The sequence below is a fragment of the Arthrobacter nitrophenolicus genome (assembly GCF_000332815.1).
GTDB lineage: Bacteria > Actinomycetota > Actinomycetes > Actinomycetales > Micrococcaceae > Arthrobacter > Arthrobacter nitrophenolicus.
The window spans coordinates 1-57,671 of sequence record NZ_AOFD01000017.1 but is presented as its reverse complement, the minus strand read 5'-3'; the positions used below and the strand labels follow the sequence as shown (position 1 = coordinate 57,671).

48 protein-coding genes and 7 pseudogenes (1 of these 55 running past the window's edge) are annotated in these 57,671 nt (G+C 66.5%); 32 read left to right on the top strand and 23 right to left on the bottom strand.

Annotated features, from left to right (window positions below; genetic code table 11):
- Positions 1 to 229, bottom strand: the beginning of a protein-coding gene (locus G205_RS08270) for a Cof-type HAD-IIB family hydrolase (protein WP_035752476.1). It extends 590 nt beyond the left edge of the window; only the first 229 of its 819 coding nucleotides appear in the window; its start codon is at positions 227 to 229; the stop codon falls past the left edge of the window.
- A gap of 116 nt (positions 230 to 345) precedes the next feature.
- On the opposite strand from G205_RS08270, the gene G205_RS08265 reads away from it, so the two are divergent.
- On the top strand, positions 346 to 777 hold the full coding sequence (locus tag G205_RS08265) for a LexA family protein (RefSeq protein WP_009357594.1): 432 nt from the start codon (positions 346 to 348) through the stop codon (positions 775 to 777).
- A gap of 24 nt (positions 778 to 801) precedes the next feature.
- Positions 802 to 2,100, top strand: coding sequence for a Y-family DNA polymerase (locus tag G205_RS08260; RefSeq protein ID WP_009357593.1), 1,299 nt, complete (start codon positions 802 to 804; stop codon positions 2,098 to 2,100).
- Positions 2,101 to 2,106: 6 nt separating this feature from the next.
- Here the strand turns inward: G205_RS08260 and G205_RS08255 are convergent, their stop codons facing one another.
- The 8 genes and pseudogenes from G205_RS08255 to G205_RS08220 form a co-directional block, all read right to left on the bottom strand.
- Positions 2,107 to 3,066, bottom strand: coding sequence for a lipid kinase (locus G205_RS08255; protein WP_035752473.1), 960 nt, complete (start codon positions 3,064 to 3,066; stop codon positions 2,107 to 2,109).
- 100 nt (positions 3,067 to 3,166) lie between these two features.
- Positions 3,167 to 4,801 carry an APC family permease gene (locus tag G205_RS08250; protein ID WP_035752470.1) on the bottom strand — a complete coding sequence of 545 codons (1,635 nt, stop codon included), beginning with the start codon at positions 4,799 to 4,801 and terminating at the stop codon, positions 3,167 to 3,169.
- A gap of 120 nt (positions 4,802 to 4,921) precedes the next feature.
- Entirely contained in the window at positions 4,922 to 6,472 is a 1,551-nt protein-coding gene (locus G205_RS08245; protein ID WP_009357590.1) for an aldehyde dehydrogenase family protein, read from the bottom strand.
- Positions 6,473 to 6,503: 31 nt separating this feature from the next.
- Positions 6,504 to 8,206 (bottom strand): annotated as a pseudogene (betA, locus tag G205_RS08240) (choline dehydrogenase).
- 388 nt (positions 8,207 to 8,594) lie between these two features.
- A pseudogene (locus G205_RS08235) lies at positions 8,595 to 9,178 on the bottom strand (TetR/AcrR family transcriptional regulator).
- Positions 9,179 to 9,237: 59 nt separating this feature from the next.
- Complete coding sequence (locus G205_RS08230) at positions 9,238 to 9,567, bottom strand: DMT family transporter (protein ID WP_009357588.1); 330 nt, start codon at positions 9,565 to 9,567, stop codon at positions 9,238 to 9,240.
- Positions 9,564 to 9,908 (bottom strand): DMT family transporter, encoded by a 345-nt coding sequence (locus G205_RS08225; RefSeq protein WP_009357587.1) that lies wholly within the window; start codon positions 9,906 to 9,908, stop codon positions 9,564 to 9,566. The genes G205_RS08230 and G205_RS08225 overlap by 4 nt, the downstream gene beginning before the upstream one ends.
- A gap of 4 nt (positions 9,909 to 9,912) precedes the next feature.
- Entirely contained in the window at positions 9,913 to 10,455 is a 543-nt protein-coding gene (locus tag G205_RS08220) for a TetR/AcrR family transcriptional regulator (protein WP_035752467.1), read from the bottom strand.
- Between the two features lie 209 nt (positions 10,456 to 10,664).
- Between G205_RS08220 and G205_RS08215 the strand changes: the two genes are divergently transcribed.
- From G205_RS08215 to G205_RS08180, 8 genes and pseudogenes are all read left to right on the top strand, one after another.
- Entirely contained in the window at positions 10,665 to 11,846 is a 1,182-nt protein-coding gene (locus G205_RS08215; protein ID WP_009357585.1) for an ABC transporter substrate-binding protein, read from the top strand.
- 248 nt (positions 11,847 to 12,094) lie between these two features.
- Positions 12,095 to 13,113: pseudogene (locus G205_RS08210) on the top strand (VOC family protein).
- 7 nt (positions 13,114 to 13,120) lie between these two features.
- Complete coding sequence (locus G205_RS08205) at positions 13,121 to 14,083, top strand: fumarylacetoacetate hydrolase family protein (RefSeq protein WP_009357583.1); 963 nt, start codon at positions 13,121 to 13,123, stop codon at positions 14,081 to 14,083.
- The gene (locus G205_RS08200; RefSeq protein WP_009357582.1) at positions 14,080 to 15,117 is read left to right on the top strand and encodes a cyclase family protein; all 1,038 of its coding nucleotides are present in this window, start codon (positions 14,080 to 14,082) and stop codon (positions 15,115 to 15,117) included. Before G205_RS08205 ends, G205_RS08200 begins: the two co-directional genes overlap by 4 nt.
- A 60-nt stretch (positions 15,118 to 15,177) precedes the next feature.
- Complete coding sequence (locus G205_RS08195; protein WP_009357581.1) at positions 15,178 to 16,302, top strand: FAD-dependent oxidoreductase; 1,125 nt, start codon at positions 15,178 to 15,180, stop codon at positions 16,300 to 16,302.
- Positions 16,299 to 17,375, top strand: a complete 1,077-nt coding sequence (locus tag G205_RS08190; RefSeq protein WP_009357580.1) for an amidohydrolase family protein — start codon at positions 16,299 to 16,301, stop codon at positions 17,373 to 17,375. The genes G205_RS08195 and G205_RS08190 overlap by 4 nt, the downstream gene beginning before the upstream one ends.
- Before the next feature lie 12 nt (positions 17,376 to 17,387).
- Positions 17,388 to 18,386: a fumarylacetoacetate hydrolase family protein gene (locus tag G205_RS08185; RefSeq protein WP_009357579.1), complete on the top strand. Its 999-nt coding sequence runs from the start codon at positions 17,388 to 17,390 to the stop codon at positions 18,384 to 18,386.
- A gap of 1 nt (position 18,387) precedes the next feature.
- Entirely contained in the window at positions 18,388 to 19,164 is a 777-nt protein-coding gene (locus tag G205_RS08180; RefSeq protein WP_009357578.1) for an SDR family NAD(P)-dependent oxidoreductase, read from the top strand.
- A gap of 136 nt (positions 19,165 to 19,300) precedes the next feature.
- Here G205_RS08180 and G205_RS08175 read toward each other — a convergent pair whose 3' ends face one another.
- From G205_RS08175 to G205_RS08165, 3 genes and pseudogenes are all read right to left on the bottom strand, one after another.
- Positions 19,301 to 20,257, bottom strand: coding sequence for a LysR family transcriptional regulator (locus G205_RS08175; protein WP_009357577.1), 957 nt, complete (start codon positions 20,255 to 20,257; stop codon positions 19,301 to 19,303).
- A gap of 34 nt (positions 20,258 to 20,291) precedes the next feature.
- Positions 20,292 to 21,509, bottom strand: coding sequence for an MFS transporter (locus G205_RS08170; protein WP_009357576.1), 1,218 nt, complete (start codon positions 21,507 to 21,509; stop codon positions 20,292 to 20,294).
- A gap of 160 nt (positions 21,510 to 21,669) precedes the next feature.
- Positions 21,670 to 22,604 (bottom strand): annotated as a pseudogene (locus G205_RS08165) (carbohydrate kinase family protein).
- 217 nt (positions 22,605 to 22,821) lie between these two features.
- On the opposite strand from G205_RS08165, the gene G205_RS08160 reads away from it, so the two are divergent.
- The 5 genes from G205_RS08160 to G205_RS08140 all read left to right on the top strand — a co-directional run bounded on the left by G205_RS08160 (position 22,822) and on the right by G205_RS08140 (position 28,065).
- Complete coding sequence (locus tag G205_RS08160; RefSeq protein WP_009357575.1) at positions 22,822 to 24,120, top strand: ABC transporter substrate-binding protein; 1,299 nt, start codon at positions 22,822 to 22,824, stop codon at positions 24,118 to 24,120.
- Positions 24,121 to 24,122: 2 nt separating this feature from the next.
- Positions 24,123 to 25,232, top strand: a complete 1,110-nt coding sequence (locus tag G205_RS08155) for a Gfo/Idh/MocA family protein (protein WP_009357574.1) — start codon at positions 24,123 to 24,125, stop codon at positions 25,230 to 25,232.
- Positions 25,229 to 26,170: a DUF6807 domain-containing protein gene (locus tag G205_RS08150; protein ID WP_009357573.1), complete on the top strand. Its 942-nt coding sequence runs from the start codon at positions 25,229 to 25,231 to the stop codon at positions 26,168 to 26,170. Before G205_RS08155 ends, G205_RS08150 begins: the two co-directional genes overlap by 4 nt.
- Positions 26,167 to 26,907 (top strand): cupin domain-containing protein, encoded by a 741-nt coding sequence (locus G205_RS08145; RefSeq protein WP_009357572.1) that lies wholly within the window; start codon positions 26,167 to 26,169, stop codon positions 26,905 to 26,907. Before G205_RS08150 ends, G205_RS08145 begins: the two co-directional genes overlap by 4 nt.
- Before the next feature lie 93 nt (positions 26,908 to 27,000).
- Entirely contained in the window at positions 27,001 to 28,065 is a 1,065-nt protein-coding gene (locus G205_RS08140) for a LacI family DNA-binding transcriptional regulator (protein ID WP_009357571.1), read from the top strand.
- Here G205_RS08140 and G205_RS08135 read toward each other — a convergent pair.
- Positions 27,995 to 28,828, bottom strand: a complete 834-nt coding sequence (locus G205_RS08135; RefSeq protein ID WP_009357570.1) for an alpha/beta hydrolase family protein — start codon at positions 28,826 to 28,828, stop codon at positions 27,995 to 27,997. The two genes, G205_RS08140 and G205_RS08135, sit on opposite strands and share 71 nt — an antisense overlap.
- 214 nt (positions 28,829 to 29,042) lie before the next feature.
- On the opposite strand from G205_RS08135, the gene G205_RS08130 reads away from it, so the two are divergent.
- The 6 genes and pseudogenes from G205_RS08130 to G205_RS08105 all read left to right on the top strand — a co-directional run bounded on the left by G205_RS08130 (position 29,043) and on the right by G205_RS08105 (position 34,100).
- On the top strand, positions 29,043 to 29,591 hold the full coding sequence (locus G205_RS08130; protein ID WP_009357569.1) for a cyclodeaminase/cyclohydrolase family protein: 549 nt from the start codon (positions 29,043 to 29,045) through the stop codon (positions 29,589 to 29,591).
- Between the two features lie 77 nt (positions 29,592 to 29,668).
- Positions 29,669 to 30,592, top strand: a complete 924-nt coding sequence (locus G205_RS08125) for an AEC family transporter (RefSeq protein WP_035752464.1) — start codon at positions 29,669 to 29,671, stop codon at positions 30,590 to 30,592.
- 74 nt (positions 30,593 to 30,666) lie between these two features.
- Positions 30,667 to 31,773, top strand: a complete 1,107-nt coding sequence (locus G205_RS08120; RefSeq protein ID WP_009357567.1) for a GTP pyrophosphokinase — start codon at positions 30,667 to 30,669, stop codon at positions 31,771 to 31,773.
- A gap of 167 nt (positions 31,774 to 31,940) precedes the next feature.
- A pseudogene (locus G205_RS08115) lies at positions 31,941 to 32,635 on the top strand (ThuA domain-containing protein).
- A complete protein-coding gene (locus G205_RS08110) occupies positions 32,620 to 33,735 on the top strand; it encodes a Gfo/Idh/MocA family protein (protein ID WP_009357566.1) in 1,116 nt (371 codons plus the stop codon). Before G205_RS08115 ends, G205_RS08110 begins: the two are co-directional and overlap by 16 nt.
- A gap of 116 nt (positions 33,736 to 33,851) precedes the next feature.
- Positions 33,852 to 34,100: a hypothetical protein gene (locus G205_RS08105; RefSeq protein WP_009357565.1), complete on the top strand. Its 249-nt coding sequence runs from the start codon at positions 33,852 to 33,854 to the stop codon at positions 34,098 to 34,100.
- Positions 34,101 to 34,123: 23 nt separating this feature from the next.
- On the opposite strand, the gene G205_RS08100 is transcribed toward G205_RS08105, so the two are convergent.
- Positions 34,124 to 34,552, bottom strand: a complete 429-nt coding sequence (locus G205_RS08100) for a CBU_0592 family membrane protein (RefSeq protein WP_009357564.1) — start codon at positions 34,550 to 34,552, stop codon at positions 34,124 to 34,126.
- A gap of 220 nt (positions 34,553 to 34,772) precedes the next feature.
- Here G205_RS08100 and G205_RS08095 point away from each other — a divergent pair, with 220 nt between their 5' ends.
- From G205_RS08095 to G205_RS08080, 4 genes are all read left to right on the top strand, one after another.
- Complete coding sequence (locus tag G205_RS08095; RefSeq protein ID WP_009357563.1) at positions 34,773 to 35,228, top strand: helix-turn-helix transcriptional regulator; 456 nt, start codon at positions 34,773 to 34,775, stop codon at positions 35,226 to 35,228.
- Positions 35,216 to 35,635, top strand: coding sequence for a VOC family protein (locus G205_RS08090; protein WP_035752462.1), 420 nt, complete (start codon positions 35,216 to 35,218; stop codon positions 35,633 to 35,635). Before G205_RS08095 ends, G205_RS08090 begins: the two co-directional genes overlap by 13 nt.
- 76 nt (positions 35,636 to 35,711) lie before the next feature.
- The gene (locus tag G205_RS08085) at positions 35,712 to 38,102 is read left to right on the top strand and encodes an ATP-binding cassette domain-containing protein (RefSeq protein ID WP_009357561.1); all 2,391 of its coding nucleotides are present in this window, start codon (positions 35,712 to 35,714) and stop codon (positions 38,100 to 38,102) included.
- Positions 38,089 to 38,697, top strand: a complete 609-nt coding sequence (locus G205_RS08080) for an MOSC domain-containing protein (RefSeq protein ID WP_009357560.1) — start codon at positions 38,089 to 38,091, stop codon at positions 38,695 to 38,697. The genes G205_RS08085 and G205_RS08080 overlap by 14 nt, the downstream gene beginning before the upstream one ends.
- Here G205_RS08080 and G205_RS08075 read toward each other — a convergent pair whose 3' ends face one another.
- The gene (locus G205_RS08075; protein WP_009357559.1) at positions 38,698 to 39,870 is read right to left on the bottom strand and encodes an MFS transporter; all 1,173 of its coding nucleotides are present in this window, start codon (positions 39,868 to 39,870) and stop codon (positions 38,698 to 38,700) included.
- The gene (locus G205_RS08070; RefSeq protein ID WP_009357558.1) at positions 39,867 to 40,532 is read right to left on the bottom strand and encodes a GntR family transcriptional regulator; all 666 of its coding nucleotides are present in this window, start codon (positions 40,530 to 40,532) and stop codon (positions 39,867 to 39,869) included. Before G205_RS08070 ends, G205_RS08075 begins: the two co-directional genes overlap by 4 nt.
- Positions 40,533 to 40,759: 227 nt before the next feature.
- Between G205_RS08070 and G205_RS08065 the strand changes: the two genes are divergently transcribed.
- The 3 genes from G205_RS08065 to G205_RS20580 all read left to right on the top strand — a co-directional run bounded on the left by G205_RS08065 (position 40,760) and on the right by G205_RS20580 (position 44,231).
- Positions 40,760 to 41,818, top strand: a complete 1,059-nt coding sequence (locus G205_RS08065; protein ID WP_009357557.1) for a TerC family protein — start codon at positions 40,760 to 40,762, stop codon at positions 41,816 to 41,818.
- A 134-nt stretch (positions 41,819 to 41,952) separates the two neighbouring features.
- On the top strand, positions 41,953 to 43,287 hold the full coding sequence (locus G205_RS20585) for a beta-L-arabinofuranosidase domain-containing protein (protein ID WP_009357556.1): 1,335 nt from the start codon (positions 41,953 to 41,955) through the stop codon (positions 43,285 to 43,287).
- Entirely contained in the window at positions 43,254 to 44,231 is a 978-nt protein-coding gene (locus tag G205_RS20580) for a DUF6805 domain-containing protein (protein ID WP_009357555.1), read from the top strand. The genes G205_RS20585 and G205_RS20580 overlap by 34 nt, the downstream gene beginning before the upstream one ends.
- A gap of 152 nt (positions 44,232 to 44,383) precedes the next feature.
- Here G205_RS20580 and G205_RS08055 read toward each other — a convergent pair.
- The 3 genes and pseudogenes from G205_RS08055 to G205_RS08045 form a co-directional block, all read right to left on the bottom strand.
- Positions 44,384 to 45,341: pseudogene (locus G205_RS08055) on the bottom strand (2-hydroxyacid dehydrogenase).
- Positions 45,338 to 46,536: pseudogene (locus G205_RS08050) on the bottom strand (pyridoxal phosphate-dependent aminotransferase). The pseudogenes G205_RS08055 and G205_RS08050 overlap by 4 nt, the downstream one beginning before the upstream one ends.
- 177 nt (positions 46,537 to 46,713) lie before the next feature.
- Positions 46,714 to 48,930: a catalase gene (locus G205_RS08045; protein WP_009357553.1), complete on the bottom strand. Its 2,217-nt coding sequence runs from the start codon at positions 48,928 to 48,930 to the stop codon at positions 46,714 to 46,716.
- A gap of 340 nt (positions 48,931 to 49,270) precedes the next feature.
- On the opposite strand from G205_RS08045, the gene G205_RS08040 reads away from it, so the two are divergent.
- The 3 genes from G205_RS08040 to G205_RS08030 all read left to right on the top strand — a co-directional run bounded on the left by G205_RS08040 (position 49,271) and on the right by G205_RS08030 (position 52,525).
- Complete coding sequence (locus G205_RS08040; RefSeq protein WP_052014072.1) at positions 49,271 to 49,717, top strand: hypothetical protein; 447 nt, start codon at positions 49,271 to 49,273, stop codon at positions 49,715 to 49,717.
- Between the two features lie 447 nt (positions 49,718 to 50,164).
- On the top strand, positions 50,165 to 52,177 hold the full coding sequence (locus tag G205_RS08035; RefSeq protein ID WP_009357551.1) for a DNRLRE domain-containing protein: 2,013 nt from the start codon (positions 50,165 to 50,167) through the stop codon (positions 52,175 to 52,177).
- A gap of 102 nt (positions 52,178 to 52,279) precedes the next feature.
- Complete coding sequence (locus G205_RS08030; protein WP_009357550.1) at positions 52,280 to 52,525, top strand: hypothetical protein; 246 nt, start codon at positions 52,280 to 52,282, stop codon at positions 52,523 to 52,525.
- A 320-nt stretch (positions 52,526 to 52,845) separates the two neighbouring features.
- Here the strand turns inward: G205_RS08030 and G205_RS08025 are convergent, their stop codons facing one another.
- The 4 genes from G205_RS08025 to G205_RS08010 form a co-directional block, all read right to left on the bottom strand.
- Entirely contained in the window at positions 52,846 to 53,610 is a 765-nt protein-coding gene (locus G205_RS08025; protein ID WP_160166601.1) for a YoaK family protein, read from the bottom strand.
- Positions 53,611 to 53,792: 182 nt separating this feature from the next.
- Positions 53,793 to 54,365 carry a flavin reductase family protein gene (locus G205_RS08020; protein WP_009357548.1) on the bottom strand — a complete coding sequence of 191 codons (573 nt, stop codon included), beginning with the start codon at positions 54,363 to 54,365 and terminating at the stop codon, positions 53,793 to 53,795.
- Between the two features lie 2 nt (positions 54,366 to 54,367).
- Positions 54,368 to 55,414 (bottom strand): methionine synthase, encoded by a 1,047-nt coding sequence (locus G205_RS08015; RefSeq protein WP_009357547.1) that lies wholly within the window; start codon positions 55,412 to 55,414, stop codon positions 54,368 to 54,370.
- Positions 55,415 to 55,434: 20 nt separating this feature from the next.
- Entirely contained in the window at positions 55,435 to 56,427 is a 993-nt protein-coding gene (locus G205_RS08010) for a DUF1852 domain-containing protein (RefSeq protein WP_009357546.1), read from the bottom strand.
- 122 nt (positions 56,428 to 56,549) lie between these two features.
- Here G205_RS08010 and G205_RS08005 point away from each other — a divergent pair, with 122 nt between their 5' ends.
- Entirely contained in the window at positions 56,550 to 57,491 is a 942-nt protein-coding gene (locus tag G205_RS08005) for a LysR family transcriptional regulator (protein ID WP_009357545.1), read from the top strand.
- The last annotated feature ends 180 nt before the right edge of the window (positions 57,492 to 57,671 follow it).

Genomic DNA, 57,671 nt, shown 5'->3' with positions numbered 1-57,671 from the left:
GCTTATCCGCTTCGAGGTCCCAGACCACAGCCCCGTTGGAGCAGATGACCGTCCCGGTATGGCCCAGCTGGTCCTGGAGCGGATGCAGCCAGCGGGGCGGCCGGCCGGTGACGAAAACGAGTTCGACGCCGGCGTCCCGGCAGGCGTGGAAGGCGCGGACGGTGCGGTCGCTGATCTTTCCGTCGTGCCCGAGGATCGTTCCGTCAATATCGCTTGCCACCAACCGCATCCAACAAGTCTACGTGGCGGCGGCCAAGGGGATGATTCCCGCAGCCGGGAGGTCCGCTTGTCAGCCTGCAGCGCTACACTGAACTAATCGAACATATTTTCGAATAAGGGTGTGTTGTGGGCGTTATTATTGGTCCCCGCGTGATAGATGCGGGTGCCTCGTACCTGTCGGTCCTGATCTCCCCTGTCGCGGTTGCGGCCGGCTTCCCGTCGCCGGCGCAGGACTACTTCGATGGCCGGATCGACCTGAACGCGCACCTGATCAAGGACATCACCAGCACATTCGTGGTGCGCGTAACCGGCGATTCGATGGAGGGCGCCGGCATCAGCGACGGCGACGAACTGATCGTGAACCGGGCCCTTGAGCCCAAGGACGGCTCGGTGGTGGTCGCCGTGCTGGATGGAGAACTGACGGTCAAGCGGCTGCGCATCACGCCCACGGGGGTAGTGCTGCAGGCGGAGAACCCGAAGTACCCTGACATCCGGGTCCCCGCCTTGTCCGAGCTGACGGTGTGGGGCGTGGCCACCAGGTGCCTGCACCATGTGTGACCTGCAGACCGCGGAAGGAGGGCCATGCCCAAGCCGGTCCTGATGCGGCAGATGCCGCAGATCGCCCACGTGGATGTGAACTGCTTTTACGCCTCGGCCGAGCGCGCCTTCGATCCGTCGCTCGAGGGGCGGCCGCTGATCGTCCTGTCCAACAATGACGGCTGCGCGGTGACCCGTTCCCCCGAGGCGAAGGCGCTGGGCATCCGGACCGGGGACCCCTGGTTCAAACTCGCGCCCCGGGCAAAGGAGTGGGGCCTGGTGGCCAGGTCCAGCAACTACGAGTTGTACGGCGATATCAGCGCCCGGGTCATGGAGCTGCTCGGCAGGCATTCGGCGTGGCTGGAGGTCTACAGCATCGACGAGGCCTTCCTGGGCGTGAAGGGCCGGCCCGAAGAGCTGCTGGCGCTCGGCCGGACCATGAAGGCCGAGGTCCGGCGGAACGTGGGCGTCCCGGTCTGCGTGGGGATAGCGCCCACCAAGACGCTGGCCAAGCTGTGCAACAAGTGGGCGAAGAACAACGCCTCCTTCGGTGGGGTGTGCCACTGGGAGGCCGTACCCGCACCAGTTAAGGAGTCCCTGCTGGAACGGCTTCCCGTGGACGAGGTGTGGGGCATTGCGGGCCGGCTGACCAGGCGCCTGAATGCCCTCGGCATCTTCACGGTGCTGGACCTGGTCCGGGCCGACCCTGTGGTCATCCGCGACAAGTTCTCGGTGGTGGTGATGCGCACGGTCCTGGAGCTGCGGGGCATTCCCTGCATTCCCATGGAGGAGGAACGCCTGGGCCGGGACCAGCTCATCTTCTCCCGCTCCTTCTCCACGCCGGTGACCACTGTCGACGGCATGCGCCAGGTGCTCAGCATCTATGGCCAGCAGGCGAGCGCGAGGCTCGCAAAACACGGCCTGCAGGCCAAAGTCCTGACGGCGTTCGCCGCCACGTCCCCGTTCAGGCAGCACGAGCAGGCCTACCCTTCGGTGTGCCTGTCCCTTCCCATGCCCACGGCTGATCCGCTCCTGCTGACCAAGGCCACGCATGCCCTGCTGCCCCACATCCGCAACGGGCTCAAATACGCCAAGGCCGGCCTCATGCTCACCGACCTGCGCCCCACCGGCAACCAGTCTCCCCTGGAACCCTTCGAGAACCGGCATGAAGAGCGCGGCATCGGCCCGCTCCTGGAGGATGTGAGCCGCCGCTTCGGGCACGGCTCCATCGGACTTGGCCACGGTGGCATCAAAGGCGGCGTGGACTGGTCCATGAAGCGCGGCATGCAATCCCCCCGGTACACCACGCACTGGGACGAACTCCCGCTGGTGAAGGCGGCCTGAGGCTTTTCAGGCCGGGGGCTCCGGCAGGGCGGACGGTCCGTCGAGCGTGGCACCGGCGCTGGCCTGCGGCACCACCACGTGGACGGCGTTCCGCTGGATGGTGAAGTCGGCGGGCGTGACGGCCGCGATCTCGCCGTCGAGGTTCACGGGCATCGGCGGTTCGGTGACCAGCCGGACGCACCGGCTGGTCAGGTGGTACACCCGGTCGTGCTCCACGAAGCTCCCATCCCGGAGCAGCCGGGCGATCTTTACATGTTCCCGGAGCGGCGCCGCCAGGATGGCGTAGATGTCGAGGATGTGGTCGTCGATCCCGGCGGTGGGCGAAACCGTGTTGCCGCCGCCGTAGTGCCTGCCGTTGCCGACCGCCACCTGAAGCAGGCCCTCAAGCTGCAATGGCTCGTGGTCCCCGTCCGGGAACTCAAGCCGCGCGCGGAACGGCTTGTGCCGGGCATACGAACGCAGGGTGGCAATGCCGTACGCCAGCGGCCCCAGGCGCCGCTTCAGGCCGGGGCTGAGCGCCTCGGTCACCTGGACGGACAGGCCGGCGGAGGCGACGTTGAGGAAGGGCTGCCCGTTGGCGCGCCCCAGGTCGATGTCCACCACTTTCCCGCCCGCGATGGCGGCGCATGCCTTCGCCAGGTTGTCCGGGATTTCCAGGGTGCGGGCGAGGTCGTTGGCGGTGCCGAGCGGAAGGACGCCGAGCACCACCCCGGTGCCGGCGATCCGGCCGGCGGCATAGGAAACCGTCCCGTCGCCGCCACCCACAACCAGCAGGTCATGCCCGTCGGCAAGCACCCGGTCCAGCGTCCCGGCCAGCTCGGCCCCCGAATGCACGTGATGCACTGCGGAGACCGGCACACCTGCCTTGTGCAGCGCCTCCACCGCCAGTTCGCGCGCGGCCGCCCCGCGGCGTGATCCGGAGTTGATGACTACGGCAGCAGAGCGGGCCTCTCGGGCAACCTTCATGTGGGACATGTTAGGTCCATCTGTCCGGGAAATGCCTGTGGGCGTCCCCTCCATGGTGGAGGGGACGCCCATCAATACCTTCGCTATGGGTTGACCAGTGCTACGGGTTGGACAGGGGCGCTGAGACCAGCTGCGGTTCCGCCGGAGCATCCGGATCGCGGACCTCGGCGGCGGACTGGGCGGCGGCGGGCTGGGCGGCCGCGGGCCTGGCTGCGGCTGCATGCTCGGCCAGGACACCTGTCTGGTGCCGGATCTTCAGCCGGTACAGCAGGGTCCCGCCTATGGCGACGGCACCCACGAAGATCACGCCGCCCCACTGCAGGTACCACTCAAACGGCGGCACGGAGTTGTAGATCTCGGGCCGGGGCCAGATCAGGTTCAGCGTCATGGCACCGCCCCACAGGACCGCGAGGATGTTCACGGGGACACCCCACTTGCCAAGGCTGAACCCGGCCTTTCCGTGGCTTGCGTCGGACAGCGGCCATTTCTTCAGGAAGCGCCGCCGGAGCAGCGGGACCGTGACCAGCAGGTAGGAGAGGTAGATCAGGACGATGCTGATGCTGGACAAGATGGTGAAAATGGCGGGCTGGGAGACGTTGACGATCAGCGGCATGATGGCGATGAGTCCGATGACGATGGCCGCCACTGTGGGCGTCTTCCGCTCCGGGTGTACTTTGCTGAGCTGGCGGCTGAAGGGAAGGTTGTTGTCCCGGGCCATGGCGAACATCATGCGGATGGCGGCGGCGTGGACGGCGAGGGTGCAGACGAACACGGCGACGACGATGCACACCAGGAAGGCCTTGCCGAACGGGCCTCCCAGCACGGAGAGCACGATGTACTGCAGGCCGCCGTCGGCAGAGCCCAGCTTGGGGTCGTTCAGGTCCGGGGCGGCCAGGAGCCCGCCGAGGAGAATGAGGCCGCCGAGGATGAAGGACGCCGTGATTGCCCGCAGGATGGCCTTGGGGGCGGTCTTTTTGGGATCCTTCGTCTCCTCGCCGAGGGAACTGGCGGTGTCAAAGCCGTACATCACATACCCCGATGCCATGGCGCCGATGAGGAACACCCCGAAGAAGCCAAGGTCGTGGTCCATGCCGTACCCTTCGGTACTGAAAAGGGCTTCCGGTCCCCGCACCACATGCCAGCCCAGGGCCAGGATGAGGAGCACGGCGGCGACGAGTTCCACGAAGACGCCGATGCTATTGATTTTGGTCATCAGCTTCACACCGAAGGCGTTGATGAGCGTCGAGATTGAGATCATGATGCTGGCGAGCAGCACGCCGTTGAGGGCGAAATCGTAGGTGCCGGTGCCGTCTCCAATGATCTGGAAACCGGACCAGATCTGGGGCAGGGTCAGCTGCAGCGCCAGGGCCACGGCCCCGAGCGCCACGATCGAGGAAATGAGCAGCAGCCAGCCGGCCAGCCAGGCGAACGTCCCGGACGAGAGCTGCTTGGCCCAGTTGTAGACCGATCCGGCCACCGGATAGCGGCCGGCCAGCTCGGCGAAGCAGAGGGCCACCATGAGCTGGCCGGCGAAGACGATGGGCCAGGACCATGCGTAGGCCGGCCCGGCCATGGAGAAGCCAAAGTAGAACAGTTGAAAAACGCCGGTGAGGATGGAGATGTAGCTGACGCCGGCCGCGAAGCTGGCAAACTTGCCAATGCTGCGGTCCAGGGTCTGGGCATAGCCGAACTCGTCCATGCCACTTGAATCAGTACTCTTGCTGGGTTCCAACATCCGAACTCCTAGATGAGAAAAGCACGATGGTGATGGCCCGCGGCCGCCATTGGACGCGGGTGATATCGGTGGCCGGGCGCCACGCCTGCAGCGCCCGGCCGTTTCCCCCAAATGCTGTTGCTAGCCGGCGGCCCCCACCCCGGCGCCGGCAGATGGGCCAAACCAGCCGCTGGGTGCGGGGTGGATGTTCTGCCAGATATGTTTTGCCTCGCGGTATTCATTGAGTCCCGCGCTGCCGAGCTCCCGGCCGATGCCGGACTTCCCGAAGCCGCCCCACTCCGCCTGCGGGACGTACGGGTGATAGTCGTTGATCCATACTGTTCCGTGCCGGAGGCCGCCCGCAACACGCTGCGCCTTGGATGCGTCCGAGGTCCAGACCGCGCCGGCCAGGCCGTACTCCGTGTCATTGGCGATGGCCACGGCCTCGTCCTCGGTCCGGAACGTTTCGACGGTCAGCACCGGGCCGAATGACTCCTCCTGCAGCACGCTCATGCCGGAACGGCAGTTGCCGAGCACCGTGGGCGGGTAGAAGAAGCCGTCCGCGAGCGGTCCCTCGTCCGGGATGTAGCCGCCGCACAGCAGCTCGGCGCCCTCCGCGATGCCGGCCTGGACATAGGCGTGGACCTGGTCCCGGTGCTTGGCGGAGATGAGCGGGCCCGTCTCGGCGTCGGGGTCGAACGGCCCGCCCATGCGGATCTTTTGCGCCCGTTCCACCACCTCAGCCACGAACCGCTCCGCGATGGACTCTTCGACGACGAGCCGCGCCCCTGCCGAGCAGACCTGGCCGGAGTGCAGGAACACGGCGGTCAGGGCGTTGTCGACGGCGGCGTCCCAGTCCGCGTCCGCGAAGACGACGTTGGGGTTCTTTCCGCCGAGCTCGAAGGCGACGCGCTTCACCGTCTCCGCGGCGGCGGCCATGATGGTCTGGCCGGTGGCCAGGCTGCCGGTCAGGGAAACGAGGTCGACGCGCGGGTCGGAGCTGAGCGGGCCGCCCACCTTCGACCCGCTTCCGGTCACCAGGTTTGCGACGCCGGCGGGAACCCCGGCTTCGGCGAGGGTCTCCATGAGCAGGATGGCGGTGGACGGCGTGAGCTCGCTGGGCTTGAGCACGAACGAGTTTCCCGCGACGAGGGCCGGGGCCACCTTCCAGGCGGCCTGCAGGAGCGGGTAGTTCCACGGGGCGATCAGGGCACAGACGCCCAGCGGCTCGTACACCACGCGGCTGATGGCGTTCGGGCGGCCGGTGTCGATCACCCGGCCGGCGTCGAGTCCGGCAATCTTTCCGTAGTACCGGAAGCAGGCCGCGATATCGTCAATGTCGTATTCGGCTTCGACGAGGCGCTTGCCGGTGTCGAGCGCCTCGGCCCGGGCGTAGGCGGCCTTGTCCCGCTCCAGCAGGTCGGCCACGCGGAGCATGACCGCCCCGCGTTCAAGGTCGGTGAGCCGGCGCCAGGGGCCGCCGTCGAACGCGGCACGTGCACTGGCGATGGCCCGCTCCGCATCTTCCGGCGTCGACTTGGCGACAACTGCCACCTCGCTGCCGTCCGCGGGACAGCGCACGACTGTTGTGCCGCCGTCGGACGCCTGCTGCCAGGCGCCGTCAATGTACAGGCCCTTGATGGTGTCCTGCGCTTGGCCGGCCTGCTTTGCCTGCTCAACGGTGGCGGTCATGGTCGCTCCTTTTCCTGTGCATCAATCATGCCTAGGCCCTGCCTGCCGGGGCAGCGGCGGCGTTCCGCTCCAGCGGGCTGATGCCGTGCCGGTAGAACTCCGCGTGCTGCGGCGCCAGGGGTGCCTTGCCGGCGATCAGGTCCGCCGCCTTTTCGGCGAGCATCATGACTGGGGCGTAGATGTTGCCGTTGGTGACATAGGGCATGGCCGAAGCGTCGACCACGCGGAGGCCGCGGGTGCCGTGCACGGTCATGTCCAGGGGGTTCACCACGGCCATCGGATCGGAGTCCGGGCCCATCTTGGCGGTGCAGGACGGGTGCAGCGCCGTCTCGGCGTCGCGGGCAACCCAGTCCAGGATCTCGGCGTCGGTCTGCACCGCACGGCCGGGCGAGAGTTCACCGCCGTTGAAGGGGCTCATGGCGGACTGGCCCAGGATGTCGCGGGCCACGTGGATCGCCTCGACCCATTCACGGCGGTCCTGGTCGGTGGACAGGTAGTTGAACACCATGGACGGGTGCACGGTGGGGTCGGTGGACTTGATCTTGAGGGTGCCGCGGGCGTCCGAGTACATGGGCCCGATGTGCACCTGGTAGCCGTGCTTGGCGTCCGCCTTCTGGCCGTCGTAACGGACGGCCACCGGAAGGAAGTGGAACATCAGGTTCGGGTACGCCACGTCCTCGTTGGACCGCACGAAGCCGCCGCCCTCGAAGTGGTTGGTGGCGGCCGGGCCCTTGCGGCCGAACATCCACTGCATGCCGATCCACGGCATGCGCCAGACGTCCAGGGCCGGCTGCATGGACACCGGCTGGGTGCAGGCGTGCTGGATGTAGACCTCCAGGTGGTCCTGCAGGTTCTGGCCGACGCCGGGCAGGTTGACCACGGAGTTGATGCCCAGGGAGTTCAGGTGGGCGGCGTCGCCGACGCCGGAGAGCTGGAGCAGCTGCGGGGTGTTGATGGCGCCGCCGGCCAGGATCACCTCGCCCGCGTTCACCTGGTGGGTCTTGCCGTTGCGGCGGTAGGTGACGCCGGTGGCCACGTTGCCCGTGAAGTTGATCTTGGTGGCCAGTGCCCGGGTCAGGACCGTCAGGTTGTTCCGGCCGAAGTTGGGCCGCAGGTAGGCGCGCGACGCCGAGAGCCGCTGGCCTTTGTGCACGTTGCGGTCAAAGGCCGCGAAGCCTTCCTGGCGGTAGCCGTTGACGTCGTCCGTCAGCGGGTAGCCGGCTTCCTGCGCGGCTTTGAAGAACGCCTGGAAGAGCGGGTTCGTGGCTGGACCGCGTTCCAGGACCAGCGGACCGTCATGCCCGCGGAGTTCATCGTCCGGGTCGGCGGCGAGCGCGTTTTCCATCCGGTTGAAGTACGGCAGGCAGTGCGCGAAGTCCAGGTCTCCATGCCGGGGTCGGCACCCCAGCGTTCGTAGTCGAGGGGGTTGCCGCGCTGGAAGATCATGCCGTTGATCGAGCTTGAGCCGCCCAGGACCTTGCCGCGGGCATGTGCTACGCGGCGGCCGCCCATGTAGGGCTCGGGGTCCGACTCGTAGCGCCAGTCATATAGCGGGTTGCCGCTGGGGAAGGTGAGCGCGGCGGGCATCTGGATGAAGAGGTCCCAGGGGTAGTCGCTCCGCCCGGCCTCAAGGACCAGGACGCTGGCCCGGCCGCCGTCGCTCAGCCGGTTGGCGAGCACGGAACCCGCGCTTCCGCCGCCGACGATGACGTAGTCGTAACTGGTTTTTGTCATGCTGCTAAATCTCCTTCTGCCTGGGGCAGGCCTCCCGCATGTCGGGGTGGCCGTCCAGGGAATGGGTCAGTGGTCAGGCTGTGGCGGAGGAGCTTCGCCGGTGAAGCCCTCCAGGAAAGAAGGGCTCCCGTTGTGTGGTGCAGGTCATATCCAAGGACAATAATCCAGTTTGAACGAGTGTTCAATAGGTCTGCTGGACAAACGTTCAAAATTTACAAGGGCGTAACGCGGGCAGGCTTGGATACCGCGGATTTCCGCGTCTTTCGAGACACCTTTCGGGCAGGTTGTACCGCTCCTGGCTCAAATGTGACGCGGGCGCGGAAGGAGATTCGGGCGCGCCCAAGGGCGGCGGAAACTGGTCAGCCCGCCCTATTCCTGCAACCGGAGACTAGGCTGCGAAGGCGATTTCTTCAGTCCGGGCGATGCTCCGCTGGATCGAGCTTCGTCCACGCCCAGGAGGGCTGTCAGCCACATGCCGTTCTGCACGACGACGATGTCCGCCGCCCGCTCCAGGCATACGTCGGCGGACAGCTCGGGCCGGGCATTCGCCAGCAGGGCAGCGAGCCCCTTGAGATAGCGGTCAAAGGCTGCCGCGTTGATGTGCGCGAAGTCCTCATGGGCTTGGGCGAGTGCCCACAGGTGAAGGCGCAGGGACAGGTGCTGGGTGGTGAGGAACTGCGGGTCGGCGACCCGCCGGAGGGCTTTCCGGAGCTGTTCGTCCGGCGGTGACGCGGGGTCGGGTGCCACCAGCCTCAGGTCGCGTTCGTCGATCCGGTGCAGCGCAGCGCGGATCAGGCTCGTCTTGTCCTCGAAGTAGTAGTTCACGAGCCCCAGCGCCACCCCGGCTTCACGGGCCACGGCACGCATGCTCACACCCGAGATGCCGTGGCGCGACAGGAGGTCCAGCGCCGCCTCGAGGATGCGGGCCTGCCGGTCGACCTGTTCGCCGGAGTTCACGGTGCTTGTGTCCACCCGGCCAGAATATGGGGAAACACCAGGCGGTGCATCCCGGGCGCCGGGCGGGGGCTCTCCTAGTGGGCCTGGCCGGCACCGATTTCGACGACCAGCACTCCGGCGGAAATGAGCAGGATCCCGACGGCCATGGTTGGCGTCAGCGGTTCCTTGAACAGGACGCGGCTGGCCACCGCTGTCAGCGCCACGCCGCAGGCCACCCAGATGCCGTATCCAACGCCAAGGGGCATTCCATGGTCAAGCGCCAGGCTCAGGAACCCAAAAGCGGCCACATAGCCGGACACGATGGGAACCAGCCACGCCTTCTTTTTCAGGCCCTCCGAGGCGCGCAGGGACATGGTTGCCGCAACTTCCGTAAGAATTGCCAGGCCGAGGAAGAACCAGGTCATGCCTGTTCCTCCGTACGGCTTTCACGGTGGGCTTTCTGCGATCCGGCTTCCACGGTGATGACTCCCGCCAGGATCAGCGCGATGCCACAGCCCATCAGCCAGGTCAGGGGCTCGTCGAAGATCGCGGCCGACAACAGTGCAGTGGCGGTGACACCACCGGCGCCCCAGGCGCCGTAGGCAACGCTGATGCTCATTCCCAGGCGCAGGCAGACGGTCAGCAGGAAGAAGGCGGCGGCATAGCCGGCGACCACCAGGACGTACCAGCCCGGCGTTTCCAGGGCTGCCTTCAGGGCCAGGGTGGCACTGACTTCCGCGACGACGGCTCCGCGAGGTAGAGCCACCGCTTCACTCCGCTCCCCCTTCGCCGATCAGGCCGAGGATGTGGGCCACGATTGCCGCCGCGTCAGCCTTGCCGGGGGCACCCACGCCGCTGGCCTGGGCCGCCCACAGTCCGTCCGCCGCCAGCCGGGCAGTCAGAAGCCTCGCCCGACGTGCAGGTGGCATCCCCTCCGGGATCAGGAGCCAGCGGTCGAGGTGCCGGGACCAGGCTTCCTGCAGCTCGGCCCGGCATGAGGAGTGGAACCACAAGGCCCACTCCGCACGCATGTTCTGCCCGTCAGCCGCTGCCTGGACATAGGACCGGTACCGTTCCTCCACCGTTCCGTCGCTGCCGCCCAGAAGCGCCGCCATCCTGCGCTCCAGCTGGCAGGCGGCGTACTCAACCAGGGCGACCATCAAGGCATCCCGGCTTGGAAAGTGGTACATCAGCCCGGGCTTGGTGACCCCCGCCTCCGAAGCCACTGCATCCAGGGTGATGGCGGCACCTTGGTTGCGCGCCGCCACGCGCAGGCCCGCTTCAAGGATTTGGGGCCGCTGACTCTCTCTCACCCTCAAACTTTACCATCCGGACGGTAAAGTTTGAGCGCCATTCCCGCCTTCTGCAGACCGTCCCAAAAAGACGAAGCACGACGTTTCTTGACGCTCCGCTACGCCGCATTGAGCGTCCGCGTCGTCCCGTGAACGCCTGCTACAGGAACGATTGTGGGGCCGCTGGGCGCTCCGTACTCTCAACGCATCAGACCCAGCAAAGGAATTCCATGTCAGAACCAACAGAGAAGAACCCGCAGAATGCGGGAAACTCCACCCGCATCGTCGCCGGCCAGGCAGAACCCAAGCGCCCCCTCGGCCTCAAGATCGGTATCGCGGCAGCAGTCCTCGCCCTCGTTGGTGGTGGCGCCGCCGTCGCCTCCGCCGTCAACAGCACCAACTCCGCGACTGCTCCGGCCGCCGAAGCCGCTCCAGCCGGAAACCCCGCGGCCGAACTCAAGCTCGGCTACTTCGGCAACGTCACCCACGCTCCGGCACTGGTGGGCGTGAGCCAGGGCCACATCGCGCGGGAGCTCGGGGACACCGAACTCAGCACCCAGGTGTTCAACGCAGGGCCCGCCGCCATCGAGGCGCTGAACGCCGGCGCCATCGACGCCACCTACATCGGCCCCAACCCGGCCATCAACTCCTTCGTCAAGAGCCAGGGCGAGTCGGTCCACATTATCGCCGGCGCTGCTGCCGGCGGCGCCCAGCTTGTGGTCAAGCCGGAGATCAGCTCCGCGGCGGACCTCAGGGGCAAGACGCTCGCCTCGCCGCAGCTCGGCGGCACGCAGGACGTGGCCCTCCGGGCCTGGCTCTCCGCCCAGGGATACAAGACCAACGTGGACGGCAGCGGCGACGTGGCCATCAACCCGACCGAAAACGCGCAGACGCTCAAGCTGTTCCAGGACGGAAGACTCGACGGCGCATGGCTGCCCGAGCCGTGGGCGTCACGCCTCGTACTGACCGCCGGAGCGAAGGTGCTCGTCGACGAAAAGGACCTCTGGGACGGCTCCCTCTCCGGCAAGCCCGGCGAGTTCCCCACCACCATCCTCATCGTGAACCAGAAGTTTGCGGCCGAGCACCCGGACACCGTGAAGGCCCTCCTCAAGGGCCACGCGAAGTCGGTGGATTGGCTGAACGGCGCGTCCGACGGCGAAAAGGCCAGGGTCATCAACGCCGCCCTCAAGGAGGCCGCCGGCGCGGAGCTGAAGGCGGACGTGATCGACCGCTCGCTGAAGAACATCGTGTTCACCGTGGACCCGCTGGCCGGAACCTACCAGAAGCTCCTGGCCGACGGCGTCACTGCAGGGACCACCAAGCAGGCTGACATCAGCGGCATCTTCGACCTCGCCGCGCTCAACGAGGTGACGGACGGGAAGACTTCCGCGGCAGGCCTCGGCAAGGAGTGACACCCTCCCACTTCCTGCACTGATTTTGGTGACGCTCTTTCACTTTCCAACGGACGGTGAGAGAGCGTCACTGCTTTATGCGCACCAGGTGGGAGAGGGTTGGGCGGCAGGGACTTCTGGTATCAGCGCCATGGATACTTGCTATCAAAAACCTCGCCTTCCCCGAATACATGAGCTGCCTCACAGTAGTTACAGGACCTGCAGGAACCTGCACGGCAGCCAGTATCCAGAAGGAATAGGAATTCAGCGTGGAAACTCCCCTCTCCCATCTCGCCCACCTCGAGATCACCACACCCGACGTAGAGGCCTCAGCCAAGTTCTACGAGGAAAAGTTCGGCATGCGCATCATTGACCGGGTGGACGGCAAGGTCTACCTGCGCTGCTGGGGCGACTACTACCGCTACAGCCTGGTGGTCACGCACGGCGAGGAAGCCAGCCTGGGCCGGATGGCATGGCGCACCAGCTCGCAGGCCGCCCTCGAGGCAGCAGCACAGCGGATCGAAGCCAGCGGCGTGCAGGGCACCTGGACTGCCGGCGGCCACGGCTACGGCAAGGCCTACGAGTTCACCGGTCCCTACGGCCACCACATGCGCCTGTTCTTCGACGTTGAAAAGTTCGTTGCCGAGCCCGGGTTCAAGTCCACCTACCCGGACCGCCCGGAGAAGCGCAGCAGCCACGCAGCCGCCCCCCGCTTCCTGGACCACGTCACCGTGGCCACCCAGGACGTGCGCGGTTTCGCCAAGTGGTACAGCGAGGCCCTCGGCTTCCGCGTCATGGCCTTCGTCGAGCTGGACGAAGCACCCATCACCGTGTTCTCCGTCCTCACCACCAACGAGAAGTCCCACGACCTCGGCGTCGTCCTGGACACCTCGAGCCGTGCCGGCCGCGTGAACCACATCGCCTTCTGGGTGGATACCCACGAGGACCTGCTCCGCACCGCGGACGTCATGATGGAGAACGGCACCCCGATGGAATACGGCCCCTCCATCCACGGTGTGGGCGAGCAGAACTTCCTGTACTTCCGCGAGCCGTCCGGCCTGCGCGTGGAACTGAACTCCGGCGGCTACCGCAACTACGTCCCGGACTGGGCGCCCAACACCTGGAAGCCCTCGCTCGGTTCCAACAACTTCTACAAGAACGGCGCCATGCCGCACTCCATGACCGAATCCTTCCCGCCGGCCGAGGCTTCACCGCCACCGAGGAAGGTGCCTCCCCGGAAATGAAGGAAGCGCTGCTGAACCCGTACGCCAAGCAGGGCCGGGGCTAAGGGCACCATGACCGACACCACCTACGCCCTGGTCCGGTTCCAGGAGCCGGGCGACAGCAAGGCCCGGGCCGGGCTGCTGGTCAAGGACCGCGTCCTGCCGCTGGACGGGGACATCAACTCCCTGATCCAGCACTGGGACACCACCGAGGGCCGGCTGGACGCCCTGGCCGCCTCCGCCGGTGAGGACACCGGCCTGCCGCTTGCCGCCGTCGACATCCTGGCCCCGGTGGAACCGGCCCAGGTCCTGCAGACCGGCGCCAACTACCGCAAGCACGTCATCGACCTCGCCGCCGCACACCGCGAACCCGGCGAGGACGAGGAGGAAGTCCGCGCCAAAACTGCCGCCATGATGGACAAGCGCGCCGGCCAGGGCACGCCGTACTTCTTCATCGGGCTGCCGACGGCGATCGCTTCCGCCACGGACGACCTCACCCTGCCCTCCTACTCCAAGACCCACGACTGGGAACTGGAGCTCGCAGCGGTCATCGGCAAGGAAGCCTTCCGGGTCACCCCCGAACAGGCCCTGGAGCACGTCTTTGGCTACACCATGGTCAACGACATCACCACCCGCGAATACGTCTTCCGCAAGGACATGCCCGCCATCGGCTCCGACTGGTACCGCGCCAAGAACGCCCCCGGTTTCCTGCCCACCGGCCCGCTGCTGGTCCCTGCCAAGTTCTTCGGCGACCCGCAGAACGTTCAGGTCACGCTCAAACTCAACGGCAAGGCCATGCAGGACGAATCCACCCAGGACATGATCTTCGGCGTGGCCAAGCTGGTCAGCGAAGCCTCCCAGATCATGCCGCTGCGCCCCGGCGACCTGGTGCTCACCGGCAGTCCCGCCGGCAACGGCCAGCACTGGGGCCGGCTCCTGAAGGACGGCGACGTCATGGAAGGCACCATCACCGGCCTGGGCACCCAGCTCATCCACTGCAGGGACGAAGCCGCAACTGAAGGCAGCAAGCAGTGACCAGCCAGGACACAGCTGTAAACACCGGCACCGGGGAATCCAACGATTCCCCGGTGATCCGGCGTGACGACGCACTGGCCAGCATCACCGCTGCCGCCTACAAGTACAACAACTGGGGCCGCTGGGGCGAGGACGACGTGCTGGGCACACTGAACTTCATCGACGCCGGCAAACGCATCGAGGCCGCCGGACTGGTCAAAACCGGCGAGGCGTTCTCGCTGTCCCAGCCGTTCGACACCAACGGCCCGCAAAAAGGCTGGCGGCGCCGGACCAACCCCGTGCACACCATGACGGACACGGGTGTGGACGCCGAACGCGGCAACCAGGGCTTCCCGCACGGGTTCGGCGGCGCGGACGACGTCATCGCGATGCCCCTGCAGTGCTCCACCCAGTGGGACGGCCTGGGCCACATCTTCGACCGCGGCAAGGCCTGGAACGGCCGCGCCGCGGGCGACGTGGTCACCTCTGAAGGCGACCTGGTCACCGGCATCGAAACCGCCGCCGCCAAGATCGTCACCCGCGGCGTCCTGCTCGACGTCGGACGCGCCCTGGGCCCGGACCTCGGCCGGACTGACGGCGAACTTCCGGACGGCTTCGCCATTACCGTTGAACACCTGGAGCGCACCATCGCACTGCAGGGACCCAGCTCGCAGGTCCGGCGCGGGGACATCGTGGTGATCCGCACCGGACAGTACACCAGGGCGCGCCGCGACGGCTGGGGCGACTACGCCGGCGGGTCCGCCCCCGGCCTGTCCTTCAGCACCGCCCCATGGCTGCACTCCTCGGAGATCGCGGGCATCGCCACCGATACCTGGGGCTTCGAGGTCCGGCCCAACGAATTCGACGCCGCCTTCCAGCCCCTGCACCAGATCGCCATTCCCAACCTGGGGCTGTTCCTTGGCGAGATGTGGGACCCGGACGCGCTGGCGGAAGCCTGCGCCGCAGACCGCAGGTACGACTTCCTGCTCACCGCAGCCCCGCTGCCCATCACCGGCGCCGTAGGCTCCCCCGTGAACCCCATCGCGCTGCGGTAGCCTCCGGCCACCGTCAGCACAATAATCAGCAGTAACGCCGTCCATACAAAGGAGTCAACGATGGCAGCAGTACAGAACGTCGGAATCGTCGGAGCGGGAGCCGCGGGACTGACCGCCGCCATCTTCCTGGCCGACGCCGGCATCACGGTGGAAGTCCTCGAAAAAGCCACCGAACCGCAGACCCTCGGGTCCGGCATCACCCTGCAGGGCAATGCCCTGCGGATCCTCAAGCAGCTCGGCGTCTGGGACAAGGTGGAGGAAAAGGGCTTCGGCTTCAGCACGCTGGGCCTGCGCGCCCCGGACCCCGACGGCACCGTCCTGGCGGTGCTGGAGGACATCCGCACCGGCGGCGAGGACCTTCCGGCCACCATGGGCATGTACCGCCCCGAGCTCACCGCGATCCTCCGCGAACGCGCCCTCCAGGCGGGGGCAACCATCACCTACGGCAAGTCGGTCACCGGGATCAAGGACGACGGCGGCAGCGTCACCGTGAGCACCGGCGACGGCGGCTCTGCCACATACGACCTCCTGATCGGCGCCGACGGACTGCACTCCGCCGTCCGCAAGGCCATCGGCATCGACGTCGAACCCGTCACCACCGGCATGGGCATCTGGCGGGCGTTCGTGCCCCGGCCCGAGGAAGTGGTCCGCACGGACCTCACCTACGGCGGCCCCTGCTTCATTGCCGGGTACTGCCCCACGGGCCCGGACACCATCTACGCCTACCTGGTGGAGAAGGCCCAGGAACGCAAGCACGAGGACGGCCCCCGCATCATGGCCGAGCTCGCCGCAGCCTACGGCGGCCCGTGGAAGGAAATCCGCGAAAACCTGGACCAGACAGCACGGATCAACTACACCAAGTTCACCACCCACATCGTGGAGGGGCCCTGGAACCGCGGCCGGACGGTCATCATCGGCGACGCCGCACACAGCTGCCCGCCCACCGTTGCCCAGGGCGCTGCCATGGCCCTCGAGGACGCCGCCGTGCTGGCCGAGCTGCTCACCAGCCATGACGAACTGACCGAGACATTGTGGAAGGAATTCACCGACCGCCGCCTGGACCGCGCCCGGACGGTAGTCAACGCCTCCGTGCAGCTGGGCCAATGGATGCTCGATGGCGTACGCGACGCCGACGTTCCCGGGCTGATGCACTCGCTGTCCTCGATGCTGAAGAACCCGGCATGAGCGCCCGCCCCGCCGAAACCCATCCCACGGTCGACGTCCACGCGCACGTCCTGCTCCCGGCCCTGCAGCAGCTGGTCGCCGAGCAGGACCCGGCCGGGTTCGCCACGCACCAGGAGCTGGAGGTGCGGCGCAACGGCCCTGCGTCCATGGCCGCCTCCGGGAAGATGATCAAGGAACGCTGGCCACAGCTGACAGACCTGGACCGCCGGCTGCAGGACATGGACGCCCAAGGGGTGGACGTGCAGCTGGTCTCGCCGTCGCCGTCGCACTTCTACTACTTTGCCGGCAGGGATTTGTCGCTGGAGCTGGCACGCCGCGCCAACCAGGCAGTCCGGGAGTATGTGGACCGGGCTCCGGACCGGCTCCATGGCCTGGGCCTGGTGCCCCTGCAGCATCCGGAACTGATGATTCAAGCGCTGGACCATGCGGTGCTGGAATGCGGGCTGCTGGGCGTGGAAATCGGCTCGTTCGCCGCCACTCCGGACGATCCGGACCGTAGCACGGTCGAGCTCTCGGACCAGCGGCTCGAGCCGTTCTGGGCCCGGGCCGAAGAGTTGGGCGCGCTGGTGTTCCTGCACCCCTTCGGCTGCTCGCTGGATGAACGGCTGGACCGGTTCTACCTGGCCAACACGGTGTCCCAACCCGCCGAAAACGCGGTGGCGCTGTCCCACCTGATCTTCAGCGGCGTCCTGGACCGGCACCCCGGCCTGAAAGTCCTGGCAGCCCATGGCGGCGGCTACCTGCCCACCAAGCTGGGCCGCTCGGACCACGCCTGGAAGGTGCGGCCCGAGGCACGCGGGTGCGCCGAGCCGCCGTCGTCCTATCTGAAGCGGCTGTATTTCGACTCCCTGGTGCACAGCCCGGAAGAGCTCCGCGCCCTGGTGGCTGCCGCCGGTCCCGAACAAGTACTGCTGGGCTCCGACTACCCCTTCGACATGGGCTCCGACAGCCCCGTCACGGAGGTGCGCGAAGCCGGACTGGCGTCCGACGACGAGGCACAGGTCCTGGGCGGCAACGCCCGCACGCTGGGCATCGCCGCGGCCGCCGCCCTCACCGCCCGACCCACCGCCTAAGGAAGACGACGCATGGTCAAGATCGCACGCTGGAATGACGACGGCGGGACGCAGTCCGGGTTCGTGGAGGGCGGCAACTGCTACGCCCTGCCGCCGGAGCACACGGTCAACACGCTCCTCGAGGCCGGGCTGGCCGAGGCCCTGAGGCTGGCGGATGAGACCGTGGGCTCTGCGCCGCCGGTGCCGCTGGCCGGGGTGACCCTCCTGGCACCCTTGGTTCCCGCCACCATCAGGGACTTCGTTGCCTTCGAAGAGCACGTGGAGGGCGTCCGGAAAAGCATCGACGGCGCCGCCGGCGTGGTCCCGGAATGGTACGAGGCCCCCACGTTCTACTTCACCAACCCGCACACCGTCACCGGCACCGGTGAGGTGATCGGCATCCCGGCAGGCTGCACGGACCTGGACTTCGAAACCGAAGTCGCCGCCGTCGTCGGCCGCGTGCCGGGCAGCGACGGGCGCAACCTGTCCGCAGCGGACGCGCACCGGCACATCTTCGGCTACACCATCCTCAACGACTGGTCCGCCCGGGACCTGCAGCGCCGCGAGATGAAGGTCAGCCTGGGACCGTGCAAGGGCAAGGACTTCGCCAACGCGCTCGGGCCCTGGATTGTCACCGCCGACGAGTTCGAGGACCGGCACGACGCCGAAGGCTTCCTGCCCATCTCCATGTCCGTGCAGGTCAACGGAGAGCAGATCGGCCAGGACCTGCTCTCCAACATGGGCTGGCCGTTCGCCGAACTGGTCGCCTACGCCTCCCAGGACTCCGTGGTGAAGCCCGGCGACGTGCTCGGGTCCGGCACCTGCGGCAGCGGCTGCCTGGCAGAACTCTGGGGCCGGAACGGGTCCCAGACTCCCCCGCCGCTCACCACCGGGGACGTGGTGCGGATGACCGTTGAAGGCATCGGCACCATCGAAAACACGGTGGGCAGCCGGCGCGAGGCCGTGACCCGGGTGGCAGCCCGGCCCCGGCCGCGCAACCGGACCGTCCAGCCGGCTTCGGCCGGGTCCTAGGGTGCTGTCCCTGCAGCTCGCCGGACGGACGGTGGTGGTGACGGGCGCCGGGCAGGGCCAGGGTGCGGCCGAGGCGCGGATGCTGGCGGAGGCCGGGGTACGCGTCATCGCCACAGACCTGCCGGCCGGCATGCCCGCCGGACTCGCGGGTGCATCCCCGTCACCGGAGGGTTCCCTGCTCTACCGCCAGCTGGACGTTGCGGACGCCGCCGGATGGTCCGGGCTCGGGGACTGGATCCGGTCCCAGGGCTGGGCCGTGGACGGCCTGGTGAACAACGCCGGCATCACCCAGCGCAGCCGCCTGCTGGACGCCTCGGCGACGGACCTGCACAAGGTATACGACGTCAACGTCGCCGGAGCACTGCTGGGCATCCAAACCCTGGCACCCTTGATGGCAGGCGGGGCATCGATCGTGAACGTGGGCTCCGTCGCGGGCCTCACCGCCCACTATCCGGTGGCGTACACGGCCAGCAAGTGGGCGCTCCGCGGGCTCTCACAGGTGGCGGCCATGGAGCTTGGCCGGCGCGGAATCCGGGTGAACACCGTCCATCCCGGCTTCATCGAGACCCCCATGACGCAGGGAGCCAAACCGGAGTTCCGGCAGGCCACCCTGGCCGAAACCCCGCTGGGCCGCACCGGCAGCGTGGAAGAGGTGGCCGCCGTCGTGCTCTTCCTCCTCAGTCCCCTGTCCTCCTACGTGACCGGCGCGGAATTACCCGTGGACGGCGGTCAGGCCGGGCATGGCGGAGCCAAGTCAATCTCCGACGCCCTGCGCTGACCATTCCCTCCCCCGCACCCCAACTAGGAGCCGTCGTCATCCATGTCGCAGCCCATCACACGACGGCGCCTGCCGCCGCGGAGGCGAGCGCGGCGGCCCTGCCCTGGCCGCCGGCCGTGCCGGTCCGGCCTACCTGCTAATCCGCCGCGTTGATAGTTACAGGGTGGGCCGTGACGGGGAAAAGTTCGTGGAGCCGTGAGCAGGAACGCTGGACTACCGAGCGGGGCCAGACATTCGCGGGGTCCTCCGCCTGGGACGGGTGCCAGTAAATGGCCTCCACCAGGGAAGCCTCAACGTCTTCCGAAAATTCCAGGACGGTGATCTCCGCGCCGCGCTGGGCCCGTGCCGCCAGCATCCGCGGGACCATGGCCACGAGGTCCGTGCCTTCCACCAAGAGCGGCAGGGACAGGAAACCGGCCACCACGGCCGCCACCCGGCGCTGGACGCCCCGGGACTCGAACAGCTTGTCAGCCGGGGTGCTGATGCCCTCGCCGAAATAACCGACGGCGTGCGGCATGGTGGCGAGGTCCGCCAGGGTCAGCTGCGGCTGCTTGAGCAGGGGGTTGCCGGCGTCCGCGATGGCCACGAAGCTGTCGCGGAAGACCTGTTTGCTGGCACCCTGCATGTGGTATCCGATGGGCCCCACGAGCAGGTCGATCTTTGAGTAGTCGGCCATCTGGCCCTGGATCCCGGACGCGGCGGTGGGGACGAAATCCACTGACACGTTCGGGGCTTCCTGGCGCAGGATGCCCCGCAGTGGACCCACAATCAGGGCCGCGGCATAGTCCGACGCGGCGATCACGAATTCCCGCTCGCTGGTGGCGGGATCGAAGCCGGACCGGACCCTGGTGGCTCGCTGGATGTGGAGCATGGCCTCATCCACCAGCGGGACCAGTGACTGCGCAAAGGGCGTGAGGTCATAGGTGCGGCCGTTCCGGACCAGCAGTTCGTCGTCGAAGTGGCGCCGAAGCCTTGCCATCGCCGCACTGGTGGCCGGCTGGCTGAGCTGCAGCCGCTCCGCTGCCCGGGAGACGTTGCGCAACTCCAGCAGGACCTGCAACTGGGGCAGCAGGTTCAGGTCCAGGTTCTTCATACCCTCAGGTTATCCGGGCCGGACTTATGCCGCCCTAACCACCCACAGGCACCATCCGGGGTCCCCGCACCAGGACGGCGAGAAGGGCTACCGCACACGCGATGCCCAGCCCGCCCAGGGCAAGGCTGAGGCTGCCCGCTGCTGCCGCTGCCGCGCCGAGGACGATGGGGGTGAGGAACTGGCCGATAAAGAGCGTCCCGGTCCAGATGCCCGTGCCGCGGCCCCGCTGCTGGAATTCGAGGCCGTTGACGGCCCAGGTCAGCAGGGTGGGCAGCAGCACGCCGGTTCCCGCGCTGGCAATCACCGCCCCCGCGATGGCCAGCGGCACGTTGCCTGCGACGGAGACCAGGGAGAGTCCGACGGCGGCCAGCCCGAAGGCGAGCGCCAGGAGGTTCCGCGTACCCAGCTTCGCGAGGAAGCGGAAGGAGATGGCACCTGCCGCCGTGGCGAGGGATGCAATTGCGGCGGCGAGTCCGATGAGGGCCGCGTCGGCGACGCCGAGTCCCGTGATGACGTACGGCAGGTGGACGATGAGGGCGTAGAAGACGATTCCGCCGAACAGCGTCACTGCGGCCGGAGCACCGATCTGCCGCCATGGCAAAGGCGTTTTTGCCGCAGTTGGAGCCAGTGTCTTCGCCGGCTCCCACAGCTTGACAATCATGGGGATAACGATCACGGCGCTGACCGCATAGAGCCAGAACGGCGTCCGCCAGCTGATGCTGCCCAGGGCGCCGCCGAGGGCGAAGAATGCAGTGGCGGCGAGCGCACTCACCATGGTCTGCAGGCCGAGGTATTTGTTCCGCTGTTCCCCTGCGTAATAGTCGGTGATCAGGGTGGTGCAGCAGGTCATGATGGCTGCTTCCGCAATTCCGACGCCCACCCGGGATATGGCGATGGATTCGAGGGTGTCCAGCCAGAGCGGCGCCGTCCCGAACACCGCGTAGGCGATCATGGCGAAGACCAGCAGCTGCTTACGGCCCACCCGGTCCGCAACGTAGCCGGCCAGCGGCGAGAAAAGCGCCACGAACAGGGCCGGCAACGTCAGGGTAAGGGGCACCAGAATGGCGACGCCGGGCGTGTCTGCAAACACCCGGCTTAAAGTGGGAAGGATTGGCGCCAAAAGAACGGCGCCCAGCACCGGCATGCAACTGCCGGCAACCAGGAGGGTTGCCTGCAGCCGTCCGGCTTTACGCGTCCCTGACGTTCCCTGCGCTTCAGTCCTGGCTGTACCCGTGAGCTGAATATTCTCCATTGAATTTTCCTTAGCCTTGGTGGTCACGGAGGGATCGGCGCGGCCTGCGCGCCGAAAAGTGACTTCCCTCACTGTGGCAAGGCTGGGACTATCCAGGAATCATGGATTTGGGATAGGTGGTATCCACGGAACGGATGGGAACGCCGGGGTTGAGCCCTTACTAGGCCACGCTCCCGTTCATCTCAGCCCGCGTCGGCGGATTGGCGCCGGGGCGGGAAACGGTGACGGCGGCTGCCCTGGCAGCGTGCTCGAGGAGTTCGGCGAGGCTTTCGGCGGGCAGTTCGCGCAGGTCCTTGCGGTTCTGGGCACCGTCCAGGCCGCGGTCCACGATGCCGGACAGCAGCGCGGCCATGAAGGAATCCCCTGCGCCCACGGTGTCCGCCACGTCCACCTTGGGCGCCGGGCATTCCGCTTCGCCCGCGGCGGTGATGCCCCACGGGCCGGCCGCGCCGCGGGTGACCACCACCATGGCCGGCCGCTCGGTCCTGCCGAGGGTCATCCAACGCCGGGCCGATTCCAGCACATCCTCGCCGGGGTACAGCCAGGCCAGGTCCTCGTCGGAGGCCTTGACCACGTCCGCGAGGGACACGAACTTTTCGGTGTGGCGGCGGGCGTAATCGACGTCCGTGATGATGCTCGGCCGGCAGTTGGGGTCGAAGCTGATGGTGGCGGACGGGTGCGCGTATTCGACGGCGGCGAGGACGTCGGTTGCGCCCGGCGCCAGCATCGTGGCGATGGACCGGTGTGCAGCAGGGTGGTGCCCTGCAGCATGAAGCCCAGCCGGTCGGCGATGCCGGGAAGCTCCCAGGCGAGGTCGAACGTGTAGGTGGCGGCGCCGTCGTCGTCAATCAGGGCGGTGGCCACGCTGGTGGGCAGGTCATCCGGGCCCATAGGAAGCATGACGGAGCTGGCGCGGAGGTGCGCGGCCACGGAGTCGCCGTAGGCGTCCCGCCCGTAGCGGCCGATGAACTGCACCGGGTGGTCAAGGCGGGCCAGGCCCACCGCGACGTTGAGCGGGCTGCCGCCCACGTGGGCCTCGATTCCCGAGGCGCGCTGGACAACGTCAACAAGGCCTTCGCCAATAACAGTGAGCATGGTCATACTCTGCCAGAAAGCGGACGACGGCGAGTGGCGGCTTCCGCCTGGCAGAAAGTAATCAATAAATCGTTGACAAAAAAGTGATCAGTAACAAACAATAATGTTATCGATCACTTTCCTCGCTGCCCCTTCCAACCTGGTTCCGGCCAGCGCTCTGCACTCCAGGCATTAGTAGCACTGTCTGTCGACGACGACACAACAGAAAGGCACCTTCATGACCTACCCGCCAACCCGGCGCAGCATACTCCAGCTGTCGGTGGCCGCCGCCGCATCCGCCCTGGTACTGCCCGGCTGCGGCACAGGCTCCAACCCGGCCGACGATGAATCCGGCCCGGTCACCCTCCGTTTCTCCTGGTGGGGCGGCGACGCCCGGCAGAAAGCCACCCAGAAAGTCATTGACGCCTTCAGCGCCGAAAACCCCGACATCACGGTGGTAGGCGAATACGGCGACTGGAACGGCTACTGGGACAAACTCGCAACCCAGGTGGCAGCCAACGACGCCCCGGACATCATCCAGATGGACGAGAAATACGTCCGCGAATACGGTGACCGCGGCGCCCTGCTGGACCTGAAGAAACTCAGCCTGGACACCTCCGGCATCGACAGGGACACCCTCAAGAGCGGCGAAGTGGACGGGGAGCTGGTGGGCTTGGTGACCGGCGTGGCCACCTTCTGCATCGCCGCCAACCCTGCAGTACTGGAGAAGGCCGGGGTTGCCATGCCGGACGACACCACCTGGAGCTGGGAGGACTACAAGGAGATCGGCCGGAAAATCAGCGCAAGCGGAACCGGCGCCACAGGTGTCGGCGTGGGCTACGGCGACCAGGACCTGTATATCTGGGCCCGGCAGCACGGCGACCGGCTCTACGACGACGACGGAAACGTGGTCATCAAGCCGGAAACCCTGGTCTCGTTCTGGGAGAACATCAAGGAGCTGTCCGAGTCCGGGGCGGCGCCGAAGCCGTCGGCGATCATCGAGAACGCCGCGGCATCACTTAACCAGACAGCACTGGCCAAGAATGAGATGGGGCTGGCGGGTATCTTCAGCACCCAACTCACAGCATTCTCCTCGGCCAGCGGCCAGCAACTCAAGCTGCTGCGGCTCCCCGGCGAATCGCAGGCCAAGGAACAGGGCGCCTACTACAAGGCCTCCATGTTCTGGGCCGTCTCGTCCCGCACCAGGCACCAGAAGGCGGCCGAGAAATTCCTCAACTACCTGACCAACAGCCAGGCGGCGGGCGACGTCATGCTCACGGAGCGGGGCATCCCCGCCAATACGAAGGTCCGCGAAGCGATCACGCCCAAACTGGGTGCAACGGACAAGGCGGCCATCGACTTCACTGATGCGATCGCCGACGAGGTGCGCCCGGCCCCGCCCATCACCCCCGCCGGAGGCAGCACCATCCTGGAGATCCTGAGCCGCTACACGTCCGACATCCTTTTCGACCGCACCACGCCCAAAAAGGCAGCCCAGCCCTTCATCGACGAACTCAACTCCTCACTCCGGAAGTAGCAATGACTGAACAGCAAAACACTCCACTGCGCGCCGCCTTCATCGGCACCGGCGGCATCGCGAACGCCCACGCGGAGGCCCTGTGGGACCAGCCGGGCGTGGAACTCGCGGCCGCCGTTGATCTCGACCCCGCACGTGCGCAGGACTTCGCTTCGAAGTGGGGCGTCGCCAGGACCGCCGCCAGCCTCGCAGAGGCACTCGACGGCGGCGGGCTGGATCTCGTGGCCATCTGCACTCCGCCTTCCAGCCACTTCCCTCTCGCGTTGGAGGCGCTGGCACGCGGCCTGCACGCCGTCGTCGAAAAGCCGCCGGCACTGTCCCTGGCCCAGATGCGCCAGCTGGAGACGGCCGAGGCAGCATCCACCGGCACCCTGAGTTGCGTATTCCAGCACCGGTTCGGCTCCGGTGCCCGCCGGCTGCTGGCGATGCAGGACTCGGGTGCACTGGGACGGCCACTTATTGGCACCTGCAACACCCTGTGGTTCCGGAACCAGGCCTACTTCGACATCCCCTGGCGCGGGCTGTGGGACGTGGAGGGCGGCGGGCCCACCATGGGACACGGCATCCACCAGTTCGATCTCCTGCTCCACCTCTGGGGGCCTTGGGCCGAGGTCACCGCCTTCGCCGGAAAACTGGCACGCAGAACGGACACCGAGGACGCCTCGGCCGCCATCGTCCGCTTCGAGTCCGGGGCGATCGCCACCGTCATCAACTCTGTCATTTCCCCCCGGGAGACGTCCTACCTACGGCTGGACTTCGAGAACGCAACAGTGGAACTCGAGCACCTCTACGGCTACAGCGACACGAACTGGACCGTCACCCCGGCACCTGGGCGGGAGGACGTCGTCGAATCCTGGAACCAAGGTGAGGACCTCTCCAGCGGCCACGCGGCACAGTACCGGGCCCTCCTCCGCAGCCTCCAAGCAGGCGGGCAGCCGCCCGTCTCCATTGCCCACGCCTACGCCACCATGGAACTGGCCGCCGCCATCTACGCCTCGAGCGTCAGCGGCACCACCATCGCCCGCGGGCAGATCGATGAAACCAGTCCCTTCTTCACCCGCATGGACGGACACCTGGAACCCTGGAAACAAGAGGAAACACTCAACGCATGAGCACCGCAGCACCCATCACTTGGCAGGACAACACACAGTCCTTCACCGTCATGCTCGGCGGCCAGGAAATCGCCACCTACACCTACGCCGCCACCGACGAACAGCGCGAATCGCCCCGGCCGTTCTTCCACCCGTTGCGCACCACCGCAGGCGAAACCGTCAGCGCCTACCGGCCTTGGGACCACGTCTGGCACAAAGGCATCGCCTGGTCACTCCCCCATTTCGGCGAGGACAACTTCTGGGGCGGCCCCAGCTACAGGCGCGGCCAAGATTACCAGTGGCTACCCAATAACGGGCGCATGCGGCACGAGAGCACCTTGGACGCCGGCACGGACGACGGCGGCTTCCGGTTCTCGCACGCCCTCACCTGGTGGACGCAGGCCGGAAACCACGTGGTGGACGAAATCCGCACCCTGCGAATCAGCGCGGCACCGGGCGGCGACTCCTGGACTTTGGTGTTCGAAACGGCGATGACCAACGTGTCCGGCGCCGACATCCAGATTGGGTCCCCCACCACCGAAGGCCGCGAGAACGCGGGCTACGGCGGCCTATTCTGGCGTGGACCGCGGGAATTCGCCGGCGGCCGCATCGTAGGCCCTGACGGAACAACAGGCGAGGCCCTCCGGGGAACCCGCGGCCCGTGGCTGGCCTTCGTGGGGCAGCACGATAACACGTGCCGGCACTCCACCATCCTGATCTCTGACGCTGCCTCCAACGCCCAGCACCCGCCGGAATGGTTTGCCCGCGCCGAGCCGTTCGCCTGCTTCGGGCCGGCGCCGTTCTTCAGCAAGGAGGTCACCTTCGCCGCGGGTGAGACCATGGTGAACCGCTACGCGGTAGTGATTGCCGACGGCGACTCGGACCAGGAGCGGCTGGCGCACCTTGCAACGTCAGCGGCGCAGTCGCTGCAGCACCGTGCCGTCAAGGCCGGGGCATGACAACCCGGCAACCCGCTGTACCGTTTCCGGGTGCCGTCGCCCTGACCCGGCTGGGCGTGTATGACTGGGAAGCCTCGGACGGCGTGTGCGGCGGCTCCCCGCACATGCACACTGCATCCACCGAGGCTTACCTGGTCTTGGCCGGAAAGGGCAGGGTTGAGACAATCCGGTCATCGGGCCACGAAGTCTTCGACCTGGCGCCCAACGACCTCCTGTGGTTCAGCCCGGGGACCATCCACCGGCTGGTCAACGAGGACAACCTGGAGATCCTGGCCATCATGCAGAACGGCGGGCTGCCCGAGGCGGGCGACGCCGTGCTGACCTTCGAGGCGGATATCCTGGCCAACCCTGTCCGCTACGCGGAGGCTGCGTCCCTGGGCGCGCAGCCTCCGTCGGAATCCCTTCAGGAAGCCGCTCGCGCCCGGCGTGACGCCGCCCTGGCCGGCTACCAACAACTGAAGGAGGCGGCGATTGCGGGGCGGCACGAGGTGGTGGAACGGTTCCAGCAGGACGCGGTCCGCCTGGTCCAGTCGCGGATTCCCGCCTGGCAGTCCCTGTGGGACGAAGCCATCGCACCGGAAGCCGCGCGGACCGGAGCCTGGCTCAAGGAGCTGGCCGCGGGACGGTTCGGCCACTTCGCCGACGCAGGCGTGGCCCGGTCCTCACCAGACGGACCCGGGCGGATTTTCGGCATGTGCGGGATGCTGCAGAAGTGGGATGGAGGCCATTCGGCCTGAACCAGGGCTGCCGCTGCCGGGATGCGGGAGGGGCTAGGCTGGGAGCCTATTCCTCCCGCAGGCCCGGCAACAATCGATGAAGGGAGGCCCGGCATGGCGCAGGAAGCCGAGGCCAAGGGGAAGCCGAAGGCCCCCACGATCTACGACGTTGCGGAACGGGCAGGCGTGTCCCACCAGACGGTGTCGCGCTACCTCAAGAATAAGACAGCGCTGAAGCCCAGCACGCTGGAGCGTGTCGAAAGGGCCCTTTCCGAGCTGAACTACACCCCCAATCTCGCGGCGAGGGCGCTCCGTTCGCGGGAGCTGTACCGCATTGTGGTGGTGGTCCCTGAGGCCTCGCTGTACTTCCCCACCCGGATGCTCAACGGCGCGGCGGCCGCTGCGCACGCCGCCGGCTACCGCGTTGACGTGGTGGCGATGGAAGGCACCGCCGAGGACCGGGCCCAGCAGCTGCGGAACCTCCTGTCCGGCGAGGACATCGCCGGCATCCTGTCCTTCGTGCCCCGGCCCAAGCCCGCGGTAGAGGTTGATGCCAGGATTCCGCTGGTGGTCGCCGGCGAATACGACAACAAGATGCGCGCACGCGGCAGCCTCGCGGACGGCACCGCCGCGGCGACGATCGTCGAGTACCTGGCGTCCCTGGGACATCAGGACTTCTTCCACGTTTCCGGGCCCTTGGCGTGGCCCTCTGCCCGGAACCGGAAGGCAGCCTACGAAAAGGCCGTCACCGAGCTGGGGTTGAGGTCCGCCGGCACCGCCAGCGGCGACTGGTCCCCCGCTTCAGGGTATGCGGCCGGAAAGAAGATCGCACGGTTGCCGGACGTGACCGCCGTGGTGGCAGCCAATGACCAGATGGCCATCGGGGTTATCCGTGCCCTGCATGAAAAAGGCATCTCGGTCCCGGGGGACGTCAGTGTGTTCGGCTGGGACGACATGGCCGAATCCGCCTTCCTGGTCCCTGCCCTGTCCACCGTCCGGATGGACTTGGAGGCATTGGGAGCCCGGAGCATGGGGGAGCTGATCGCACGAGTCCGCGGGGTCAACACCGCGGCCGAGCCGCTGACCCTCGACCCGATGGAGTTGGTGTTCAGGGAATCGACGGGCCCGGCGCGGGCCGGGGGCGGCGCAGCAGTTCCGCCACCAATTCCCGGCACCTGATGTAGGCCTCCGCGCCGGGGTCGATCAGCGCGAAGTGGTCACCGGGAACGGTAACCAGCTGCGGGGGCACGGGCCCGGAGAGGCCCGCGTCAACGTACGCTGCGGACATTACCGGCGGGACGTCGTCGTCATCCTCCGCGTGGACGGCGAAGACGGGGACGTCCAGCGGCAGCGCGGCCATCGGATCCGCGTACCGGTACCGGCCGGGAATGTCCGACGGCGGTCCGCCCAGCAGGTTGGCCACCGCACGGTCGCTGAGGCGCAGCCTTTCCGCCCCTGCCAGGTCCAGGACGCCGGACTGGCTCACCACGCCGGCGAGCCGGACGCGCGCGTGGTGGGCCCGGACCTCCCGGTCCTCTTCCGGGAGATCCAGGGAGCCCAGCCTGTCCCGTCCCGCCGCCCAGACCGCGAGGTGCCCGCCCGCCGAATGGCCCAGCGCCACTACCTTTCCCAGGTCCAGCGAGTGCGGCCCGGCCAATTCATCCAGCTTGTCGATACCGGCCAGGATGTCCTGGAAGGTGCCGTGCCAGCCGCCGCCGTTGCCCGCCCGCCGGTACTCCAGGTTCCAGGCGGCGACGCCGTGCTCCGCCAGGTCCAGTGCCAGCGGCTCACCCAGCTCCGCACCGTACTTGGCGCGCCAGTAGCCGCCGTGAATGACCACCGCTACGCCCAAGGACCCGGTTCCGGCACGCCGTGCGGGCAGGAACAGCTCGCCCCACTGGCTGGGGTCCGGGCCGTAGGAGTAGCGGTGGCGCTCAATCATGAGCCGAGACTACAGCGACCGGCCGCGGACGCGTGCCGGACGGCAACGGCGAGTGACGCCGTCGTCCTTTCCGTTTGGCAGGGGACCTTTGTGGGCACGTTTCTGTCATGGATTCCTCTGAAGCAGTCACCACCCACGATTCGACGGTCGACGACTGGACCGCGCCCTGGCCGAGTCCACCGGCTCCCCCGGTGGCGGCGCCGGCACGGGAGTCATGCTGGCCATCGCTGCGTCCTTGACCTCCATGGTCGCCGGCTACTCGGAGAAAGAGGACGACGGCGGCAGGGCCGCCTCCATCAGGGAACGCGCGCAGCAGCTCCGCCGTGAGGCCCTCAAACTTGCCGATGACGATTCGACAGCGTCCCGGTCCTTCGGCGCCGCGTTCCGGCTGGAGCCGGGGCCGGAACGCGACGGGGCCATCCGCAACGCATCCGTGGAGGCCGCAAAGGCCTCGGCAGTCCTCGGCGAGCGCGCCATCGAAGCGATCGACGACCTCGCCTGGCTGGCGGACAAGGGGAACCCCGCGCTCGTGGCCGACGTCGTCGTCGCGTTCGGGGCCCTCCGGGCGGCGGTGGCCGGGGCCCGGACGAACGTCAGCTTCGACTTAGGGTCGCTGCGGTCCGCCGGCACCTCGCTGGAGGATGTCCGGGAGCAGCACCCGGACCTGTGGGCCAATGTGGAACGCCTCACCGCCGCCCTGGACCGGATCGACGGCCTGGCCGCCCGGATTGATGACCGCGCCGCCCCCACCGATAGCATCTGAGGGCACGGTTCCCCTGCTTGGGCTGCACGGCGGGAGATAGCGCCGGGCTTGGCGGACGGGGATAGGGGACACGAATTTTGGACGGAGTCCTAAAGGGCTTTTTTGTTGTGGGCGCCGTCATGCTGGTCGGCTACATCCTGGGCCGGACCAACGCGCTGGGCCCGCACGGCACCAAGGTGCTGTCCACCCTGACGTTCCTGGTGGGGCTGCCCAGCCTGATGTTTTCCATGATCGCCACCCGGCACATCACGGACGTCCTCAGCGAAACCGGCCTGATTTCGGTGGCCACGGCGGCGGCCATGATGGTCCTGTTCGCCGTCATCGGAGCGATCGCCAGGTGGGGCGTCCGCCGGACCACCATCGGCGCACTGGCCACCGGCATCGTCAACTCCACCAACCTCGGGGTTCCGCTCTCGCTCTATGTGCTGGGCAGTGCCACGTACGTCACGCCCATCATGCTGTTCCAGCTGGCCATCGTCACCCCCATCGCGCTGACCATCCTGGACCTCAGCAATCCCGGCGGCGAGAAGCCCTCCGCCGGGCGGATCCTCGCGACGCCCTTCCGCAACCCCGTGACCGTGGCGGCCATCCTCGGGATCGTCGTCAGCGCCGCCGGCATCCCCGTCCCGGAACTGGTGCTGGATCCCCTCTCGCTGATTGCCCAGGTGACCGTGCCGCTGATGCTGATCATCTTCGGCATGTCACTGCACGGGCTCTCACCCCGGGGCAGCAGCGGCGACGGCGCCCCGACGCTGCTGGCCGTCTTCCTCAAGTCCGTCGCCCAGCCCGTCCTTGCATGGGCGCTGGCGGTGTTCGTGTTCCGCCTGGACACCTTCAGCACCTTCGTGGTCACGGCCTGCGCCATCCTGCCCACCGGGCAGAACGTGGTCCTGTACGCGGTCCGCTACCGGGTGGGCGAAAGCCTGGCACAGTCGACGGCGGTGCTCACCTCGGCGCTTGCCGTTCCCCTGCTGCTCGGGGCGGCGTGGGTGCTGAACTAGTCAGGCATCCTCGAGCCAGTCCGGGCCGCGTCGCATTCCCGCTTGGTGTCCTACCCCAGCCGTAAGCTGGGAGCATGCCGAGTAACTGGGAAAGCCTTGACGCGCCGCTGCGTGAGTCCGTGCAGCACAACGTGGAGATCTACGAGCGCGTCCGCCCCGCCCTGAAGCTCGTCACCAAGGATGTCCTGCTCATCATGCGGGACATGCTGAAGGACACCGAGGTCACCCCGCTCTTCGTCACGGGCCGGACCAAAACCGTGGAATCGTTCAAGGAAAAGATCTCCCGGACTGAGGAGCCGTTGGAACCGGGCGGTCCCCGGGTTCTGAAATTCCCGGACCCGTTCCGGACCCTCAATGACATGGTGGGAATCCGGGTCATCACCAGGCTGCCGGCCGAGAATGCCACCGTGGCCAACCTGATCAAACGCCAGCGCCAGCTGTTTGACTGCCGCGGCGACCGCGAGAAGGACATCGGCTCCATCGAGTCCGGCACCTACGGCTACTCCAGCCGGCACCTGATCCTGCGGACCATCCAGAACGAGGCCGTCAAGGAATACCAGCAGGTCTTCAACCCGGACGCCCAGCCCAACGGCAGCTACTTCTTCGAGTGCCAGATCCGCACCATCTTCGCCCATGCCTGGAGCGAGATCGAGCATGACATCCGCTTCAAGGCCGAGGACCCGCGCGCCTGGACACCGCACTTCGACCGCCAGTTCACCGCCACCGCCGCCATGCTGGAAACGGTGGAGACGGCCTTCGCGGACCTGCACGAACGCTATGAGGAGGTCCGCAGCTTCTGGGACATGGACGGCGAGGGTGCCGCGCCGCTCACGCCCAACCGCATCCGCGACGTCTGGCGGACCCTCCTCCCGCACGTTGACCGGAAAGTCGACGACGACTGGGGCTGGGCAGCCGAACTCCTCGCCGCGCACGGCCTCAACCAGACCATGCAGCTGGCCGGACTGCTCAGCGCCAACCGGATCACCGAGGTCCGCAAGGCACTGGACCACCGCTACTCCCCCGGGCCGGACCGCCTCCTGGACGACCTCCTGTTGTGGCAGTACGGCAAAAAGCACATCGAACTCACCGCAGAAGCGCCCGACGTCGTCCCGCACCCCCGGCGCGACAGCCTCATGCGGCGGCTCAAACAGATCGAACGGTACCGGCTGACGAAGAAGTAGCAGTCATCGGGTGCCTCCTCGCTAAATCAGCACGCTGCAACCCTTGACCACGGGTACGTCATCCTTTTAGTTTAGAGGGTGACCTAAATCAGCAGCGCGCAGGCTTCGAACGGGGACTCTTTGCGTCTCCCAATATTTGCGAAGAAGCAAAACCGGATGGAGAAGCTATGAAGCAGCCACAAGCCCTGGTGGTCCGTGGCGGCTGGGACGGCCACCAGCCCTACGAGGCCACCGAGCTCTTCATTCCCTTCCTCAAAGACAGCGGCTACGACGTGCGCGTGGAGGAATCGCCCAAGGTCTACGCGGACGCCGGTACATGGTAGGCGTGGACCTGGTCATGCAGTGCATGACCATGAGTACCATCGAGAAGGACGAGTTCGCCGGGCTGCGCGCCGCTATAGAGAACGGGACAGGGCTTGCCGGCTGGCACGGCGGGATCGCCGATTCCTACCGGAACACCTCCGACTACCTGCAGCTGATCGGCGGCCAGTTCGCCTGCCACCCGGGCAAGCACCCTGATGCGTGCGTCGGTGAACAGTCCGACAACTATGTGCCCTACACCGTCAACATGCTGCCGGCAGCAGCGGAGCACCCGATCACCAAGGGGATCAAGGACTTCGATCTGGTCACCGAGCAGTACTGGGTGCTCGCCGACGATTACATCGACGTCCTCGCCACCACCACGCAGACAGTCCGGGAATGGGATCCCTGGAACCGTGAAGTCACGTCCCCCGCCATCTGGACCCGCCAATGGGGCAAAGGGCGGATCTTCGTCGCCACCCCGGGCCACCGGGTGGAAATCCTCCAGGACACCAACGTCCGCACCATCATCGAAAGGGGCCTGCTGTGGGCAAGCCGTTGAAACTGGGAATCATTGGCTGCGGAGCCATCATTGGGCAGTACCTCGCGAGTTTCCGCCGGCTTCCGGACCTCGAACTCGTGGCGGTGGCCGACCTGGACCTGAAGCGCGCGCAGGCAGTGGCGGAACAGTACGACGGCGTCCGTGCCGTCACCGTTGAGGAACTCCTCGCCGCGGACGACGTCGAACTGGTTGTAAACCTCACCATCCCGGCCGCGCACGCCGAGGTGGCGTTGAAGGTGATCGCCGCAGGAAAAGGCGTGTACGGCGAGAAACCCCTCGCAGCCACAACAGCCGAGGCACGCCAGGTGCTGGACGCAGCGGGCGAGGCGGGTGTCGCCGTCGGCTGTGCCCCGGACACCGTCCTTGGCACGGGCATCCAGACGGCACGCAAGGCAATCGACGACGGCCTCATCGGGGCGCCGATCTCCGCGACCGCCACCATGGCCACGCCTGGCCATGAGCGCTGGCACCCGAATCCGGACTTCTACTACCAGCCCGGCGGCGGCCCGCTCCTGGACATGGGCCCCTACTACGTGACCGCACTGGTAACCCTGCTGGGCCCGGTCGTCTCGGTGATGGGAGCCGCAAGCCACACCCGCAGTGAGCGGACCATCGGATCCGGGCCCCGCCAGGGCGAAAAGGTCCCGGTGAACATCGACTCCCACGTGACCGGTGTCCTGACCCATGCCTCCGGTGCGCTCTCCACCCTGGTCATGAGCTTCGACGCCGTGAAGTCCAAGTCGCCGAACATCGAGATCCACGGCGAGCTCGGATCGCTGATCGTGCCCGACCCCAACCACTTCGACGGCGATGTCCAACTGTTCACCCTGGACGCTGGTGGCTGGGAGACCCTTCCGGTGTCGGCCGGATACCTTGATTCCGGACGGGGCTTCGGCATCGCGGACCTGGCCGCCACCCCGCCGGGCCGTGAGCCGCGGGCGGGCGGCACCCTGGCCTACCACGTCCTGGAGGTCATGGAATCCGTCCTCGAATCAGCCCGCACCGGTTCGTCCGTGCGCATCGAGAGCACCGTGGAGCGGCCGGAGGGCGTCGAACTGGCTGCGTTGGCGCAACAGGCGGACGCGCTGCAGGCCCGGTGACCGCGTCCCGGAAACGGATAGCGTCAGCAGAAGATCACCCCGAAGACACCTTGCGGACACCTGCGCCCGGGAGAATCGGACCAGGAAACTCCCATGCGAGAGGCGGGGAAAAGGTCATGGCCAACGATGACCATATCGACGTCGATTTCTGTCGCGGACTCGCGTCAGGCGATGCCATCGAAGCGTATTACAGGAACACCCTGGTGCACCGTGGTCCGGTGGTGGACACTGCGCCGGACCACGGGCTGGTCTGGATCCTCGACACCCTCAGCGGTGACAGGCGGCTCCTCGACCTGGCCGAACTCGAGATTGTCCGCATCCCACCGCGTTACCGTGAAGTCCGGGTGGCGGCACCCCGTCCCTAGGCGGGAAGACGGTGCGCGCCAGCCTAAACGGCCAGCCGCTGCCCCTCAGCCATGGCAGGTGCGGAACACGCCACCGGTGCAGGCGCCATCGTGGGGCGGGGGGCCACCACGGGAATGGCGCCCGTCAGGACCTCAACCACCGCCATCTGGCCGGTGGTGTCCGGGACGCCGGGATACTGCACCTGGGGCGCTTCGGCGGCAGCGGCAGCGGGGCCGTCAGTGGCCCGCATGCGGACCAGTGCCACCGCGGAGATCAGGAACCACGCCACATTGGTGAAGACCGAGGGCCAGGCACCGTGCAAGGTGCCGTTGATGATGAAGGCAACGGCACCGAACAGGTTTGCCATCTGGAAGCCTTTTCCGGCCTTCATCCAGCCCATGGACACGGCCAGGTATGCACTGAGAATCGCAGCCGCGCCTGCCCAGCCGGCAATTTCCCACAGCAGCTCCATGGCGTCCTTTCAAGGTGTCCCGGGCAGTATCCGGGCAGGGGTTTCGATAGTGATGAAGGTTTGTTTTTGACCGGATGCTGCGTTTACTCGAGCCCTGTTCGGGCGAGGACTACCAGCTGGCGGGACAATCATATCCTGCAGGCCCGCGCTGTTCTGACCGCCGCGCAGTGATGCTGCACACCTCTGGACAACTCCCCTGCCCCGTAGCACGATCTGAGGTGTGACCTCCGTTCCCTCCGACCCCTACCTCCGCGAACTTACCCAGCTTCGCCGCGCCAAGGACCGGATGGACCGGGAGTACGCCCAGCCGCTGGATGTTGAATCGCTCGCCAGGGACGTCCATATGTCCGCCGGCCACTTCAGCCGCCGGTTCAAGCTCGCCTACGGTGAATCGCCCTACAGCTACCTCATGACCCGGCGGATCGAACGCGCCATGGCGCTGCTCCGCAAAGGCGGCCTCAGCGTCACCGAGGTGTGCTTCGCCGTCGGCTGTTCCTCGCTGGGCACCTTCAGCACCCGCTTCAGCGAGCTGGTGGGCATGCCCCCCAGCGCCTACAAGCAGGAGGCGGAACGCTCGACGGCGGGCCTGCCCGCCTGCGTGGAAAAGCAGGTCAGCAGACCGGTCAGGAATCGAGAAGCGCCGCTTCCGGAGCCGCAACTAGCATGGCTGCCATGAACATCACCATCTCCTCCAGCTTCCTTCCGCACACCGATCCCGACGCCTCCCTGGCGTTCTACCGCGACGCCCTGGGCTTCGAAATCCGCAACGACGTTGGCCGCGGCACCATGCGCTGGATCACCGTCGGCCCGGCAGGCCAGCCGGACGTCTCCATCGTCCTCTACCCGCCCGCCGCGGACCCCGGCATCACCGACGACGAGCGCCGCACCATCGCCGAAATGATGGCCAAGGGCACCTACGCCACCGTGGTCCTGTCCTCCCCCGACGTGGACGCCGCCTTCGCCAAGGTGGAGGCGAGCGGGGCCGATGTCGTCCAGGAACCGATCGACCAGCCCTACGGGATCCGGGACTGCGCCTTCCGCGACCCCGCCGGCAACACCGTCCGCATCAACCAGCAGCCCTAAGCTTGACCCCAGCGACGCCAAGGGGGGCTCCGAACCAGCCTCCCTCCGCCCGAACGGCCGAACAGATGGAGACCTCATGAGCACGGACACGAGCACCGGCACCCCCACGGCCGGAATGCACGTCGCTGACACCCACGACACCATCCGCGTCCAGGGCGCGCGGGAAAACAACCTCAAGGACGTCAGCCTGGAGCTGCCCAAGCGCCGGCTGACCGTCTTCACCGGGGTCTCCGGGTCGGGCAAGAGCTCGCTGGTGTTCGCCACCATCGCCGCGGAGTCGCAGCGGCTGATCAACGAAACGTACAGCGCCTTCGTGCAGGGGTTCATGCCCAGCCTGGCCCGTCCCGACGTGGACCGGCTGGAGGGACTGACGACGGCGATCATCGTGGACCAGGAGCGCATGGGCGCCAACCCGCGCTCCACGGTAGGCACCGCCACGGACGCCAACGCCATGCTGCGCATCCTGTTCAGCCGGCTGGGAAAGCCCTACGTCGGCCCGCCCACCGCCTTCTCCTTCAACGTCCCCACCCGCAAGGCCAGCGGCGTGATGAGCACGGAGAAGGGCGGCCGGGTGGAGAAGAGCGTCGTCCAGCAGGTGACGTACCTGGGCGGCATGTGCCCGCACTGCGAAGGCATGGGCAACATCAGCGACATCGACCGGACCGCCCTCTACGACGACTCCAAGTCCCTGAACGAAGGTGCCCTGACCGTGCCGGGCTACTCGATGGACGGCTGGTACGGGCGGCTGTTCGAGGGCATGGGCCTGCCGATGGACAAGCCCATCGCCTCCTTCACCAAGAGGCAGCTGGACACGATGCTGTACGCCGAGCCCACCAAGATCAAGGTGGAAGGCGTCAACCTCACGTTCGAGGGGATCATCCCCAAGATCCAGAAATCCATGCTGTCCAAGGACGTGGAGGCCATGCAGCCGCACGTCCGCCGTTTCGTGGAGCGGGCCGTCACGTTCGACACCTGCCCGGACTGCAAGGGCACCCGCCTGACGCCTGAGGCGCTGTCCTCGAAGATCAAGGGCAAGAACATCGCAGACCTCTGCAGCATGCAGATCAGCGACCTCGCCGAATGGATCCGAGGGCTGGACGAGCCCTCGGTCCGGCCGCTGCTCGGCGGGCTCCGGGACCTGCTGGACTCCTTCGCCGAGATCGGCCTGGGCTACCTGTCCCTGGAACGGCCCGCCGGCACCCTCTCCGGCGGCGAGGCGCAGCGCACCAAGATGATCCGCCACCTGGGCTCCTCCCTGACCGACGTCACCTACGTCTTTGACGAGCCCACCATCGGCCTGCACCCGCACGACATCGAGCGGATGAACAACCTCCTGGTGCAGCTGCGCGACAAAGGCAACACCGTCCTGGTGGTGGAGCACAAACCCGAGACCATCGCCATTGCCGATCACGTCGTCGACCTCGGCCCGCTGGCCGGCTCCGGCGGCGGCGAGATTGTCTACGAGGGCGACGTCGACGGGCTGCGCTCCAGCGACACCATCACCGGGCGGCACATCGGTTACCGGGCCCGGCTCAAGGACACCTTCAGGACTGCGGCCGGGGCGCTGGAAGTGCGCGGCGCGTCCACCAACAACCTGCGCGACGTGGACGTGGACGTGCCGTTGGGCGTCCTGTGCGTGGTCACGGGTGTGGCCGGCTCGGGCAAAAGCTCGCTCATCCACGGCTCGCTGGCTGACCGCGAAGGCGTCATCACCATCGACCAGGGTGCCATCAAGGGCTCGCGGCGCAGCAACCCCGCCACCTACACCGGGCTCCTCGAACCCGTCCGCAAGGCCTTCGCCAAGGCCAACGGCGTCAAGCCGGCGCTCTTCAGCTCCAACTCCGAGGGCGCCTGCCCCACCTGCAACGGCGCCGGCGTGATCTTCACCGAACTCGGCGTCATGGCCACGGTGGAATCCACCTGCGAGGACTGCGAAGGCCGCCGGTTCCAGGCCGCCGTGCTGGAGTACACGCTGGACGGCCGCAACATCGCCGAAGTGCTGGCGATGTCCGTCGAGGAGGCGCTGGCCTACTTCAGCGAAGGCGACGCCAAGACCCCGGCCGCGCACAAAATCCTGGAGCGGCTGGCGGACGTCGGCCTGGGCTACATCACGCTTGGCCAGCCCCTCACCGCCCTGTCCGGCGGCGAGCGCCAGCGGCTGAAGCTGGCCACGCAGATGGCGGAGAAGGGCGACGTCTACATCCTGGACGAGCCCACCACGGGCCTGCACCTGGCCGACGTCGAGAACCTGCTGGGCCTGCTGGACCGGCTGGTGGAGTCGGGCAAGTCGGTGATCGTGATCGAGCACCACCAGGCCGTGATGGCGCACGCCGACTGGATCATCGACATCGGGCCCGGGGCGGGGCACGACGGCGGCAGGATCGTTTTCGAGGGCACCCCGGCCGACCTTGTGGCCAAGCGGGCCACGCTCACCGGGCAGCACCTGGCGGCGTATGTCGGTGGTTGAGCCTGCCCGTCCGGTGGTTGAGCCTGTCGAAACCTACCGGTACGACGTCGAGATCCTGCACCTGCTGGTGTCCCCCGGGCATGCCTACTTCGGCCGTGCCCGGGACGGCGCCGCGGACGTGCCCACGGTGGACGCGGAACAGGCCGAGGTGGTGGCGGGCAAGGGCATCGTGGGAGACCGTTTCTTCGGCAAGGCGGCCCACATGGATGCCGCGGTGACGTTGTTCGCCGTCGAATCCCTGGAGGCCATCGCGGCCGAGCTGGGGGCCGGGCCCTTCGATCCGCTGCTGACCCGGCGGAACGTGGTGCTCCGCGGCGCGCAGCTGGCGCCCCTGCTGGGGCAGGACTTCGTGCTGGAGTCGGGCGGCTCGGCGGTAACGCTGCACGCCGGGCGGCACGCCCAGCCGTGCGCCTGGATGAACCAGGTGCTCGCGCCGGGTGCCCACGCCGCGATGCGCGGGCGCGGGGGCATCCGCTGCCGTGCTGTATCCGGCGGCTTCCTGCACCGCGGCCCGGCAGTCCTGGTCAGCCCGGTACCGCTGGATCCGGTGCAGGCCGGCGTGCCCAGCGTACTGCGCCCCTCGCGGCTGCCGTAACTAATCCAGCTGAACACCCCGGAGCAGCACCAGCGTTCCGCCCACCACCACCGCCGAGGCAAGGAAGACGCCGGCCGTGCCAAGGCCGGCCGCGACGACGCCGATGGCGCTGGGCAGCACCACCTGGCCCACCCGGTTCCCCGCCAGCCGCAGGGCAAGGGCACGCCCGCGCTGCCCGGCCGGAGCCTGCGCTGAAAGCCAGGACATGGTGAGGGGCTGGCCGATGCCCAGTCCCAGTCCGAGCACTGCCATGACCACAAAGAGCAGCCATGCCGGCATGGGGATCGCGGCGGCAGCCAGCGCGGCGGTGGACAGGGCAAGGCTCACCACCAGCAGCCTCATCCGGCCGATCGTCCGGGCAATCCTGCCCAGCAGGATCCGGGAGACCATGGAGAACACGGCCCGGACCGTCAGCAGGGCGCCGACGGTTGCGGCAGTGAGCCCGCGGTCGGCGCCGAGCGCGGGAAGGTAGACCATGGTGAGGTCCACCACGGCAAGAACCGTGGCGCTGGTGGCCAGCGCCCTGGCGACACCCGGTGCCTTCAGCAGCCCAAGGGCGCTGCCTTTGGCGCCGCCCATGGCTGTTGCCTTCCTGCCTCCCCCGAACTTCGCCGAAATGAGGAAGGTGGCCAGGAACAGCACCAGGCTCATGCAGACCGAAAGGAAGAAGATGGCCTGGGTATCGGGGCGCACGGAAGCTCCGCCCACGAGGGAAATCGCCAGCGGTCCCAGGGCCTGCCCCAGGGAGGCCGCGAAAGTCAGGTAGCCAAAGGCGGAGTCCAGCCGGGTTGCGGCGGCGTTGTTGGCAACCACCGCCTGCTGCCCCACCACACAGGCCAGTTGTCCCGCGCCCAGCAGCGCCGTTCCGGCCACCAGCGCAACGATTGACGAACCCCACAGCAGCAGGAAAGCGGAGCACAGCAGAACGACGGCGGAGCCGGCCGCCATCAGCCGGCGTTCACCCAGGCGGTCCACCAGGCTGCCCGTGGGGACGGCGAGCAGCAGGGGAAAGACGGCATAGCTGGCGGCGAGCAGCCCCAGGGCGAAGCCGGGAACATCGAGTTCGAGTGCACGGTAGGTGGCGGCCGGCCGGACCAGGAAGGTGACGGCCTGGATCAGCGTGGAATGGACCAGCAGGGCTGTGGCGGAGCGGCGTCCGAGTTCCCCGATCACTGGTTGTCCGCGGCGTTGGCGGTCACGGCGCGCACTGCCGCGTCGCGTGCACCCATCACGTGGTCGAAGGCGACCTTGGCGGCCTTCTCCGGGTTGCCGGCCGCCACGGCATCCACCAGGGTCCGGTGCTGGTCCAGGGCCTGGTCCCGCCGCTCCTGGGTGCCGTTGGTGAAGTGGCGGTACCGTTCCATCTGGCTGGAAATCTGCTCATGGAAGCGGCGTGCCCAGGAGTTCCCGGCAATGGCGGCGATTTTGGCATGCAGGGCCATTCCCTGCTGCATCGCATCATCGGCAAACTCCACCATGGCGGCATTTCGAGCAAGGATGCCGCGCAGCGCTTCGATGTCCGACTCCGTCGCCTTGAGGCAGGCGTTGCGCGCCATGAGGGATTCCATGGCAGCCCGGACCTCATAGAGTTCGGAAATCGCGGCCTCATCCAGCGCCGGCACCACCACACCGCCGGTTGGCTGCTGCTCCAGCAGGCTCTCGGAAATGAGCCGCCGCACCGCTTCACGCAGGGGCGTGCGGCTCACCTGGAGCGCCGACGCCATCGCCGGTTCGTAGATGCGCTCCCCCGGTTTCAGCTCCAGGGTCAGGATCCGGCGCTTCAGTTCGGCATAGACAACGTGGGCTCCGGTGTTCCGGGCCGGTGATTCTGGCATGGTGTTACCTCCCCAGGAATCATACATGTATACATCTATACAGATGTGGCGCGCGGACCGGGCGGTTGCCAATTTCTGGCGAAGCAGTTAACTTGGTCTTTCCGGAGGGGAGTATCCCCCACTCCGTCCATCGTCAGTACGTAGGCCCCAGCGCCTTCCGGTGGACAGGCCAGCACTGGCCGGGAGAGACCTCCAGTTGGTTACTACTGACTGGAAGCAGGTGCTCCATGAATGTTCCCCTGTGGATGTGGTTCGCTGTCATCGGATTCATCCTCCTCATGCTCGTCGTCGACCTCGTCGCCCACCGCCATGCGCATGTCATTTCCGTCCGCGAGGCTGCAGCCTGGTCCGCCGTCTGGGTGGTCTTCGGCGTGGCGTTCGGCGGCGTCGTCTGGCTGATGTACGGCGCTGAGTTCGGGCAGCAGTACTTCGCCGGCTACCTCATCGAAAAGTCGCTGGCGGTAGACAACGTGTTCGTCTGGGCGATCATCTTTACGTTCTTCGCGGTGCCGCGCGAGTACCAGCACCGGGTCCTGTTCTTCGGCGTCCTGGGGGCGCTGTTATTCCGCGGCGTGTTCATCGCAGCCGGGTCGGCGATCATCGCCAGCGCCGGGTGGGTCCTTTACCTGTTCGCCGCCTTCCTGCTGTTCACCGGGTACCGGATGCTCAAACAGCGCAACGAGCACATCGACCCGGAGAAGTCGCGGGCGCTGAAGCTGTTCCGCCGGCATGTGCCGATGACGGATGCCTTTCACGGCCAGCGGTTCCTGATCAGGAGGAACGGCGTCCTGCTCGCCACTCCCCTGCTGGCCGTCCTTGTCCTGGTGGAGGTCACGGACATCATCTTCGCCGTCGACTCCATCCCCGCCATCTTCGCGGTCACGGACGAGGTCTTCCTGGTGTTCACGGCCAACGCCTTCGCCATCCTGGGCCTGCGCGCCATGTACTTCCTGCTGGCGGACCTTATCCACCGGTTCGTGTACCTGAAGGCGGGCCTGGCCCTGGTGCTGGTCTGGGTGGGCATCAAGATGGCGCTCAAGATCGACGTCTACTACATCCCGACGCCGGTCTCCCTCGCTGTCATCACCACCATCCTGGGCGTCTCCATCGCAGCCAGCCTGATTGCCACCCGCGGCCAGGCCCGGCATGAGCCGCCGGCACCGGCAGTACCGCCTTTCCGCAATGCGACGCCCGAGGAACTCGAGGCGCTGCAGCCATTGTGGGGAGGCCGGCATGAGGCACGGGGCAAGGAGGACGTCCCGCCCGCCGAAGAATCCGTCCGGTAGCCGGCGCCAGGTAGGCAGAAGACGCAGCGGGGACAGCAGGCGCGGCACAGGGGCTTGCTGTCCCCGCCGTCTTCCGCATAATCTACATCGTTGTAGAAGGAATATGGCTGGCAGTTCAGGCAAAGAGGAGTGGCGTGGCGAATGCAAGGGGGACCTCGTTTCCGCTGGACCGGATCCGGCTCCTGGACAGCCCGTTCCGGCAGGCGCAGGACACCTCCGTCCGCTACATCCTGTCGCTCGACGCGGACCGGCTGTTCGCACCCTATCTCCACGAGGCCGGACTGGTGCGCGCCGCGGAAGCCTATGGCAACTGGGAGTCCGATGGCCTTGGCGGCCACATCGGCGGGCACTACCTGTCCGGCTGCGCCAGGCTGTATGCAGCCACCGGCAACGCGGAACTCCTGGCGAAGGTGCGGGCCGCCGTCGTGATCCTCGGAAACTGCCAGGCCGCGCACGGTGACGGTTACGTGGGCGGGGTGCCCCGAGGCGGGGACCTGGGTCAGGAACTGGCCCGCGGTGAGGTGGACGCCGACCTGTTCACGCTCAACGGCCGGTGGGTTCCGCTATACAACCTGCACAAGACGCTGGCGGGGCTGCTGGACGCCCGCGTGTTCGCCGGGTCCGGGGAAGCGCTGGATATTGCCGTCGGGCTGGCGGGCTGGTGGCTGCGGGTCTCGGCGCACCTTGCGGATGACGCGTTCGAGGAGGTTCTCCACGCCGAATTCGGCGGTATGAACGAGGCCTTCGCTCTTCTGTGGGAGCTGACGGGCCGGGAGGAGTACCTCCGGGAGGCCCGGCGCTTCTCGCACCGCGCACTGCTGGATCCGCTGGCTGCCGGGCAGGACCTGCTGGATGGCCTGCACGCGAACACCCAGATTCCCAAGGTGGTAGGTTACGCGCGGCTGGCCGGCCCGACGCATGACGCGGATTTGGCACACGCGTGCGATATTTTCTGGGAGTCAGTAGTGTCCCGGCGGTCGGTGTCCATCGGCGGGAACAGCGTACGCGAGCACTTCCACCCGGCGTCGGATTTCTCCCCGATGGTCCAGGACCCGCAGGGACCGGAGACCTGCAACACGTACAACATGCTGAAGCTGGCCAAGCTGCGCTTTGAGGCCCACGGTGACGCGGCCGCCGTCGACTTCTTTGAACGGGCCACGTACAACCACATCCTGTCCTCGCAGCACCCCGGGACGGGCGGGCTGGTGTACTTCACGCCGATGCGGCCGGGGCACTACCGGGTGTACTCGCGGGCGCAGGAGTCCATGTGGTGCTGCGTGGGATCAGGCCTGGAGAACCACGCCCGCTACGGGGAGCTGATCTACAGCCGCGCCGGGAATGACCTCCTGGTCAACCTGTACATCCCGTCCACCCTCGACTGGCCGGAGTACGGCCTGCGCGTGCGGCTGGAAACCGGGTTTCCGTTCTCCGACACGTGGCCCTGGTTGTTACCGCGGAAGCGCCGGTGAAAGCCACCATCCGGCTGCGCCGGCCCTTCTGGGCTGCGGAGATGGAGGTCGACGCCGGCACAGGGCCGGGCGCGGAGGCGGAGGACGGCGGCAGGTACGTGAGCATCAGCCGCACCTGGCAGGGCATCTCCACCGTGAACATCCGGCTGCAGGCCGATTTCGCTGCCGAGGCCCTGCCGGACGGGTCCCCATGGGTCTCGTTCCGGTACGGGCCCGTGGTGCTGGCCGCCCGGGCAGGACATGAGGGCGTTGAAGGCTTTGAGGCGCCGGACGAACGGATGGGGCACGTCGCCTCCGGACCCATGCTGCCGCTCAGCCAGACTCCCGTGGTGCCGGATTGCGGCGCCATCAGGCTTGTGGACCGGGAGGCGTTGCGTGCCGAAGTGGACGTGGTGGACGCATCCGGGCGCGCGGGCACTGTTTTGCTGGAGCCTTTCGCGGGCATCCATGACGAGCGCTACACCGTCTACTGGCCAACGGGCGATCCCGGCCAGCGGTCCGCCGAACTGCGGCTCCTGGAGCAGGCCGCCGCGGAACGCATGGCGGTGGTGGACGAGGTCATGGCGGGGGAACAACAGCCCGAATCCGATCACGGCTTCGCCGGGAAGGCCACGCGCGCCGGCGGCGGGGACGGGCTGCACTGGCGCAGTGCCACCGGGTGGTTCTCCTACGTCCTGTCGGATCCGGGGCAGGAGGCGGAAAGCCTGCGCGTCCGGTTCCGGGCTGACGAAGGGCGCGGCCATCAGCTGCGGCTTAATGGCGCAGTGCTGGACCGGCCGGCCCTGGAGCGCCGGGACGGCGACATTGTGGTGCTCGACTACCAGGTTCCGGCGGCCTACCCCGGCCACGAAGCAGACGGGCGGCTGGTCTTCAGCGTCCATGCCCTGCCCGGCCACACGTCCGGCGACCTGTTCTCCGTTGCGTTGCTCCGGCGGGGAGCCTGACCCTGGATCCACCCAGCCGGCGCTGCCCGCTTTGGTGCGTCCCGCCGTCGTAATCCTGTCCCGGATGCGGCGGCACCGCCGTCGAACGCTGAGGGATGGCCGTGCCGCAGATCCGTTCCCCCGGAAATCTGCGGCACGGCAGCTGTGGCCTGTTACCCTATGGGGGCAGGCGGCTGGTTCCCGCTGAGCACGGCGAGCGCGTTGTCCGCGGCGAGCATCGCCATCGCGGTGCGTGTCTCGACGGTGGCGGAGCCAGGTGGGGCAGCAGGACCACGTTGTCAAGGTCCAGCAGCCCGGGATGCACGGTCGGCTCCTGCTCGTAGACGTCCAGGCCGGCTCCCGCGATGATGCCATCGCGCAGTGCGGCGGCGAGTGCCGCTTCGTCGACGATGGGTCCGCGGGCGGTGTTGACCAGGTACGCCGAGTCCTTCATCGCTGCCAGCTGCTCCGCGCCGATGAGGTGGTGCGTGGCGGGGCCGTAGGGGCAGTGCAGGGACACGACGTCGGAGACGGCGAGCAGTTCGTCGAGGTCCACCCGCCGGGCGCCCAGTTCAGAGGCGACGGCGGGATCGATTTCGCTGCGGGACTGGTAGACGATCTCCATGCCGAACGCTTGGCACGGCGTGCGGTGGCCTGGCCGATGCCGCCCATGCCGACCACGCCGAGGGTCTTGCCCTTGAGGCTGCTGCCCAGGAGGAAGAACATGCCCCACTTCCAGGCCTCGCCGGAGCGGATGAGGCGCTCCCCCTCGCCAAGCCGGCGGGTGGCCATGAGGATGAGGCTGAGCGCGATGTCGGCCGTGGCGTCGATGAGCACGCCCGGGGTGTTGGTGGCCACGACGCCCCGCTCTGTGCAGGCCGGGACGTTAATGTTGTCGTAGCCGACGGCGACGTTGGCCACGACTTTGAGCTGCGGGCCGGCGGCGTCGAGCAGTTCGGCGTCGATGCGTTCGGTGAGCAGGCTGACGACGGCGTCCACGCCGGCTACCCGGCGCAGCAGTTCCTCGCGGCTGATGGATTCCGGGCCTGCCCAGGCGTCGACTTCATGCTCGGCGCGGAGCTTCTCGAGTGCTGCTTCGGGGATGCGTCCCGTGACGACGACGCGGCTCATGCGGTTTCGATCCACTCACGCAGGCGGCCGAGGCCTTCACGGATGTCCGGAACGTCGATGCCCGAGTAGGCCAGGCGGATGTACTGCCGGTCTTCGCCGGGCTGGCGGCGGCCGAAGTGCTCACGCGTGCAGAAGGAGACGCCGGTCTTGTAGAGGGCTTCGGTGGCGAAATCGCCCACCGCGGTGTAGCCAGGCGCTCCATGGCCTCGGTGACGTCCGGGAACAGGTAGAACGTGGACTGCGGGACGGCGACGTGCATGCCGGGGATCCCGTTTAGGAGCTCGCAGGCCGCGTCCCGCCGTGTCTTGAGGACGTCCAGCATCTGCTGTACCGGCTCTTGGGAACCGCGGAGTGCTTCGATGCCGGCCCACTGCACGTAGTGCGTGGTGCAGGATTCGTCATTGGTGTTGAGCGTGCTGAGCACCTTGGCGATCTCGACCGGGGCGACGGCGCAACCGAGGCGCGAGCCCGTCATCGCGAACTTCTTGCTGAACGTGTAGAGGATGACGGTGCGTTCTGCCATGCCGGGCAGGGACGCGATCGAGTTCGAGACGCCCTCGTAGCGGGTCTCGAAGTACGCCTCGTCGGAGAGCACCCAAAGATCGTGCTCGATCGCGATCTGCGCGATGGCCTCGCGTTCCGCGGCAGTGGATTCCGCGGAGATGGGGTTCTGCAGGTCGTTGTAGATGATGGCGACCGTGTTGGGGGTGATCGATGCGCGGATCTGGTCCAGGTCGATTGCGAAGCCCGTGGAGGTGGGCACGTAGCGGTAGGCAACGGACGTGCCGCCGAGGTATTCGATCTGGGATTCGTAGATGGGGAAGCCGGGGTTCGGGTAGAGCACTTCCTGGCCGGGGTTCATGACCGCCTGGAGGAACTTGGTGATGACGGGCTTGCCGCCGGTCATGACCACCACGTTGTCCGGCGAGAACTGGATGCCGCGGCGCGAGCCGATGTCCTCGGCAAGGGCCTCCCGCAGCTGCGGGATGCCGGGGCCCGGGCAGTAGCCCGTGTAGCCGTCCGCGATGGCCTTGTTCATCGCCTCGACGATGTGCGGGGCCGTCGGGGTGTTGATGTCGCCGAGGTGGAACGGGTAGACCCGGTTCCCCTGCGCCTTCCAGGACGCGGCGGCCTGCGCGACGCTGAAGGCCGTCTCGGTGCCCAGCCGGTCGAGCCGGTGTGCGAGTTGCTGCATGCTGTTCCACTCCTCATCGAGTTGACAATCGGTACTGCCGATCCGCTGGCTAATATATCAGATTGCACGCTTTGATATATAGGCTTTCTCGAAGATTAATGGAGACGCAGAGAGGGGAACGCCGGCCGACGGAACGACGGCGGCACTCCCCTCCCTTCGTTGGCCTTCCTGGAGTACCTAGGCGGACGTCACCGGGAACCGTTCCCAGACGCGGTGGGCCGCCAAGAGCCCGGTCAATTCTGTGACCAAGGCTTCAGCGTTCTCCCCGGCAGCTATTCCTGGGGCATCCCCAGGTATGCCTGCCGCCGTCAGGACACCCTTGCTGGCGTCCAAGGAGCCAATGGCCTTGGCATGACGAAATGCTTCAGTCAGCAGCAGGACAGCCCGTGGATCCAGTGCACTCCCGGGGGCGCCGGCCTTGGCGTCCAGTCCTGGTTCGGCGTCGGGCGCCGGAGCGGCAGAAGCCGCAACGATGACGGCGTCGAACTCCGTGGAGCGGGCGGTGAGGTACGTCCGCTGCACGGGGACCCCGCCGTCGTTCTCTGACCCAAGGAAGCCGCCCTGCGGGGCGATGACCAGGGGGACGATCCCCTCGGCGTCCAGCGCCTTTCGTGCTGCGTTCACGGCAGCAAGGTCGCTGTTCCCATCGGCGAGGATCCCGACCACGCGGCCGGCGACGGGCCAGGTTTTGCCCACCTGGGACAATGCGGGGCTGGGGTCGGACTCCGCAACCTGCTCTGTTGCCTGCGGGGCGGGGAGGCCCAGGCCCTTGGCTACCGCTGCGCACAGGCCGGCGTCCACGTTGGCCAGGGCTGCAAGCTGCCGTTCGCGGATGGACTTCTCGTAGCACTTGCCCAGCTCGAAGGTGTAGGCCTGGATCACGTGGTCCTGCTCCACGGGACTGAGACTGCGGTAGAAGAGACCCACCTGGCTGTAGTGGTCATCGAAGGATGCCGGGTTCCTGCGCTCCTTGATGGAGGCAGCCACTTCCTCCGGCACGTCGATGAATGCGCCAAGGTCCTGTCCGGCGAGGAACGGGCAGCCGCCGTCGAGCGAGTTGGGATGGTAGGGAGCCGCTCCGCCATGGACCGCCTGCTGGTGCATGCCGTCCCGCAGCATGTCATTCACCGGGGCGTGCGGACGGTTGATGGGAATCTGGCCGAAGTTGGGCCCGCCCAGCCGGGAGATCTGGGTGTCGAGGTAGGAGAAGAGGCGCACCTGGAGCAGGGGGTCATTGGTGACATCGATCCCGGGGACGAGGTGGCCCGGATGGAAGGCCACCTGTTCGGTTTCGGCGAAGTAGTTGGTGGGATTGGCGTTGAGGGTCATGACGCCAATGGGCTGGACCGGAGCCAGTTCTTCGGGAACGAATTTGGTGGGGTCCAGCAGGTCGATGCCTTCGAACATCTGGTCCTCGGTGTCCGGGAACGTCTGGACGCCAAGCTCCCACTCAGGGTAGGCCCCTGCTTCGATGGCGTCGGCGAGGTCCCGCCGGTGGAAGTCCGGATCCATACCGTTGATGATCTGCGCTTCTTCCCAAACCAAGGAGTGAACGCCCTGCTTCGGCTTCCAGTGGAACTTCACCAGGGTGGTGCGGCCCTCGGCATTGATGAACCGGAACGTGTGGACGCCGAAGCCCTCCATGGTCCGGTAGGAACGCGGGATTCCCCTGTCGGACATGTTCCACATCGTGTGCGCCTGGGCCTCGGTGTGCAGGGAGACGAAATCCCAGAACGTGTCATGGGCACTCTGCGCCTGGGGAATTTCCCGGTCCGGGTGCGGCTTCGCGGCGTGAACGATGTCCGGAAACTTAATCCCGTCCTGGACGAAGAAGACGGGGATGTTGTTGCCCACCAGGTCGTAGGTGCCCTCGTCCGTGTAGAACTTGGTGGAAAAGCCCCGGGTGTCCCGGACCGTGTCAGCAGAGCCACGGGAACCCAGCACGGTGGAAAAGCGGACGAAAACCGGAGTCTCCACATCCTTGGCCAGGAAGCCCGCGCGGGTGATGTTTGCAGCAGTGCCGTAGGAACGGAAGACGCCGTGGGCCCCGGCGCCACGGGCGTGCACCACCCGCTCGGGAATGCGTTCGTGGTCAAAGTGCGTGATCTTCTCCCGCAGGTGGTGGTCCTGCAACAGGATCGGACCGCGCGAACCGGCCTTCAGGGAGTGGTCGGTGTCGCGAACGCGCAACCCCTGGGCGGTAGTCAGGTACTGGCCGGACTGGGCCCGCGCCGTGGCCGGCGCCCCCGTCGGGCTTCCAGTGGCTGAAACCGCTTCAGGTCCTCGCTGGTCCGGCTTTGGCGGCAGCGGCTCCCGCGGGGTTGTCGGTTCCTCCAGGCTGGCGGGCTCGCTGGTGGGGACGCCGGGGATGTGGATGTTGCTCTCTTCTGGCACGAATTCTTCTCCTCAGGATGGGCAATCTGGCAGTCCGCTGTCGAAACCAAGATACTAAGCGTGCTTAGTACCCTAGGCAACGATGCTTTCTGCCACAAATCCCCCAACCCTGCAGCGGCCGTCAGTGCTGGCCCGGATACCCGCATAGGTGTGCCCCTGGAGTTACTCCCTTGTCGATCGGGCCCCGGGCCGTGCCCAAATCGGGAAGGAACAAGTACTGGGTACTCGTGCGCTTCAACCCGTGGCGGCTTGTACTGGTATCTGTACTGGAGCGCCGCCCAATGCCACTGCGAACCCACCCGGATCCCATGGCAAGACACCCTGAAGGAGAACGGTCAGGATGACCCCACGCGAAGCACAAGTCCCCGAGGTCAGGGCCGGCGAGCTGGCGCAGTATGAGACATCAGGGCGGTTGCGGCCGCGTCCTTGGCCTGTTGGCCCGAGTGAGAGCTACGGGAAAGTGGACTTTGAGGACGGCGAGGGAAAGACCGTCCTCACTGCCTACATACAGCGCCGGCCCGAAGAAGGCTACGTCCTGCACATCGAGCAACTGGTCGCGCCGCTCCGGGTGGATGGCACACTCCTTCGCCTCAGCCCGGCACCTCACACCGACAGGACTGCCGCAGATTTCCGCCGGATCACCGCTGCCCGCACGGCTGCCGCGAAGGCCGAGGCCGAACTGAAAGCCGCCGTCCGGGCTGCCCGCGCAAACGGAGACTCCTGGGAGGCAATCGGCGCCGCCCTCGGCACGTCCGCCCGGACTGCGCAGGAGCGGTTCGGCCTCTAACCTTCCGGTTCTTCCACGACCGTCTTTCCGTTGCTGAGAGCTGGGCGGGGGCTAGCTCGATGTTATTCAGGATGGTCAAGGGTGCTGCATTGAAGGGGTCCCGCAATTGGCTGACCCATACTTCCGCCCCAAACTCAACGTCTGTCACACAAGTCACACGTTCATCTATGATTTGGCTACCGGCCACTCATACGTCGGCCAACACCGGTCCTGCGACGGCAGGGTGGGGCAAGGCATAGCCAAAACCCCTAACACCATGGAGGGCACTGCCATGAGAACCACCCTGCGGAGGACCGCTGCCGCCCTAGCAACGTTAGCCATGCTTGTTACACTTGCCGTCGTGGGCGGCGGGACCGTGAGCGCGGCGGGTCCGGTTACTGTCCTGGCCGCCGCCGACACGTACGTGCAGGCGGACCGGCCAACGGAGAACTTCGGGTCCAGCGTCCGTTGTCGACGGAAGGCCGGACGAACATCTGGCGTCATGGCCTGCTGCGCTTCAACGTCACGGTCCCGGCTGGCGAAAAGATCACGTCGGCCAAGCTGAGGGCCTACTCGGAAGCGTCCACAACCGCGAGTGAGTACGTGGACGTTTACACCACGGCGGGCGGCTGGACTGAAACCGGCGTGACGTGGAACAACGCACCTGCACGGGGAACTTGGCTCGGGAAGACCGGCGGCTTTGCCGCAGGCGCTTGGGTGGAGTGGGACGTGACCAAGGGTGTGACGGCCGGCGAGAACAATCTGAAGCTCGAAACGAACGGGCAAAAGTGGGTGGGCTTCAAATCTGACGAGTCCGCGGATCCGGCTCGGCGCCCGCGCCTGGTAGTCACTACGGAAGCTGTCACCACAACGCCAACGCAGCCGCCGGGTGACGGCACCACCGCCGCCGCTACTTTCAACTGGGGTACCCCAGTGGCCGGGGACGAATTCAACTACACCGGGGCACCTGACCCGGCCAAGTGGACCGTCTACAACAGCGCCGGCCACGCGGGCAACGGCATCCGCTCACCTCAGCAGGCCACCGTTGACGGCTCCAAACTCGTGATCAACGGCACGCCTAACGGCACCACCGCCGGCATGGGCGCCAAGTTCGACAAACGCAAGTATGGGCGGTGGGAAGTCCGGGCAGCAGGATCCGGTGACAACGAATATCACATGGTGTCCATCCTTTGGCCGGACAGTGAGAACTGGCCGTGCGACGGCGAAATTGACTACGCCGAAACTGATGGCGCTTGGAACGTCATCAAGTTCTTCCACCACTACTCCTGCGAGAACAAACAAACATCGGCGCAGAAGGCCCTCGATGTGTCCCAGTTCCACAACTACGCGGTCGAGTGGACCGACAAGGGCATCGTTGGTTACGTGGACGGCGTGAAGTGGTTCGAGGACAGGGACCCGGCACATCAACCTCCCGGCCCCATGCACCAAACGCTGCAGCTGGACTGGTTCCCGGACAGCACGGCTGACGGGGCCGGGGAAATGCGGGTGGACTGGGTACGCGTCTACAACGTGGCCGCGCCGTCACCAACACCCACACCCACACCCACACCCATCACGCCGCCGGCCAGCGGAGATACGTTCGACTTCGCCGCTACGGGTGATATGAACCCGTCCGGGGTGACGGACCCCAATTCGGCTTCCGGGAAGAACGCGGCCAGCATCCGGGGCGCGCTGGACAGTGGAGCGCTGGACAACTTCATCGGCGTAGGTGATTTCCAGTACAGCGTCGGTACCTGTGGCTCGGGCAATGATTCCTACGCGAACTATGAACGCAACTGGGGGCCAATCAAGTCCAAGACCTACTGGACGCCTGGGCCGAACCATGACGTGGAGCCGGGCCGGAACGACGACCTGGACCGCTACATGGACGGGCAGTGTGTGAGCACGTCCAAGTCAGCTACCAGCACCACACTGGGCAGGTTCCAGGACGCGCTGGAATGGTATGCAATTGATAAGGGCAACTGGCACATCCTGTTTGCTCCCACGGCGGTATGGCGTTACAACTCCACGCGGGCAAGCCAAATGACCGCAGAGTTCGACGCGGACCTCGCGCGGGCCAAAGCCGCGGGCAAGCACCTGGCGGTTGTCTACCATGACCCGTACTTCACGTCCAACACGTCCAGCCACAGCCGCTTCACCCAGGGCAAGCCATGGATTGACGTGTTCGACAAGCACCGGGTGCGGGTGCTGCTGTCCGGTTCGCAGCACAACTATGAGCGGACCTGCCCGGTGAACAAGAGTGACGTTTGCACCACTGACGGGATGCAGCAGTTCCAGGTGTCCACGGGCGGCATCAGCCTGCGTGCGTTCACGAGCTCGCCAAGCTACATGCAGAAACGGTTTAGCGACACGTGGGGGCATCTGCGGATGAGCTTGAAGGCTGACGGTTCCTACTCATGGGAGTTCAAGCCTGTTCACGGCGCCATGCAAACCGACAGCGGATCACGCCCCGCACCATAAGCAAGAGAAAGGGTGGGCCCCCAATTGTGGGGGCTCACCCTCTGCCGGAAAGGAAGTACCACCATGCGCATAAGGAAAGCTGCTACAGCAGCAGTAACAGCAGTGGTCGCAGCAGGCACCATCGCATCAGCAGTCGGCGGCGCGGACAAAGCCCCGGCACAGAACACCGAACCACCCAAGAACGAAGACCCATCAGCCAACGGCACAGTCGCACCATCCCTGTGCTATGCCACCCAAGAGGACGGCACAGGGTTCTGCGTGGACAGGTCAGTGTGCAGCGGTGGATGCCTGCACGTGGACGGGACCAACGCAGTGCAGAACCGCAAGTGGTACGAGCTGAACAGCTGACGCCACAAGGATGACCAGATAGCTGACTTCCCGCGATAGCTAGTGCCACTCCCGACGGTTCCCTCCGCATCGAGGACTGAAACACTGGGAGCCGACCCGGATAGCTGGCCATAAGGCTCAGCCCTTGGCCGACCGCTTCCCAAGCGGTGCGTCCTTCAGGACGGAAAGGCCAAGCAGCGGTGTCCGACGCGGCACTTCTTCGGGGCAGTGCGGAACAGCTGCCGTCTCAGCTGTCCGCACCATATGCGGGCACTAGAAAGGGCGCACCCTTCTAAACTGCTCCCCCATGGAGTTGGACTGAGAGTCTTCGGCGCCTCGGCTCAGGTAGATAGGCAGGAACGATGAATCCGGGCTCCCCATTGCCCCAGCAATGCCACAACAACTATCAGGGCTCCGGAAACGATCAAAGCAGGGCCGGCTCCGGCGCCGGCAAGCAGCGCGCCAAGAGCCGCCCCAAGAAGAAGCACAACAATCGCAGCACTTCTCCGGTTCAGCAATCCCTTGTGCCCCCTTACGAGGAAAAGCTCACCCGACAACGCGGTTAATGTGGAGGTCACGACCACGGTTGTCATTTCCCGGACCGCGAGCTTTCGGGCTACACATGCCTGAATTCCCATTGCAGCTGCCGCCAATGAAGAGATGATCACTCGGACGTCGGTGGTGAGATTATTGTCGACCAGGGAAGCTAGGGCCCCGAGGGAGCAAAGAAGGAACCCTGCCACAAGCAGCAGCACCGTGATTGGCAGGCGCCATTCCGCAGATCGTTTTCCCAGTACCAGCCCGGTCACCGCGGCGCCGATTGAGAAACACACCATCGCTGTCAGAGGACCTAGCACTGGAAGGCCATCTGCTCCCGCCATGGCCATGCCCAGTATCACCACGTTCCCCGTCATGTTTCCGATGAAGACGTGGTCAAGGGCGAGATAACCGACTGCATCGACGATCCCAGTCCCAAAAGTCAGGACCATTAGGAGCCCAAGCAACTGCACATTCCAGCGCTTCTCGGCCAGGACCTGTGCTTCGTCTGCTTGATTACCAAGTCCGGCACTGGGTGCGGCAGATGGGGTATGTAGGGATGTGGTCATTTTTGAATCTCCTGAATGATTCTGAAGGGCTGCAGCCTGGCGGGAGGTGTGACCGTCGCTTATTGTCCAAATAACTCTGGACAAGTACGCCGCTATAGCGCTTTCGGTGGGATCTTCACGGGAGTTATCCTCCCGCCGTCGTGAGCCGTTCGGCTTGCCACCTCGCATTGTTGGCGCGGCGCTCAGCCTTCAAGCTTGGAGTGCTCGCCCAGACGGTGCCATGAACGGTTGTGGTAAACCAGAGCGTCGCCGGGTTCGCCCGCGTGGACGTCACGCATCACGCGGGACTCGAGGGCGTGAACGGCGATGATTGTGGAGGTCCCCACCTCCATGCGATCGATGACGGCGCAGCGCACCCAGGCGCGGACATCGTCATACACCGCTTCGCCGGTTGCAAGGGCCGACCAGCGGTGCGTCTGGTCGAAGCGGTCGGCGCCGGGGGTCGCTCCAAACTTCGCCAAGCCGACGTCGTGCGCGTCCAGCAGGTGCACGACGACGGTTTCGGCGCGCGACAGCACCTCGGACGCAGAAGACAGTGCCGAGACCGAGAAGATCAGCAACGGAGGGTCCGCGCTCACCGACACGACCGACGATACCGTCAGCGCCACAGGCCCTTCGCCGGCATCGGCCGTGACGACGGCGACACCTCCCGGGTGCCCACGGAACAGTGCTTTGAATTCATCGGCCGAGAGGGAGGACGGGAAGCTTTGCCGCGGAGCCTCGAGCCAGGTGTCTGGGGGGTAGGCGTCAAACACCGTTATGACACCCTGGGGACGGAGCGGGCGAGTTCCTCGCGAACGATGCTTGTCCCCGCACTGAGGGCACTCAGCTTGGCCAGTGCGACGTCCCGCGGGAACGGTGCCATGCCGCAGTTCGAGCTGGGGATGAGCTTGTCCGCATCGACGAACCGCAGTGCCTTGCGGAGGGTGTTGGCGACCTCCTCCGGGGTTTCGACGGTCTCGCTTGCGACGTCGATTGCCCCGAGCATGACTTTCTTGCCGCGAAGGAGCTCGATGAGGTCCATGGGCACGTGCGAGTTCTGGGATTCCAGCGAGATGATGTCGATGCTGGAGCTCTGCAGCAGCGGGAACGTTTCCTCGTACTGCCGCCACTGTGAGCCGAGCGTCGCCTTCCAGTCAGTATTCGCCTTGATCCCGTAGCCGTAGCAGATATGCACGGCGGTCTCCGCACGCAGTCCTTCCGCCGCTCTCTCAAGCGCGGCCACGCCCCAGTCCTTGACCTCATCGAGGAAGACATTGAATGCGGGCTCGTCGAACTGGATGATGTCCACGCCGGCGGCCTCCAGTTCCTTCGCTTCCTGGTTCAGGATCGCGGCAAACTCCCAGGCCAGCTTCTCGCGGCTCCTATAGTGGTCATCGTAGAGTGTGTCCACCATGGTCATCGGGCCGGGAAGAGTCCATTTGATCGGCCGGTCGGTCGCTGCGCGGAGGAACTTTGCGTCTTCGACGAATACCGGCCGCTCGCGGCCCACCGGTCCGACGACGGTCGGTACGCTCGCGTCGTAGCGGTCGCGGATGCGCACGGTTTTACGCTGTTCAAAGTCCACCCCGCTGAGGTGCTCAATGAAGGTGGTGACGAAATGCTGGCGGGTTTGCTCGCCGTCGCTGACGATGTCGATGCCGCGCCGGCTCTGCTCGTGGATGGCGATGCGCAGCGCATCCTGCTTGCCCTCGAGCAGCGCATCTCCCTCCAGCTTCCACGGGGACCACAGAGTCTCCGGCTGGGCGAGCCACGATGGTTTCGGCAGGCTTCCGACAAGGGTGGTGGGCAACAGTGTGTTCATGATTGGCGATTCTCCGTGGGTCAGTTGACGAGAGCGGGGTAGTTGGCGGTCCACTGGTCCAACAGATCCTTGTGGGGCGTGATGAAGTGCTCCTCCGTGTACTTCGCCTGCGTGAGCGCGAGCTGGCTGCGCTCGACGCGGTCGTAAGCGATCTGGGTCCGCGAGTAATCCTGCTCGCCCAGGCTCGGCTGGTAGACGGCGGCGGCGGCAGAGTTCGCGTTGTAGACCTCCGGGCGGTAAATCTTTTGGAACGTCTCCATGGTGCTGATCGTGCCGATGAGCTGCAGGTTGGAGTAGTCGTTGAGCAGGTCGCCGCGGAAATAGAAGGCGAGGGGAGCCACGCTGCCGCGTGGCATGAAGTAGCGGACCTGCAGCCCCATTTTTCCGAAGTACGCGTCCGTCAGCGAGAAATCGTCCTGTTTGTACTCGACACCGAGGACCGGGTGACGGTTCCCGGTTTGCCGGTACGTCTTGGTCGTGGAAACGCTGATGCAGACCACCGGCGGCTGCGGAAAGCGTTCCTGACCTACCGGGGAATTGAGAAAGTGCTGGAACAGCTTGCCGTGAAGGTCGCCGAAGTCTTCGGGAACGGTGGGCTTGCCTGAGTCCCCCGCTGCCGCCGGCAGTACGACGCTGAAGTCGAAGTCACGGACGTAGGAGGAGAAGTTGTTCCCGACGATTCCTTGGTGGCGGACCCCGTTCAGCAGGTCGATGATCTGGATGTCGAGAACCTCGAACAGGGGGAACTGCTGATCCGTACCTTCCGCAGTGAACTCAATCTGCGCGGAGACGATATTAAGCTCGAGCGTGTAGCGGTCCCGGTCCGGGTTGTCCCAGTCTGCGAGATCGTTGAAGCGGCGCCGGATCATGGTCAAGGCGTTGCGGAGGTTCTCCTGGCGGTGCTCGCCCCGTGCGAGGTTGGCGAAGTTCGTCGTGATCCGGGAGCCTTCCGACGGGGAGTAGTCCTCGTCGAAGCGGGTCGTGCTGATGCTGAAGGTGAAGTCGTCTGCCATGCGCTGCCAATCCGTTGATGATGGCCGGCGTCGGCCTTTCAGAAGGGGATGTATCCATGGTGCTGACTTCAGGGGGGTATCGGGTAACTAGGCGATGCTATGCATTCATATAGGATATTCCTATGCCCCAGCCTTCGAGCGGACTGACCCTGCAGCAGCTCCGGTACTTCATTGAGGTTGCAGCTGAGGGGTCGATCTCCGCGGCTGCCGATCTTCTCTACGTAGCGCAGCCGACAATGTCCGCGGCGATGAAGGACCTTGAGGCCCGGGTGGGCCGTGCGCTCCTGGTTCGCTCAGCCCGCGGGGTCACCCTCACCGCCGACGGGGCAGAGTTCCTCGGCTATGCGAGGCAGGTCGTCGAGCAATTCGCTCTCCTCGAGCAGCGATACCTTGGCAGGCCACCGACGCGACGTCTGCTCGGGGTCTCAACGCAGCACTACTCGTTCGCGGTGGACGCCTTCGTCCGGATGGTCAAGGCCACCGAGGTCGCCGAATACGAGTTCTCGCTCAGGGAGTCCCGCACCTGGGACATCATCGAGGATGTCCGGACGCTCCGCAGCGAGATAGGCATCCTCTACCGGAACGATTTCAACCGGAAGATCATCGACAAGCTGCTCCGGGAATCCGGGCTCGCGTTCACTCCGCTTTTCCTCGCCGAACCGCACATTTTCATTTCACGGAACAACCCGCTCGCCTCAAAAGAGCGTGCGACTCTCGCCGATCTCGCCGGCTTGCCGCGGCTAACCTTCGATCAAGGTGCGAACAACTCTTTTTACTTCGCCGAGGAGATTCTCTCCACCCTGTCCAGTAAGCAGGAGATCCGGGTCTCTGACCGTGCGACGATCTTCAACCTCATGATCGGGCTCCACGGCTACACGATCTCGACGGGCATCATCAGCGGGCAGCTGGACCCGGAGATCGTCGCCATCCCGCTCGACGTTGACGAACGCATCGAGATCGGCTGGATCGGCCACGCCGCGATTCCGCTTACCGACCAAGCGCAGCGCTACCTCAGGGAATTGCGGGCCGTCGTCGCTGAGTTCGGCGTAGCGCTACTCGACTGACTGCTGTTGAGCGGGCGGTCTTTACCCCTTCGGTGATCGGACGTGTTTGTTGCAGCCGGGCGGGCTGCTGGTATCGCACATGCCCGTCGCCGTCGTTGGCATGGCCGGGGCGAACGCCAGCGAGGAAACTGGCCTGTTCCAGGTGGTGACGATCCAGCCCGAGCGGAACGCTCGGGTTTT

Excerpts from the sequence above, each read along its gene's own strand:
- G205_RS08260 (WP_009357593.1), top strand. The coding sequence starts at position 802 with ATGCCCAAGCCGGTCCTGATGCGGCAGATGCCGCAGATCGCCCACGTG.
- G205_RS08255 (WP_035752473.1), bottom strand. The coding sequence starts at position 3,066 with ATGAAGGTTGCCCGAGAGGCCCGCTCTGCTGCCGTAGTCATCAACTCC.
- G205_RS08250 (WP_035752470.1), bottom strand. The coding sequence starts at position 4,801 with ATGTTGGAACCCAGCAAGAGTACTGATTCAAGTGGCATGGACGAGTTC.
- G205_RS08245 (WP_009357590.1), bottom strand. The coding sequence starts at position 6,472 with ATGACCGCCACCGTTGAGCAGGCAAAGCAGGCCGGCCAAGCGCAGGAC.
- G205_RS08230 (WP_009357588.1), bottom strand. The coding sequence starts at position 9,567 with ATGACCTGGTTCTTCCTCGGCCTGGCAATTCTTACGGAAGTTGCGGCA.
- G205_RS08215 (WP_009357585.1), top strand. The coding sequence starts at position 10,665 with ATGTCAGAACCAACAGAGAAGAACCCGCAGAATGCGGGAAACTCCACC.
- G205_RS08205 (WP_009357583.1), top strand. The coding sequence starts at position 13,121 with ATGACCGACACCACCTACGCCCTGGTCCGGTTCCAGGAGCCGGGCGAC.
- G205_RS08195 (WP_009357581.1), top strand. The coding sequence starts at position 15,178 with ATGGCAGCAGTACAGAACGTCGGAATCGTCGGAGCGGGAGCCGCGGGA.
- G205_RS08190 (WP_009357580.1), top strand. The coding sequence starts at position 16,299 with ATGAGCGCCCGCCCCGCCGAAACCCATCCCACGGTCGACGTCCACGCG.
- G205_RS08185 (WP_009357579.1), top strand. The coding sequence starts at position 17,388 with ATGGTCAAGATCGCACGCTGGAATGACGACGGCGGGACGCAGTCCGGG.
- G205_RS08175 (WP_009357577.1), bottom strand. The coding sequence starts at position 20,257 with ATGAAGAACCTGGACCTGAACCTGCTGCCCCAGTTGCAGGTCCTGCTG.
- G205_RS08170 (WP_009357576.1), bottom strand. The coding sequence starts at position 21,509 with ATGGAGAATATTCAGCTCACGGGTACAGCCAGGACTGAAGCGCAGGGA.
- G205_RS08160 (WP_009357575.1), top strand. The coding sequence starts at position 22,822 with ATGACCTACCCGCCAACCCGGCGCAGCATACTCCAGCTGTCGGTGGCC.
- G205_RS08155 (WP_009357574.1), top strand. The coding sequence starts at position 24,123 with ATGACTGAACAGCAAAACACTCCACTGCGCGCCGCCTTCATCGGCACC.
- G205_RS08150 (WP_009357573.1), top strand. The coding sequence starts at position 25,229 with ATGAGCACCGCAGCACCCATCACTTGGCAGGACAACACACAGTCCTTC.
- G205_RS08145 (WP_009357572.1), top strand. The coding sequence starts at position 26,167 with ATGACAACCCGGCAACCCGCTGTACCGTTTCCGGGTGCCGTCGCCCTG.
- G205_RS08140 (WP_009357571.1), top strand. The coding sequence starts at position 27,001 with ATGGCGCAGGAAGCCGAGGCCAAGGGGAAGCCGAAGGCCCCCACGATC.
- G205_RS08135 (WP_009357570.1), bottom strand. The coding sequence starts at position 28,828 with ATGATTGAGCGCCACCGCTACTCCTACGGCCCGGACCCCAGCCAGTGG.
- G205_RS08130 (WP_009357569.1), top strand. The coding sequence starts at position 29,043 with ATGCTGGCCATCGCTGCGTCCTTGACCTCCATGGTCGCCGGCTACTCG.
- G205_RS08120 (WP_009357567.1), top strand. The coding sequence starts at position 30,667 with ATGCCGAGTAACTGGGAAAGCCTTGACGCGCCGCTGCGTGAGTCCGTG.
- G205_RS08105 (WP_009357565.1), top strand. The coding sequence starts at position 33,852 with ATGGCCAACGATGACCATATCGACGTCGATTTCTGTCGCGGACTCGCG.
- G205_RS08100 (WP_009357564.1), bottom strand. The coding sequence starts at position 34,552 with ATGGAGCTGCTGTGGGAAATTGCCGGCTGGGCAGGCGCGGCTGCGATT.
- G205_RS08090 (WP_035752462.1), top strand. The coding sequence starts at position 35,216 with ATGGCTGCCATGAACATCACCATCTCCTCCAGCTTCCTTCCGCACACC.
- G205_RS08085 (WP_009357561.1), top strand. The coding sequence starts at position 35,712 with ATGAGCACGGACACGAGCACCGGCACCCCCACGGCCGGAATGCACGTC.
- G205_RS08080 (WP_009357560.1), top strand. The coding sequence starts at position 38,089 with ATGTCGGTGGTTGAGCCTGCCCGTCCGGTGGTTGAGCCTGTCGAAACC.
- G205_RS08070 (WP_009357558.1), bottom strand. The coding sequence starts at position 40,532 with ATGCCAGAATCACCGGCCCGGAACACCGGAGCCCACGTTGTCTATGCC.
- G205_RS08065 (WP_009357557.1), top strand. The coding sequence starts at position 40,760 with ATGAATGTTCCCCTGTGGATGTGGTTCGCTGTCATCGGATTCATCCTC.
- G205_RS08040 (WP_052014072.1), top strand. The coding sequence starts at position 49,271 with ATGACCCCACGCGAAGCACAAGTCCCCGAGGTCAGGGCCGGCGAGCTG.
- G205_RS08025 (WP_160166601.1), bottom strand. The coding sequence starts at position 53,610 with ATGACCACATCCCTACATACCCCATCTGCCGCACCCAGTGCCGGACTT.
- G205_RS08015 (WP_009357547.1), bottom strand. The coding sequence starts at position 55,414 with ATGAACACACTGTTGCCCACCACCCTTGTCGGAAGCCTGCCGAAACCA.
- G205_RS08010 (WP_009357546.1), bottom strand. The coding sequence starts at position 56,427 with ATGGCAGACGACTTCACCTTCAGCATCAGCACGACCCGCTTCGACGAG.
- G205_RS08005 (WP_009357545.1), top strand. The coding sequence starts at position 56,550 with ATGCCCCAGCCTTCGAGCGGACTGACCCTGCAGCAGCTCCGGTACTTC.